This is a genomic window from Kitasatospora sp. NPDC058444 (assembly GCF_042721415.1).
Lineage (GTDB): Bacteria > Actinomycetota > Actinomycetes > Streptomycetales > Streptomycetaceae > Kitasatospora.
The window spans coordinates 1-54,114 of sequence record NZ_JBHXLL010000025.1; the positions used below are offsets into that span (position 1 = coordinate 1).

General features: G+C 73.6%; 58 protein-coding genes and 3 pseudogenes (1 of these 61 only partly in view). 32 read left to right on the forward strand and 29 right to left on the reverse strand.

The window, feature by feature from the left end:
• The 3 genes and pseudogenes from ACFWP2_RS24390 to ACFWP2_RS24400 form a co-directional block, all read right to left on the reverse strand.
• A pseudogene (locus ACFWP2_RS24390) lies at positions 1 to 130 on the reverse strand (ABC transporter ATP-binding protein); the annotation flags it as partial.
• A gap of 183 nt (positions 131 to 313) precedes the next feature.
• Positions 314 to 2,467 carry a restriction endonuclease gene (locus ACFWP2_RS24395; RefSeq protein ID WP_380454875.1) on the reverse strand — a complete coding sequence of 718 codons (2,154 nt, stop codon included), beginning with the start codon at positions 2,465 to 2,467 and terminating at the stop codon, positions 314 to 316.
• 283 nt (positions 2,468 to 2,750) lie between these two features.
• Entirely contained in the window at positions 2,751 to 3,071 is a 321-nt protein-coding gene (locus ACFWP2_RS24400; RefSeq protein WP_380454877.1) for a hypothetical protein, read from the reverse strand.
• Positions 3,072 to 3,300: 229 nt separating this feature from the next.
• Here ACFWP2_RS24400 and ACFWP2_RS24405 point away from each other — a divergent pair, with 229 nt between their 5' ends.
• Together ACFWP2_RS24405 and ACFWP2_RS24410 are read left to right on the forward strand one after the other, a co-directional pair.
• Positions 3,301 to 4,254: a DUF2797 domain-containing protein gene (locus tag ACFWP2_RS24405; protein ID WP_380454879.1), complete on the forward strand. Its 954-nt coding sequence runs from the start codon at positions 3,301 to 3,303 to the stop codon at positions 4,252 to 4,254.
• 108 nt (positions 4,255 to 4,362) lie between these two features.
• Positions 4,363 to 5,289: an alpha/beta fold hydrolase gene (locus ACFWP2_RS24410; protein ID WP_380454881.1), complete on the forward strand. Its 927-nt coding sequence runs from the start codon at positions 4,363 to 4,365 to the stop codon at positions 5,287 to 5,289.
• A 73-nt stretch (positions 5,290 to 5,362) separates the two neighbouring features.
• Here the strand turns inward: ACFWP2_RS24410 and ACFWP2_RS24415 are convergent, their stop codons facing one another.
• The 6 genes from ACFWP2_RS24415 to ACFWP2_RS24440 form a co-directional block, all read right to left on the reverse strand.
• Complete coding sequence (locus ACFWP2_RS24415; protein WP_380454883.1) at positions 5,363 to 5,731, reverse strand: hypothetical protein; 369 nt, start codon at positions 5,729 to 5,731, stop codon at positions 5,363 to 5,365.
• Entirely contained in the window at positions 5,728 to 6,417 is a 690-nt protein-coding gene (locus ACFWP2_RS24420) for a DUF6232 family protein (RefSeq protein ID WP_380454885.1), read from the reverse strand. Before ACFWP2_RS24420 ends, ACFWP2_RS24415 begins: the two co-directional genes overlap by 4 nt.
• Positions 6,418 to 6,546: 129 nt before the next feature.
• The gene (locus ACFWP2_RS24425; RefSeq protein ID WP_380454887.1) at positions 6,547 to 6,852 is read right to left on the reverse strand and encodes a hypothetical protein; all 306 of its coding nucleotides are present in this window, start codon (positions 6,850 to 6,852) and stop codon (positions 6,547 to 6,549) included.
• Between the two features lie 340 nt (positions 6,853 to 7,192).
• Positions 7,193 to 7,930, reverse strand: coding sequence for a succinate dehydrogenase/fumarate reductase iron-sulfur subunit (locus tag ACFWP2_RS24430; RefSeq protein WP_360344626.1), 738 nt, complete (start codon positions 7,928 to 7,930; stop codon positions 7,193 to 7,195).
• Complete coding sequence (locus ACFWP2_RS24435; RefSeq protein ID WP_380455114.1) at positions 7,927 to 9,885, reverse strand: fumarate reductase/succinate dehydrogenase flavoprotein subunit; 1,959 nt, start codon at positions 9,883 to 9,885, stop codon at positions 7,927 to 7,929. Before ACFWP2_RS24435 ends, ACFWP2_RS24430 begins: the two co-directional genes overlap by 4 nt.
• A 32-nt stretch (positions 9,886 to 9,917) precedes the next feature.
• Entirely contained in the window at positions 9,918 to 10,622 is a 705-nt protein-coding gene (locus tag ACFWP2_RS24440; protein WP_380454890.1) for a succinate dehydrogenase cytochrome b subunit, read from the reverse strand.
• Between the two features lie 96 nt (positions 10,623 to 10,718).
• On the opposite strand from ACFWP2_RS24440, the gene ACFWP2_RS24445 reads away from it, so the two are divergent.
• Positions 10,719 to 11,639 (forward strand): LysR family transcriptional regulator, encoded by a 921-nt coding sequence (locus tag ACFWP2_RS24445; RefSeq protein WP_380454892.1) that lies wholly within the window; start codon positions 10,719 to 10,721, stop codon positions 11,637 to 11,639.
• 46 nt (positions 11,640 to 11,685) lie between these two features.
• Here ACFWP2_RS24445 and ACFWP2_RS24450 read toward each other — a convergent pair whose 3' ends face one another.
• Together ACFWP2_RS24450 and gcl are read right to left on the reverse strand one after the other, a co-directional pair.
• Positions 11,686 to 12,174 (reverse strand): glutathione peroxidase, encoded by a 489-nt coding sequence (locus tag ACFWP2_RS24450; RefSeq protein ID WP_380454894.1) that lies wholly within the window; start codon positions 12,172 to 12,174, stop codon positions 11,686 to 11,688.
• 246 nt (positions 12,175 to 12,420) lie between these two features.
• On the reverse strand, positions 12,421 to 14,202 hold the full coding sequence (gcl, locus tag ACFWP2_RS24455) for a glyoxylate carboligase (protein WP_380454896.1): 1,782 nt from the start codon (positions 14,200 to 14,202) through the stop codon (positions 12,421 to 12,423).
• A 748-nt stretch (positions 14,203 to 14,950) separates the two neighbouring features.
• Between gcl and ACFWP2_RS24460 the strand changes: the two genes are divergently transcribed.
• The gene (locus tag ACFWP2_RS24460; RefSeq protein ID WP_380455116.1) at positions 14,951 to 16,432 is read left to right on the forward strand and encodes a SulP family inorganic anion transporter; all 1,482 of its coding nucleotides are present in this window, start codon (positions 14,951 to 14,953) and stop codon (positions 16,430 to 16,432) included.
• 79 nt (positions 16,433 to 16,511) lie between these two features.
• Positions 16,512 to 16,823, forward strand: a complete 312-nt coding sequence (locus tag ACFWP2_RS24465) for an MTH1187 family thiamine-binding protein (RefSeq protein WP_360344721.1) — start codon at positions 16,512 to 16,514, stop codon at positions 16,821 to 16,823.
• A 46-nt stretch (positions 16,824 to 16,869) separates the two neighbouring features.
• On the opposite strand, the gene ACFWP2_RS24470 is transcribed toward ACFWP2_RS24465, so the two are convergent.
• Complete coding sequence (locus ACFWP2_RS24470) at positions 16,870 to 17,346, reverse strand: DoxX family protein (protein ID WP_380454899.1); 477 nt, start codon at positions 17,344 to 17,346, stop codon at positions 16,870 to 16,872.
• Positions 17,347 to 17,501: 155 nt separating this feature from the next.
• On the opposite strand from ACFWP2_RS24470, the gene ACFWP2_RS24475 reads away from it, so the two are divergent.
• The 3 genes from ACFWP2_RS24475 (at position 17,502) to ACFWP2_RS24485 (ending at position 20,316) form a co-directional block, all read left to right on the forward strand.
• A complete protein-coding gene (locus ACFWP2_RS24475) occupies positions 17,502 to 18,080 on the forward strand; it encodes a TetR/AcrR family transcriptional regulator (protein WP_380454901.1) in 579 nt (192 codons plus the stop codon).
• A gap of 77 nt (positions 18,081 to 18,157) precedes the next feature.
• The gene (locus tag ACFWP2_RS24480; RefSeq protein WP_380454903.1) at positions 18,158 to 19,558 is read left to right on the forward strand and encodes an MFS transporter; all 1,401 of its coding nucleotides are present in this window, start codon (positions 18,158 to 18,160) and stop codon (positions 19,556 to 19,558) included.
• A complete protein-coding gene (locus tag ACFWP2_RS24485) occupies positions 19,555 to 20,316 on the forward strand; it encodes an SDR family NAD(P)-dependent oxidoreductase (protein ID WP_380454905.1) in 762 nt (253 codons plus the stop codon). Before ACFWP2_RS24480 ends, ACFWP2_RS24485 begins: the two co-directional genes overlap by 4 nt.
• 33 nt (positions 20,317 to 20,349) lie before the next feature.
• Here ACFWP2_RS24485 and ACFWP2_RS24490 read toward each other — a convergent pair whose 3' ends face one another.
• A complete protein-coding gene (locus ACFWP2_RS24490) occupies positions 20,350 to 21,036 on the reverse strand; it encodes an SMI1/KNR4 family protein (protein ID WP_380454907.1) in 687 nt (228 codons plus the stop codon).
• Between the two features lie 238 nt (positions 21,037 to 21,274).
• On the opposite strand from ACFWP2_RS24490, the gene ACFWP2_RS24495 reads away from it, so the two are divergent.
• The 3 genes from ACFWP2_RS24495 (at position 21,275) to ACFWP2_RS24505 (ending at position 24,599) form a co-directional block, all read left to right on the forward strand.
• Positions 21,275 to 22,210, forward strand: coding sequence for a carbohydrate ABC transporter permease (locus ACFWP2_RS24495; protein WP_380454909.1), 936 nt, complete (start codon positions 21,275 to 21,277; stop codon positions 22,208 to 22,210).
• Positions 22,207 to 23,103 carry a carbohydrate ABC transporter permease gene (locus ACFWP2_RS24500; protein ID WP_380454911.1) on the forward strand — a complete coding sequence of 299 codons (897 nt, stop codon included), beginning with the start codon at positions 22,207 to 22,209 and terminating at the stop codon, positions 23,101 to 23,103. The genes ACFWP2_RS24495 and ACFWP2_RS24500 overlap by 4 nt, the downstream gene beginning before the upstream one ends.
• A gap of 101 nt (positions 23,104 to 23,204) precedes the next feature.
• Complete coding sequence (locus tag ACFWP2_RS24505) at positions 23,205 to 24,599, forward strand: ABC transporter substrate-binding protein (RefSeq protein WP_380454913.1); 1,395 nt, start codon at positions 23,205 to 23,207, stop codon at positions 24,597 to 24,599.
• Positions 24,600 to 24,873: 274 nt separating this feature from the next.
• Here the strand turns inward: ACFWP2_RS24505 and ACFWP2_RS24510 are convergent, their stop codons facing one another.
• Positions 24,874 to 25,143 carry a helix-turn-helix transcriptional regulator gene (locus ACFWP2_RS24510; RefSeq protein WP_360344739.1) on the reverse strand — a complete coding sequence of 90 codons (270 nt, stop codon included), beginning with the start codon at positions 25,141 to 25,143 and terminating at the stop codon, positions 24,874 to 24,876.
• A gap of 97 nt (positions 25,144 to 25,240) precedes the next feature.
• Here ACFWP2_RS24510 and map point away from each other — a divergent pair, with 97 nt between their 5' ends.
• The 5 genes from map to ACFWP2_RS24535 all read left to right on the forward strand — a co-directional run bounded on the left by map (position 25,241) and on the right by ACFWP2_RS24535 (position 31,533).
• Positions 25,241 to 26,008 (forward strand): type I methionyl aminopeptidase, encoded by a 768-nt coding sequence (gene map / locus ACFWP2_RS24515; protein ID WP_380454916.1) that lies wholly within the window; start codon positions 25,241 to 25,243, stop codon positions 26,006 to 26,008.
• Positions 26,009 to 26,145: 137 nt separating this feature from the next.
• Positions 26,146 to 26,841 (forward strand): HAD family hydrolase, encoded by a 696-nt coding sequence (locus ACFWP2_RS24520; protein WP_380454918.1) that lies wholly within the window; start codon positions 26,146 to 26,148, stop codon positions 26,839 to 26,841.
• A 92-nt stretch (positions 26,842 to 26,933) separates the two neighbouring features.
• On the forward strand, positions 26,934 to 27,359 hold the full coding sequence (locus ACFWP2_RS24525; protein WP_380454920.1) for an acyl-CoA thioesterase: 426 nt from the start codon (positions 26,934 to 26,936) through the stop codon (positions 27,357 to 27,359).
• A gap of 150 nt (positions 27,360 to 27,509) precedes the next feature.
• Positions 27,510 to 29,021, forward strand: coding sequence for an alpha/beta hydrolase (locus ACFWP2_RS24530; RefSeq protein ID WP_380454922.1), 1,512 nt, complete (start codon positions 27,510 to 27,512; stop codon positions 29,019 to 29,021).
• 202 nt (positions 29,022 to 29,223) lie between these two features.
• Positions 29,224 to 31,533 (forward strand): transglycosylase domain-containing protein, encoded by a 2,310-nt coding sequence (locus ACFWP2_RS24535; RefSeq protein WP_380454924.1) that lies wholly within the window; start codon positions 29,224 to 29,226, stop codon positions 31,531 to 31,533.
• A gap of 120 nt (positions 31,534 to 31,653) precedes the next feature.
• Here ACFWP2_RS24535 and ACFWP2_RS24540 read toward each other — a convergent pair whose 3' ends face one another.
• Positions 31,654 to 32,610: an asparaginase gene (locus tag ACFWP2_RS24540; protein WP_380455118.1), complete on the reverse strand. Its 957-nt coding sequence runs from the start codon at positions 32,608 to 32,610 to the stop codon at positions 31,654 to 31,656.
• Positions 32,611 to 32,870: 260 nt separating this feature from the next.
• On the opposite strand from ACFWP2_RS24540, the gene ACFWP2_RS24545 reads away from it, so the two are divergent.
• On the forward strand, positions 32,871 to 33,521 hold the full coding sequence (locus ACFWP2_RS24545; protein WP_380454926.1) for a GntR family transcriptional regulator: 651 nt from the start codon (positions 32,871 to 32,873) through the stop codon (positions 33,519 to 33,521).
• A 125-nt stretch (positions 33,522 to 33,646) separates the two neighbouring features.
• On the opposite strand, the gene ACFWP2_RS24550 is transcribed toward ACFWP2_RS24545, so the two are convergent.
• Positions 33,647 to 34,243, reverse strand: coding sequence for a hypothetical protein (locus tag ACFWP2_RS24550; protein ID WP_380454928.1), 597 nt, complete (start codon positions 34,241 to 34,243; stop codon positions 33,647 to 33,649).
• A gap of 40 nt (positions 34,244 to 34,283) precedes the next feature.
• A complete protein-coding gene (locus tag ACFWP2_RS24555; protein ID WP_380454930.1) occupies positions 34,284 to 34,832 on the reverse strand; it encodes an RBBP9/YdeN family alpha/beta hydrolase in 549 nt (182 codons plus the stop codon).
• 290 nt (positions 34,833 to 35,122) lie between these two features.
• Between ACFWP2_RS24555 and ACFWP2_RS24560 the strand changes: the two genes are divergently transcribed.
• Positions 35,123 to 35,689, forward strand: coding sequence for a DJ-1/PfpI family protein (locus ACFWP2_RS24560; RefSeq protein ID WP_380454932.1), 567 nt, complete (start codon positions 35,123 to 35,125; stop codon positions 35,687 to 35,689).
• A gap of 233 nt (positions 35,690 to 35,922) precedes the next feature.
• On the opposite strand, the gene ACFWP2_RS24565 is transcribed toward ACFWP2_RS24560, so the two are convergent.
• Entirely contained in the window at positions 35,923 to 36,126 is a 204-nt protein-coding gene (locus tag ACFWP2_RS24565; RefSeq protein WP_380454934.1) for a hypothetical protein, read from the reverse strand.
• Between the two features lie 58 nt (positions 36,127 to 36,184).
• Positions 36,185 to 36,667 (reverse strand): hypothetical protein, encoded by a 483-nt coding sequence (locus tag ACFWP2_RS24570; RefSeq protein ID WP_380454936.1) that lies wholly within the window; start codon positions 36,665 to 36,667, stop codon positions 36,185 to 36,187.
• A gap of 140 nt (positions 36,668 to 36,807) precedes the next feature.
• On the opposite strand from ACFWP2_RS24570, the gene ACFWP2_RS24575 reads away from it, so the two are divergent.
• Entirely contained in the window at positions 36,808 to 36,996 is a 189-nt protein-coding gene (locus ACFWP2_RS24575) for a DUF4177 domain-containing protein (RefSeq protein ID WP_380454938.1), read from the forward strand.
• Here the strand turns inward: ACFWP2_RS24575 and ACFWP2_RS24580 are convergent.
• A complete protein-coding gene (locus ACFWP2_RS24580) occupies positions 36,993 to 37,358 on the reverse strand; it encodes a hypothetical protein (protein ID WP_380454940.1) in 366 nt (121 codons plus the stop codon). The two genes, ACFWP2_RS24575 and ACFWP2_RS24580, sit on opposite strands and share 4 nt — an antisense overlap.
• A 15-nt stretch (positions 37,359 to 37,373) precedes the next feature.
• Between ACFWP2_RS24580 and ACFWP2_RS24585 the strand changes: the two genes are divergently transcribed.
• Positions 37,374 to 37,940, forward strand: coding sequence for a hypothetical protein (locus ACFWP2_RS24585; RefSeq protein WP_380454942.1), 567 nt, complete (start codon positions 37,374 to 37,376; stop codon positions 37,938 to 37,940).
• A 418-nt stretch (positions 37,941 to 38,358) separates the two neighbouring features.
• On the forward strand, positions 38,359 to 38,763 hold the full coding sequence (locus ACFWP2_RS24590) for a RidA family protein (protein WP_380454944.1): 405 nt from the start codon (positions 38,359 to 38,361) through the stop codon (positions 38,761 to 38,763).
• Positions 38,764 to 38,934: 171 nt separating this feature from the next.
• Here ACFWP2_RS24590 and ACFWP2_RS24595 read toward each other — a convergent pair whose 3' ends face one another.
• Entirely contained in the window at positions 38,935 to 39,174 is a 240-nt protein-coding gene (locus ACFWP2_RS24595) for a DUF6296 family protein (RefSeq protein ID WP_380454946.1), read from the reverse strand.
• A 32-nt stretch (positions 39,175 to 39,206) separates the two neighbouring features.
• Between ACFWP2_RS24595 and ACFWP2_RS24600 the strand changes: the two are divergent.
• The 4 genes and pseudogenes from ACFWP2_RS24600 to ACFWP2_RS24615 all read left to right on the forward strand — a co-directional run.
• Positions 39,207 to 39,440 (forward strand): annotated as a pseudogene (locus ACFWP2_RS24600) (SAM-dependent methyltransferase); the annotation flags it as partial.
• A gap of 4 nt (positions 39,441 to 39,444) precedes the next feature.
• Positions 39,445 to 39,687 (forward strand): annotated as a pseudogene (locus ACFWP2_RS24605) (DJ-1/PfpI family protein); the annotation flags it as partial.
• Positions 39,688 to 39,875: 188 nt separating this feature from the next.
• Positions 39,876 to 41,210, forward strand: coding sequence for a serine hydrolase domain-containing protein (locus tag ACFWP2_RS24610; RefSeq protein ID WP_380454948.1), 1,335 nt, complete (start codon positions 39,876 to 39,878; stop codon positions 41,208 to 41,210).
• Between the two features lie 57 nt (positions 41,211 to 41,267).
• Complete coding sequence (locus tag ACFWP2_RS24615) at positions 41,268 to 41,795, forward strand: gamma carbonic anhydrase family protein (protein ID WP_380454950.1); 528 nt, start codon at positions 41,268 to 41,270, stop codon at positions 41,793 to 41,795.
• A 4-nt stretch (positions 41,796 to 41,799) separates the two neighbouring features.
• On the opposite strand, the gene ACFWP2_RS24620 is transcribed toward ACFWP2_RS24615, so the two are convergent.
• Positions 41,800 to 43,023 (reverse strand): MFS transporter, encoded by a 1,224-nt coding sequence (locus ACFWP2_RS24620; RefSeq protein ID WP_380454952.1) that lies wholly within the window; start codon positions 43,021 to 43,023, stop codon positions 41,800 to 41,802.
• Positions 43,024 to 43,252: 229 nt separating this feature from the next.
• Between ACFWP2_RS24620 and ACFWP2_RS24625 the strand changes: the two genes are divergently transcribed.
• From ACFWP2_RS24625 to ACFWP2_RS24640, 4 genes are all read left to right on the forward strand, one after another.
• Positions 43,253 to 43,498: a DUF2277 domain-containing protein gene (locus ACFWP2_RS24625; RefSeq protein ID WP_380454954.1), complete on the forward strand. Its 246-nt coding sequence runs from the start codon at positions 43,253 to 43,255 to the stop codon at positions 43,496 to 43,498.
• Positions 43,499 to 43,513: 15 nt separating this feature from the next.
• A complete protein-coding gene (locus tag ACFWP2_RS24630; protein WP_380454956.1) occupies positions 43,514 to 43,750 on the forward strand; it encodes a DUF6296 family protein in 237 nt (78 codons plus the stop codon).
• Between the two features lie 78 nt (positions 43,751 to 43,828).
• Positions 43,829 to 44,113 carry a DUF427 domain-containing protein gene (locus ACFWP2_RS24635; protein ID WP_380454958.1) on the forward strand — a complete coding sequence of 95 codons (285 nt, stop codon included), beginning with the start codon at positions 43,829 to 43,831 and terminating at the stop codon, positions 44,111 to 44,113.
• A gap of 46 nt (positions 44,114 to 44,159) precedes the next feature.
• Positions 44,160 to 45,020, forward strand: coding sequence for a hypothetical protein (locus ACFWP2_RS24640; protein WP_380454960.1), 861 nt, complete (start codon positions 44,160 to 44,162; stop codon positions 45,018 to 45,020).
• 87 nt (positions 45,021 to 45,107) lie between these two features.
• On the opposite strand, the gene ACFWP2_RS24645 is transcribed toward ACFWP2_RS24640, so the two are convergent.
• From ACFWP2_RS24645 to ACFWP2_RS24665, 5 genes are all read right to left on the reverse strand, one after another.
• On the reverse strand, positions 45,108 to 45,446 hold the full coding sequence (locus ACFWP2_RS24645; protein WP_380454962.1) for a hypothetical protein: 339 nt from the start codon (positions 45,444 to 45,446) through the stop codon (positions 45,108 to 45,110).
• Positions 45,447 to 45,549: 103 nt separating this feature from the next.
• Complete coding sequence (locus ACFWP2_RS24650; RefSeq protein WP_380454964.1) at positions 45,550 to 45,714, reverse strand: hypothetical protein; 165 nt, start codon at positions 45,712 to 45,714, stop codon at positions 45,550 to 45,552.
• Between the two features lie 224 nt (positions 45,715 to 45,938).
• A complete protein-coding gene (locus ACFWP2_RS24655; protein WP_380454966.1) occupies positions 45,939 to 47,150 on the reverse strand; it encodes a cytochrome P450 in 1,212 nt (403 codons plus the stop codon).
• Between the two features lie 133 nt (positions 47,151 to 47,283).
• Complete coding sequence (locus ACFWP2_RS24660) at positions 47,284 to 47,517, reverse strand: ferredoxin (RefSeq protein ID WP_380454968.1); 234 nt, start codon at positions 47,515 to 47,517, stop codon at positions 47,284 to 47,286.
• A gap of 230 nt (positions 47,518 to 47,747) precedes the next feature.
• Positions 47,748 to 49,292 carry an ATP-dependent DNA ligase gene (locus ACFWP2_RS24665; RefSeq protein WP_380454970.1) on the reverse strand — a complete coding sequence of 515 codons (1,545 nt, stop codon included), beginning with the start codon at positions 49,290 to 49,292 and terminating at the stop codon, positions 47,748 to 47,750.
• A 259-nt stretch (positions 49,293 to 49,551) separates the two neighbouring features.
• Here ACFWP2_RS24665 and ACFWP2_RS24670 point away from each other — a divergent pair, with 259 nt between their 5' ends.
• The 3 genes from ACFWP2_RS24670 to ACFWP2_RS24680 all read left to right on the forward strand — a co-directional run bounded on the left by ACFWP2_RS24670 (position 49,552) and on the right by ACFWP2_RS24680 (position 52,845).
• Positions 49,552 to 50,031, forward strand: coding sequence for a GNAT family N-acetyltransferase (locus ACFWP2_RS24670; protein ID WP_380454972.1), 480 nt, complete (start codon positions 49,552 to 49,554; stop codon positions 50,029 to 50,031).
• 115 nt (positions 50,032 to 50,146) lie between these two features.
• A complete protein-coding gene (locus ACFWP2_RS24675; RefSeq protein WP_380454974.1) occupies positions 50,147 to 51,139 on the forward strand; it encodes a CAP domain-containing protein in 993 nt (330 codons plus the stop codon).
• Positions 51,140 to 51,285: 146 nt separating this feature from the next.
• The gene (locus ACFWP2_RS24680; protein ID WP_380454976.1) at positions 51,286 to 52,845 is read left to right on the forward strand and encodes a sigma-70 family RNA polymerase sigma factor; all 1,560 of its coding nucleotides are present in this window, start codon (positions 51,286 to 51,288) and stop codon (positions 52,843 to 52,845) included.
• A gap of 46 nt (positions 52,846 to 52,891) precedes the next feature.
• On the opposite strand, the gene ACFWP2_RS24685 is transcribed toward ACFWP2_RS24680, so the two are convergent.
• Both ACFWP2_RS24685 and ACFWP2_RS24690 read right to left on the reverse strand, forming a co-directional pair.
• Positions 52,892 to 53,113: a hypothetical protein gene (locus ACFWP2_RS24685; protein WP_355269299.1), complete on the reverse strand. Its 222-nt coding sequence runs from the start codon at positions 53,111 to 53,113 to the stop codon at positions 52,892 to 52,894.
• A gap of 250 nt (positions 53,114 to 53,363) precedes the next feature.
• Positions 53,364 to 54,114 carry the end of a M1 family metallopeptidase gene (locus tag ACFWP2_RS24690; RefSeq protein WP_380454979.1) on the reverse strand. The gene runs 785 nt beyond the window's last position, so the window shows 751 of its 1,536 coding nt (coding positions 786-1,536); its start codon lies beyond the right edge, outside the window; its stop codon occupies positions 53,364 to 53,366.

Genomic DNA, 54,114 nt, shown 5'->3' on the forward strand with positions numbered 1-54,114 from the left:
CCTGGGGGAAGACGACGCTGACGTTGTCGAGGGCGACGACGCGGGTCTCCCCCTCCCCGTAGACCTTGTTCAGGCCGGTGGCGCGGGCGGCCGCCCGCCCGGTGTGGACGGCGGTTGCGGGGAAGGTCACGTGGACTCCTGGAATGGGCTAACGGAATGTTTAACTCCGTAACATCATCCCAAGCTGTTCGAGCGCGATGTGTATGCCGCGCGGACGGTCGGCCCCCGCCCACCCGGCGGGGTGGCGGGGGCGATCTCCTCCTCAGGTATGACCCGGTCCCTGAGGACCAAGGGCCCGTCCGACGGCCCCGGCCTACTCGACCGCCACCCCGAAGGCCGCCGCCAGCCCGGCCAGGCCGTTCGTCACCGCCCGCCCGGACGGGCTGAACTCCCAGCCGCCGGCGGCCCGGCGGAACGCCCCGAGCACCATCGCGCTGTCCGGCACCCCGCCGGTCGGGCCCGCCCAGGTGTCCGGACCGCCCGCGCCCGGCCCGTACCCGGCGGCGAGAGCCAGCCCGTGCACGTAGCCGAGCGGCAGCGCCGGGTGATCCTCCTCCTCGGTGGACACGGCGACCACCACCTCCTCGACGGCGGCCGGCAGCCGGTGCAGGTCCAGCGCCAACCGGGCCGCCCGGGTCGGCTCACCCGGCACCGAGTGGGTCGGATGCAGCCGGACGGCGCCGTCCGGGTCCTGCGGGCTGTTGAAGAACACGAAGTGCTCGTCGCTCAGCACCCGGCCGCCGGCGCACAGGAAGGCGGTGACGTCCAGCTCCACCGCGTCCCCGCCGGCCGTCCGGCTCTGCCAGCTCACCGTGAGGGCGGTCTCGCCGGTCGCACGGGGGCCGCCGTTCGCGGCGGCGGCGTCGGTGGCGCCGGTCGCGCCGCCGGCGCCAGTGCCCCTCGCGGTGCCGTCGCCGAGGCGCCCGCGCAGGCCCTGCTCGGCGAGCAGCGCGACCAGCTCCGGCCCGGTCACCAGGGTCAGCGGCTTGCCCTCGATGTAGCTGTACGAGCCGCGGCCGAAGCCCGCGGTGGTGACCAGGATGCCCTTGTTCGCGCCGTGGTGGCGGACGGTGGACTCCAGGTCGCGCACCGCCGTCGGCGGGACGGTCTTCCGGTAGCGCTTCGCCTGGACCACGATCTTGCCGCCGGTCACCGGGTCCAGGTCCACGGCCACCACGTCCACCCCGACGTCGCCGCTGCGGGCCGTGGTCATCACCTCGAAGCCGCGCAGCCGGAACAGCTCGGCGATCAGGTCCTCGAAGTCCAGCGGGTCCATCTCGAACAGGTCCGGCTCGTCCTCGCCGCCGTGCCCGGCCAGGCTCCCGCCGACGCTCTGCGGCCGCCGGTCCGGGCGCACCTCGTCCAGCCGCTCCGGGCGCGCCGACAGCCGGCCGCCCAGGCCCTGGAAGCACTCCACCGGCGCCACCCGGTCCAGCGCCAGGCCCGCGAAACCGGCCCGCGTCGCGGTCAGGGTGGAGACGAAGCGCTCGGCCTCCCGGCCGGTCGCCGGGTCGATGCCGAGGACGAAGCCGTTCAGCACCACCGAGTCCAGCAGCCCGTCCCGGTCCGCCCGGAACAGCTCCGCCGCCACCCGCAGCGCGGACTGCGCCAGCACCTCCCGGTACAGCGCCTTGCGCTCCGTCGCCGGGCGGGCCACCTCGGCCTCGCGGTCGTCCGACTTCACGTACCGCACCCGGGCGGCGGCCGGCACCACGTCCGGCCCCGGCAGCTCCCAGTCCACCACCAGCTGGCGGCTCCCGGCGTCGAACGCCGCCACCAGCCGGTGCGGGAAGCCCTCCGGCCAGGCCGCCGAGGCGTACAGGCCCGCCGTGAAGTACTCCTGCACCGCCTCCGGCTCACCCGCCCGCAGCCGGCGCAGCAACTCCTCGGTCCCCGCGGCCAGTTCCTCCTGCTGCCGGCGGGACTGCTCGACCCAGGTCAGGTACTCCCGGTGGTAGGCGGCCAGCCGCTGCTGCCGGTCGGCCTCCCGGGCCTGGGCGGCGTACCAGTCCTGCTCGAACCGGGCCCGGGCCTGCGCCAGGTACTGCTCGTACTGCCGCCGCACACCCGGGTTGCGGGCCTGGACCTGGTCCGGCGGCGGCACGAAGTACCGGTCCGAGGACTGGTCCGGCATCGGCACCGGCTCGCCCAGCGGACCGGGATCGAACGACGGCACCGCCCGGGGCGCCAGCAGGGCCTGCGGACCGAAGGCCGGTGCGGCCAGCCCGGCGGCCAGCAGCCCCCTCAACTCCGCGACCCGGGCGTCCAGTTCGGCCGTCCGCCGGGCCACCTCCGCCTCCCGCGACTGCTGGTGGGCGCGCTGCGCCTCGCGCTCGTCGCGGGCCGCCGCCTTCTGCGCCTCGCGCTGCTCCCGCTCCCGGCGGCGTAGCTCCGCCTCTTCGGCGCGCCACCGGGCCTCCTCCCGGCGCTGCTGCTGTCGCTGCGCCTCCGCCCAGATCGCCAGCACCCCGCTGCTCCGCCGCCCCGACACCGTCCGTCCACCCCATTCGCTTCGCGCCGACCATCGGGCGGCCGCCGCGGCGCCGCCTCCCGGCCGCGCCGCCGACCGCGCCCGCCACAATAGAACGTGAACACCCCGCCGGGCCAAGCGCCGGTGACCTGCGGGACTTTCGGGCGGGGTGGCGGCTCCGGAGGGTGCGGCGGCCGGGGTGGCGGAAAGCCGACGTGGGCCTGTCCGGCGGTGTGTCGCCGGACAGGCCCACGGTCACCCGGCCCGTGCTGTCGCAGGGTCAGGAGGAGACGGCGTCGGCCTTCTGGATGGTCGCGCCGAGGTCGCACCAGGTGGTCGAGGTGCCGCCGGACTCGGCGCGGGTGCCGTAGTGGGTGTAGTTGCCGTAGCCCGGCTTGTAGCAGACGATCCGGCCGGTGAAGGCCGAGCCGACGCAGCGGATCGAGGCGCCGGCGTGGCCGCCGCTGCCGGTGAAGTAGGACGGCGCGTTGCAGCTCAGCGCGGTCGTGGTGGCCGAGGCCGGCGCGGCGGCCAGGACCAGGCCCGAGGCGGCGAAGGCGAGAGAGCCGGTGACGGCGGCGGCACGCTGGAGGATGCGCATGGTTGTTCCCTTCCCGGAGCGGATCGTTCGTGGGGGAGGTGCTGGTGAGGACGCTAGCCGTGCGGCTTGACGCGGTCACGTCGACTCGATGGTCCGTCGAGGGCGGCTCGACCGGACGTCCGGTCTCCGGGCCCTGGCCTGCGCGAACGCCGTTCGCGGCCGCCGCCGGGCGGCCCGCTCTGTCGGTGGTGCCGGGTAGGGTCGTCTGCTACCGACGGCAAGGAGAACCGTGACGATCCCCCCGCAGCACCCGCCTCACCCGCAGTCGCAGGCGCGCCCGGCCGGCTGGATCTCCACCGGCCTGAGCTGGCGGGACGGCCGCGCCGTGCTCGGGGCCGCGCGCGGCGCCCAGGTGCACGAGCGCGCCGTGGAGCCGGGGGCGGAGGTCGGCTGGCTGCTGGGCGGTCCGCGCCGCTGCGTCGGAGCCTGGCTGGTCGGGGCGACGGAGCGCACGCCCTGCCCGCACCACGCGGTGATCGATCCGGCGGGAGGCGCGACGCAGTGCCCGGCGTGCCAGAGCGTGGACCGCGGCCTCGCCCTCGCCCGGGACCAGATCCTCGACGACGGCCGCACCTATCTGCTCTACCTCGCCTGGTTCGGCGAGGGCCTGCTCAAGGTCGGCCTGACGGCCGAGCAGCGCGGCGACAGCCGACTGCTCGAACAGGGCGCGCTGGCCTACGCGTTCACCGCCCGCGGCGCCCTGCCGGCCGTCCGGCGCGCCGAACTCACCGTCGCCGCCTCGGGCCTGGCCCGCGAGCGGTACAAGTCCCGCCTCAAGACCGAGCAGTGGTGGTCGCACGGCGACGCCCCGCACCGCCGTACGGTGCTCGCCGAGGCCCGCGCCCAGGCGCACCGGTTGCTGGACGGCCATGCCGTGGAGCTGCTCGCCGACCGCCCGGTGGTCGACCACGTCGAGCGCTACGGTCTGGCCGACGGAGCCCCGCAGGCGTACCGGGAGATCGCCGGACTGGCCGACGGCGCGGTCCTCGCGGGCCGGCTGCGGCCGCCGGTGGGCCGGCACCTCTTCCTGGACCAGGCGGACGGCTCCGGCCCCCTGCTGCTGGACACCCGGCTGCTCACCGGCTGGGCGCTCGGCCCGGTCACCGGCCGCGGCTCCGAGGGCCTGACCCTGCGCGAGCGACTGCGTCCGCCGGAGCCGGACACCCAGGAGGCGCTGTTCTGAGGCCTCCCGGGGAACCGCCCTGACCAGCGTGGTTGCGTAAGAAAACCGCAAGGCCCTAACCTCGGCCTTGCGGTTTTAATTTGCTACCACTTTGGAGCGAGCCACGCCATGATCGCCGCCCACGAGACCTTCGACGGCACCTTCCCGTACCGACCGCACTTCAGCACGGCCGCCGGCTTCCCCATGCACTACGTGGACGAGGGCGCCGGGCCGGTGGTGCTCTGCCTACACGGTGAACCCACCTGGGGCTACCTCTTCCGCGACCTGATCCGCCGCCTGGCCCCGACCCACCGGGTGGTCGTCCCCGACCACATGGGCTTCGGCAAGAGCGCCACCCCGGCGGACCGGACCTACCGGCTGCAGGACCACGTCGACAACCTGGAGGCACTGGTCCTCGACCTCGACCTGCGTGAACTCACCCTGGTCCTGCACGACTTCGGCGGTCCGGTCGGCATGGGCCTGGCCGCCCGCCGCCCGGAGCTGATCACCCGGGTGGTGAGCCTCAACGGGCCCACGCCGTTCGGACAGCCCGGTCTCGGCGCGGCGCTCGCCGCCAACGCGGCCGAGTCCCCGTGGTTCGGCTGGATCGCCCGGGCGCACGCCGACGGCAGTCTGGACACCGTCCTCGGCGAACTCGGCTACACCATCCTCAGCACCCTGAAGCTCAACGGCTTCGAGAACAACGCCCTGATCACCGACACCTGGCTGGCCGCCTACGGCGCGGCCTTCCCCTCCCGCGCGGAGGCCGCGGGCGCGATCGGCTGGGCCGAGGGCTTCGCGACCGGGGCGCACACCTTCGAGGCCCCGAGCCCGGAGGCCCGCGCGGCGCTCGCCGCCCTGCCCGCCCTCGCCCTCTGGGGCGCAGCCGACCGCACGCTCGCCGCCCACCACTTCCTGCCCCTGTTCGCCGAGGCCTTCCCCCGCGGCCGGATCCTCCGGCTCCCCGGCGTCGGCCACTACAGCCCCGAGGACGCCCCGGACACCGTCGCCGACCAGGTGGAACGCTTCCTCGCCGAGACGAGCCGGGCGGCGTAGCCCGCCGCCCGGCTCCGGACCCCGGCCGGCCTCGGTACGCCCGGCCTCGGTACGCCCGGCCCCGGCCGACCGCTCAGCCGCTGAGCAGGGCGAGGAGCTGGTTCGCCAGCCCCAGCGCGGGCGCCGCGGCCTCGCCGAGGCTCTGGGCCACACCGGCCAGCAGGAGCAGGGTGTTGCGCCGGCTCCTCGGCTCCTCCGCGGCGGGGCTGGTCAGCACCGGCAGGGCCTCCGCGAGGCTCTGCCGGTCCGCCGCCTGGAGCCGGCTGTCCCGGGCCAGGTCGGTGACCACAGCGGCGAGCCGGGCGAACAGCGCGGCGACCTCCGGCGGCAGGGCCTGGTCGGCGGCCGGGCCGTTGTTGTGCTGGATGCCGATGTTGTTGCTGCCGCCGTGCATGGTGACCCGGTCGCCGTACTGGACGTCCGGACGCTCGTTGTCGTTCACTTGCTGACTCCCGTGTTTCCCTGGCCGCCGTAGATGTTGACGCTGTCGCCGAACTGGTACTGCCGCAGGTCCACGCTGATGGTCTGGACGACCTGCTGGAACTCGGCCTGCGGGTTCTCGATCGCGCGGGTGATGGTGGCCTGCAGTTCGAACGCCGGCTCCGCGGTGAGCCAGGCCAGCACCGCGGTCGGCGGGCCGGCCGTGTCCACGGCCAGCACGTACAGGTCGGGCCGGCGCAGCACCGGCCAGGTGAAGATCAGGAAGTAGACCGCCACGAGGATCACCGCGACGAGGACCAGCGTGCCGGACCCGGACTCCGAGGACGAGCTGTCGGCGGCCTGCGCGATCACGAACACGGGCAGGAAGACGACCAGGGCGAAGGCGAGCAGCCGCAGGAGCGCGCGGCGCCGGCCGGGCACGATCAGGGAGGTGCCGACCCGGGCCACGTTGGCCAGCGGGTACGCGGCCTGCCCGATCCAGAGAATGCGGTTGGTGACCGCGACGCGGGTGGTGGTCGGGGTGCCGCTGGGACCGCTCGCGAAGGCCGGCGGCGGGGCGGTGGGCGGGGGCGGCCCGAACGGGGCCGGTGTCGGCGGCCCGCCGGGCGGAGGCGGCGGAACGAACGGGAAGGAGCCGGTCTGGCCGGCCCGGGTCGAATCGGTAGGATCGGTCGGCTGCATGGCCATGTCCCCCAATACTGTCGTGCAGGGGAGGACAATGTGCCAGCACGGTCCGGGTCTGCACAAGTTCATTGCCGTACCCGGTAACTGACATATCGTCGGTTCGTATGCCCTGGCCCCGCCGACCGCGGTCCGTCAGCTCAGCTTGCCCCGGACCACGCCCGGGCCGGAGCGGGCCCGGCGGGACAGCGGCGGGCGGGACGGGCGGACGTCGGCGCGGGCCGGCTGCTCGGCCGCCTCCCCGGCCCGCCCGGCCAGCGCGGCCCGGGCGGCGGCCAGGGCGACCCGGGCGAGCAGCGGGTCCTCCCGGACACCGGCCGTGTGCTTGGCGCTCTGGCAGGCGGTGCACCAGACCGGCGAGGCCGGCCCGTCCGGGTACACCATCTCCTCGGGCGGCAGGTAGTGCCCACCGCACTCGACGCACTCGAAGACGAACCTCATCCGACGATCACCGTCCCGGATCCGTGGCACCGACCGCAGGGCGACCAGAAGGTGTGGACGCTGGGCACCATGCTTCCTTCCTCGTCCAGTTCGACCGTTGCCTCGGTCTTCTGGGTCCCCCCGGACCCTCCGCATCCGGCACAGGACTGAACCTCGGGCATATGCCGTCCTTCCGTTGCGGAGCACCACCGTAGCGCGATTCTCCGTCAGGAAGCACCGCCCGCGGGGATCCACCACCCGTACGGGTAGCGCGGATCGCCGCCGCGCGCCCCGTGCCGCCACGGGTGTCGGCCCCCCGCCTGAGCACCAGAGCGAGGGGCCGACCGCGGAGGGGGAGCCGTCAGCCGCGGGCGGCCCGCAGGAACTCCCGGTTCATCGCCGCGATGCTGGGCAGCGGGATGCCCTTGGGGCAGGCGGTGGCGCACTCACCGGTGTTGGTGCAGCCGCCGAAGCCCTCGGCGTCCATGGCCGAGACCATGTTCCGCACCCGGGCGGCCCGCTCCGGCGCGCCCTGCGGCAGCACGTTGAGGTGCACCACCTTGGCGGAGGTGAAGAGCATCGCCGAGCCGTTCGGGCAGGCCGCCACGCAGGCGCCGCAGCCGATGCACTCGGCGTGCTCGAAGGCGGTGTCGGCGACCTCCTTGGGGACGGGCGTGGCGTGCGCCTCGGGGGCGCTGCCGGTGGGGGCGGTGATGTAGCCGCCGGAACCGATGATCCGGTCGAAGGCCGAGCGGTCCACCACCAGGTCCTTGACCACCGGGAACGCCGCCGCCCGCCAGGGCTCGACGTCGATGGTGTCGCCGTCCCGGAAGTGCCGCATGTGCAGCTGGCAGGTGGTGGTGCGCTCGGGGCCGTGCGCCTGGCCGTTGATGACCATGCCGCAGGCGCCGCAGATGCCCTCGCGGCAGTCGTGGTCGAAGGCGACCGGCTGGTCGCCGCGGGTGATCAGCTCCTCGTTGAGGGTGTCCAGCATCTCCAGGAAGGACATGTCCGGGCTGATCCCGCCGACCTGGTAGGTGGTCATCGAGCCGGGTGCGTCCGGGCCCGCCTGGCGCCAGATGCGCAGGGTGAGGTTCATGCGTAGCTCCGCTGGGTGGGGTGGACGTACTCGAAGTCGAGTTCCTCGCGGTGGAGGACGGGGGCCGCGCCGGTTCCGGTGAACTCCCAGGCGGCGGCGTAGGAGAAGTCCTCGTCGCGGCGGGCGGCCTCGCCGTCGGGGGTCTGGCTCTCGGTGCGGAAGTGGCCGCCGCAGGACTCGGCGCGGTGCAGCGCGTCCAGGCACATCAGCTCGGCCAGTTCGAAGTAGTCGACGAGCCGGTTGGCCTTCTCCAGCGACTGGTTGAGCTCCTGCCCGGTGCCGGGCACCTTGATCCGGCGCCAGAACTCCTCGCGCAGCAGCGGGATCCGCTCCAGTGCCCGCCGGAGTCCGGCCTCGTCGCGGGCCATTCCGCACTCGTCCCACAGGAGTCCGCCGAGTTCGCGGTGGAAGGAGTCCGGGGTGCGGTCGCCGTTCACCGCGAGGATCAGGTTGAGCCGGTCCTCGACCTCGGCCTCCACCTCGGCGAGCACCGGGTGGTCGGCGGGCACGGCCGGCAGCGGGTGGCGGGCCAGGTAGTCGTTGACGGTCGGTGGCAGCACGAAGTAGCCGTCGGCCAGGCCCTGCATCAGGGCGCTGGCGCCGAGCCGGTTGGCGCCGTGGTCGGAGAAGTTGGCCTCCCCGATGGCGAACAGGCCCGGGACGGTGGTCTGCAGGTCGTAGTCGACCCAGAGCCCGCCCATCGTGTAGTGGATCGCCGGGTAGATCCGCATCGGCACCCGGTACGGGTCCTCGGCGGTGATCCGCTCGTACATCTCGAAGAGGTTGCCGTACTTGGCCTCGACGGCGTCCCGGCCCATCCGGCGGATCGCGTCGGCGAAGTCCAGGTAGACGCCCTGGCCGCCGGGGCCGACGCCGCGGCCCTCGTCACAGACGTTCTTGGCGGCCCGGGAGGCGATGTCGCGCGGCACCAGGTTGCCGAAGGACGGGTAGATCCGCTCCAGGTAGTAGTCCCGTTCCTCCTCCGGGATCTGCCCGGGCGGCCGGTCGTCGCCCTTCGCCTTGGGCACCCAGATCCGGCCGTCGTTGCGCAGCGACTCGCTCATCAGGGTGAGCTTGGACTGGTGGTCGCCGGAGCGCGGGATGCAGGTCGGGTGGATCTGGGTGAAGCACGGGTTGGCGAAGTACGCGCCGCGCCGGTGCGCCCGCCAGATCGCGGTGGCGTTGGAGTTCTTGGCGTTGGTGGAGAGGTAGAACACGTTGCCGTAGCCGCCGCTGGCGAGCACCACGGCGTCCGCGGTGTGGCTGCGGATCTCGCCGGTGACGAGGTCGCGGGCGACGATGCCGCGGGCCCGGCCGTCGACCACCAGCAGGTCGAGCATCTCGGTGCGCGGGTGCAGCTCCACGTTCCCGGCGGCGATCTGCCGGGAGAGCGCCTGGTAGGCGCCGAGCAGCAGCTGCTGGCCGGTCTGGCCGCGGGCGTAGAAGGTCCGGGAGACCTGGACGCCACCGAAGGACCGGGTGTCCAGCAGGCCGCCGTACTCACGGGCGAAGGGCACGCCCTGGGCCACGCACTGGTCGATGATCTCCACCGACACCTGGGCCAGCCGGTGCACGTTGGACTCGCGGGCGCGGAAGTCGCCGCCCTTGACGGTGTCGTAGAACAGCCGGCGGATCGAGTCGCCGTCGTTGCGGTAGTTCTTGGCCGCGTTGATGCCGCCCTGGGCGGCGATCGAGTGGGCCCGCCTGGGGGAGTCCTGGAAGCAGAACTGGACGACGTGGTAGCCCTGTTCGGCCAGGGTGGCGCCGGCCGCGCCGCCGGCCAGGCCGGTGCCGACCACGATCACGGTGTGCTTGCGCCGGTTGGCCGGGTTGACCAGCTTGGCGTCGAACCGCCGCTGGTCCCACCGCTGTTCGATCGGCCCGGCGGGGGCCTTGGCGTCGGCGACCGGCTCGCCGAGGGTGTACTCCAGGTAGCTCGCGTCCGTGCCGCTCACGTCACCGCTGCCGCTCACTTCACCACTGCTGCTCACTTCACCACTCCGGTCATCACGGCCACGGGGACGGACAGGAACCCGGCCGTCAGCACCAGGGCCAGGCCGTTCGCGATCAGCTTGAGCGCCCGGTCGCGGCGGGCGTTGTTGGCCCCGAGGGTCTGCGCGGCGCTCCAGAACCCGTGCCGGATGTGCAGGCCGACGGCCAGCATCGCGACGACGTAGAACACGTCGACGTACCAGCGGCCGAAGGAGGCCACGATGTTCTGGTACGGGTGGCCGTGCTCGGCGGCCGGGTTCACGGTCAGCGTGGTGAGGTCCAGGACGTGCCAGACGATGAACAGCGCCAGGATCACCCCGCCCCAGCGCATGGTCCTCGTCGCGTAGCTCGCCCGGCGCCGCCGGTGGACGTACCCGCTCGGGCGGGCCGCGAGGTCGCGGCGGCTCAGCTGGTACGCGGAGACGCCGTGCAGCACCACGGCGGCCAGCAGGCCGGCCCGGGCGATCCACAGGAACCACTCGTGGCCCAGGAAGGGCTGTCCGATGGTGCGCAGCCAGGCCGCGTAGCCGTTGATGTCGTCCGGGCCGAAGAACACCTTGAGGTTCCCCAGCATGTGCGCGACCAGGTACAGCAGCATGGCCAGTCCGGTGACGGCCATGACCGCCTTCTTGCCGACGGTCGACCGCCACAGGGTCGCCAGGGTGGACGGATGCCGGGCCGTCCGAGTCGCGGTTGTCATGGCTGCAACGGTAGGGACGGAGCCTTGGGTACGTCCAAGACATGATGCGGCTTGTCACGATAGGCAGTGACTATCGAAGCGGCCTATCCTGGCCCTGTGCAGCTCCAGCAACTCCGCTACTTCCTGGCCGTCGCCGAGACCCGGCACTTCACCCGGGCCGCCGAGGCGGCACACGTCGCCCAGCCGTCACTCTCGCAGCAGATCCGGTCGCTGGAGCGGGAGTTGGGCGCCGAACTGTTCCACCGCACCCGGGGCAACATCGCGCTGACCGACGCCGGGGACGCCCTGCTGCCGCTGGCCCGGCGCATCCTCGCGGACACCGAGAGCGCCCGGCTGGCCGTGCAGGAGACGGTCCAGCTGCGCCGCGGCCGGGTCCGGCTGGGAGCGCCGCCGAGCCTGTGCACCAGCCTGGTGCCGGACGTGCTGCGGGTCTTCCGGGACCGCTACCCGGGGGTGACGCTGGTGGTCCGCGAGGGCGGCTCGCGCGACCTGGTCGGCTGGCTGGCGGCGGGGGAACTGGACCTCGCGCTGATCATCACCCGGCCGAGCGGGGAGCCGGAGCCCGCGCTGGCGGTCACCGAGCTGCTGCACGAGGAACTGGTGCTGGTCGCCGCCGAGCGGCGGGCCCGGCGCAAGGTCCGGGTGACGGAGCTGAAGGGCCGGCCGCTGGTGATGTTCCGGGAGGGCTACGACGTCCGCGAGGCGACCCTGTCGGCCTGCCGGGCGGCCGGGTTCGAGCCCGAGTTCGCGGTGGAGGGCGGCGAGATGGACGCGGTGCTGGGCTTCGTCCGGGCCGGCCTGGGGCCCGCCGTCGTCCCCGGCATGGTGGCCGCCCGCTCCGGCCTCGCGGTCACCGCCTTCGCCGGGCCCGGCCTCGGCCGCACCATCGCCGTCGCGCACGGCCACGAAGTCCCCCTCACCCGCGCGGCCGAGGCCCTCCGCGACACCCTCCTCGCCCACCTGCGCGACGCCGCCCGCGCTGGCGAACTCCCCCCGGGCACCCGGCTGTTGCTGTGACGCAGGCCCGGACCGCTGGGCGGTCCGGGCCTGCGGCGGGAGGGCGTCAGGCCGGGAGGATGGTTTCGAGGGCGGTGATCAGCTCCGGGGACTCCGGGTCGACGGGCGGGCGCAGGCGGGCCACGACGGTGCCGTCGGGGGAGAGCAGGAACTTCTCGAAGTTCCAGGCGATGTCGCCGGCCTGGCCCTCGGCGTCGGCGGTCTCGGTGAGCTTGGCGTAGAGGGGGTGGCGGTCCTCGCCGTTGACGTCGATCTTCTCGAACAGCGGGAAGGTGACGCCGTAGGTGGTGGAGCAGAAGGTGCGGATCTCCTCGGCGCTGCCCGGCTCCTGCCCGGCGAACTGGTTGCAGGGGAAGCCCAGCACGGTGAAGCCGCGCCCGGCGTACCGCTGCTGGAGCCGCTCCAGGCCCTCGTACTGCGGGGTCAGGCCGCACTTGGAGGCGACGTTGACGATCAGCAGCGCCTTGCCCTTGTGGTCGGCGAGCGAGGTGGGCGTGCCGTCGAGGGTGCGCAGCGGGATGTCGTACAGGCTCACGGGGGTGGTCCTCTCGGAATGTCGTCGGGCCGGGCCTCTTCCGGGGCCACGGTAGCGGCCGTGGCCTGATCAACCGCCGTCGGCGTGCCGGTGTTCCGGGTGCGGGGGCGCGAGGGGGCGCGCGGAGCGGGTCGTCCGCCCCGCGCGACCGACCCGCGCGCGACCGGCCCCCGCGCGACCGACCCGCGCGCGACCGGCCCCCGCGCGACCGACCCGCGCGCGTTCGGAGCGCGTCGAGGGCGCCGCTCAGAGCGCCAGCGGCCTGATCGCCGTCGGGGCGTGCTCCGGGAGGGTGGCCTGCTCCTGGAACTCGTTGACCTTGTCGATGTCGGCGGCGGCCATCGAGATGTTGGTGACCCGCTCCAGGATCGCCTCGACCACGACCGGGACGCGGAACTCGGCGGCCAGCTTCTTGGCCTCCTCGAAGGCGGGCAGCAGGCCGGCCGGCTCGGTGACCCGGATCGCCTTGCAGCCCAGCCCCTCGACGACCTTGACGTGGTCGACGCCGTAGACGCCCAGCTCCGGCGCGTTGACGTTCTCGAACTCCAGGTTCACCTGGAAGTCGATGTCGAAGGCTCGCTGCGCCTGGCGGATCAGTCCCAGGTAGGAGTTGTTCACCAGCACGTGGACGTACGGGATGCGGTGCTGGGCGCCGACCGCCAACTCCTCGATCATGAACTGGAAGTCGTAGTCGCCGGAGAGCGCGACGACCTGCCCCTCGGGGTCGGCGGTGGCGACGCCCAGTGCGGCCGGGATGGTCCAGCCGAGCGGGCCGGCCTGGCCGCAGTTGATCCAGTGCCGCGGCCGGTAGACGTGCAGCAGCTGCGCGCCGGCGATCTGGGACAGGCCGATGGTCGTGACGTAGCGGGTCTCCGGCCCGAAGGCCCGGTTCATCTCCTCGTACACGCGCTGCGGCTTGAGCGGCACGTCGTCGAAGTGGGTGCGGCGCTGCAGCCGGGCCTTGCGCTCCTGGGTGGAGGCGGCCCAGGAGCTGCGGTCCTTGAGGGTGCCGGCGGCCCGCAGCTCGCGCGCCACCTCGACGAACAGCTCCAGCGCGGCCCCGGCGTCGGAGGCGATGCCGAGGTCCGGGGCGAAGATCCGGCCGAGCTGGGTGGGCTCGATGTCGACGTGGACGAAGGTGCGGCCCGCGGTGTAGACGTCCAGGCCGCCGGTGTGGCGGTTGGCCCAGCGGTTGCCGATGCCGAGGACGAAGTCGGAGGCGAGGAAGTTCTCGTTGCCGTAGCGGTGCGAGGTCTGGAGGCCGACCATGCCGGCGTTCAGCTCGTGGTCGTCCGGGACGACGCCCCAGCCCATCAGCGTCGGGACCACCGGGACGCCGGTGAGTTCGGCGAACTCCAGCAGCAGATCGGCGGCGTCGGCGTTGACGACGCCGCCGCCGGCGACGATCAGGGGGCGCTCGGACCGCTGGAGCAGCGCGACGGCCTTCTCGATCTGGGTGCGGTTGGCGGCCGGCTTGTAGACCGGCAGCGGCTGGTAGGCCTCCGGGTCGAAGTCGATCTCGGTCAGCTGGACGTCGATCGGCAGGTCGATCAGGACGGGGCCGGGGCGGCCGGAGCGCATCAGGTGGAAGGCCTGCTGGAACACGCCGGGGACCTGCGCGGCCTCCAGCACGGTGGTGGCGGCCTTGGTGACGGGCCGTGCGATGGCGGCGATGTCGACGGCCTGGAAGTCCTCCTTGTGCAGTCGGGCGACGGGCGCCTGGCCGGTGATGCAGAGGATCGGGACGGAGTCGGCGATCGCCGAGTACAGGCCGGTGATCATGTCGGTGCCGGCCGGGCCCGAGGTGCCGACGCAGACTCCGATGTTGCCGGCCTTGGCGCGGGTGTAGCCCTCGGCCATGTGGGAGGCGCCCTCGACGTGCCGGGCCAGCGTGTGCCGGATCCCGCCGGCGGCCTCGAGCGCGGCGTAGAACGGGTTGATGGCCGCGCCGGGCACGCCGAACGCGACCTCGACGCCTTCGAGTTCGAGGATCTCCACGGCCGCGCGGGCGGCTGTCATACGGGGCATCGGATCTCTCCTGCGTCGGCCCGCAGTGGCTCGGAGGGCTCATCTCTCGAATTCCACCATACGGAAGAATGGTTTCTGTATGCGAAAACACGGTAGGGCGAGGGTCGTCGGGGCGTCAAGAGGACTTCAACAGAATGTGGAAGTACGGGAGAGCGGGCGGGCCGGTCGTACGGCGGGGATTCGCACACCCGGACGGCAGTCGCGCTGCTGTACCCGGGGAAGCGGACGCTCCGCGCCGGGAAGCGCAGCCGGTGTGCAGTGGCGGTGAAGGGACGGTGCCGGGTGTGGGCCGGCCCCGCGGCGCTGGGTACCGTCGGTGGCACGCCGGGCCCGTGACGTCCAACTGAGGCCGCGGCAGGGGGGTTTGGGAGCGCCGAGGAGCGGAGGGAACTCCGCCGGTGGCCCCGTCCAGGACCAGCGTGCCCGGTCCGCCGCACCCGAGCGAGGGACGCGCCCCCCGGCCGCACCGACCCGACACCCGCCGCCGCGCTCTGGTCCGCCCGGACCCGCGGCCGTACCGCTGTCGCCGCCCCAACGCGGTCCTTTCCCCCTTCCTCGTGCTCCCCGCCCCTGCAACGGCGCGCCCGCTGCGGCGGGCGCGCGGAAGGAACGTCCCCATGTGCTGCTGCACCCCTGCCCGGTCCCTGGCGGTGACCGGGTGAACCCGCCGCCCCACCGGAGCGACAGCCCGCCGGGCCGCCTCCGCAAGCACGACCCGCCGGGCCGGCCCCGCACTCCGGCCGCCGTCCTGCGCGCCGTCCCCTGGCGCCATGACCTGCCCGCCTCACTGGTGGTGTTCCTGGTCGCCCTTCCGCTCTGCGTCGGCGTGGCCGTCGCCTCCGGCGTCCCGGCCGAACTCGGGCTGGTCACCGGGATCGTCGGCGGCCTGGTGGCCGGCCTGCTGCCCGGCAGCAGCCTCCAGGTCAGCGGTCCCGCCGCCGGGCTGACCGTCCTGGTCGCCGACGCCGTCCAGCGCTTCGGCGTCGGCGCGCTCGGCCTGCTGGTGCTCGCCACCGGCCTGCTCCAGCTGGCGATGGGGGCCCTGCGGCTCGGCCGCTGGTTCCGGGCGATGTCCGCGTCGGTGGTGCACGGCATGCTGGCCGGCATCGGCCTGACCCTGGTGTTCGGCCAGCTCTACGCACTCGCCGACCGCCGCGCCCCCGCCACCGGACCGGAGAAGATCGCCGGACTGCCGGAGCTGCTGGGCGACGTGCTGACCGCTGGCGCCAACCCGAGCGCGGTCGCCCTCGGCCTCGGCACGCTGCTGGTCCTGGTCGGCTGGAAGTACCTGCCGGAGCGCGCCGCCCGCGCCGTCCCCGCCCCGCTCGCCGCCGTCGGCCTGGCCGCCGCCGTCACCGCGGCCGCCGACCTGCCGGTGGCCCGGGTCCGGGTGGCCGGTCTGCTCGACCTGGTGCACCTGCCCGACCGCGCCGCGCTGACCTCTCTGGCCGGGCCCGCCGGGCTGGGCACGGTCGTCGCCTTCACCCTGATCGCCTCCGCCGAGACGCTGTTCAGCGCCGCCGCCGTCGACCGGATGCACCACGGCCCGCGCACCGACTACGACCGCGAACTCACCGCCCAGGGCGTCGGCAACACCGTCTGCGGACTGCTCGGCGCACTGCCTATGACGGCCGTGATCGTGCGCAGCGCGACCAACGTCCAGGCCGGCGCGCGCACCAAGGCCTCGCGGGTGCTGCACGGCGGCTGGCTGCTGCTGTTCACCGCGCTGCTGCCCGGCGCGCTCGGGCTCGTCCCGCTCACCGCGCTGGCCGCCGTCCTGGTGCACGCCGGCGCCAAGCTGGTGCCGCTGCGCCGGATCGTCGCGCTCTGCCGCGGGCACCTGGGTGAGGCGGTGGTGCTGGTGGTGACGGCGGCCGCGATCATCGCCACCGACCTGTTCGACGGGGTGCTGATCGGCGTCGGCCTGGCGGTGGCCAAGTCCGCGTGGCAGACCTCGCACCTGCAGATCGCGGTGGAGGAGCAGCCGCAGCCCACCGGGCAGCCGCTGCACCGGGTGCGGCTGAGCGGCAACGCCACCTTCCTGCGGCTGCCCCGGCTGCTGGACGCCCTGGAACGGCTGCCGGGGGACCGGCCGGTGGAACTGGACTGGTCCGGGCTGCGCCACCTGGACCACGCCTGCACGGTGGCGCTGGTCTCCTGGGCCGCCCAGCACCGGGCCCGCTCCACCGCGCCGCTGGCGGTCGAACCGCCGCTGCCGAGCGTGGCCTGACGTCTAGCCTGGTCGCTGGTTCGGGTCGGTCGGCCCGGACCGGCGACCAGTGCTGTCGACGTGCAAGGAGCGCAGAGCCGTGATCGCAGCTTTTTCGGTGACCCCGCTGGGGATCGGCGAGGACGTGGGGGAGGCGGTGGCCGCCGCCGTCCGGGTGGTGCGGGAGAGCGGGCTGCCCAACCGCACGGACGCGATGTTCACCAGCATCGAGGGGGAGTGGGACGAGGTGATGCCGGTGATCAGGGCGGCGATCGAGGCGGTGAAGGCGTACAGCGACCGGGTGAGCACGGTCATCAAGATCGACGACCGGGCCGGGGTCACCGACGGCCTCACCGCCAAGGTCGCCTCGGTCGAGCGCCACCTGGCCGCGGGCGGCCCGTCGGGCCGTTGACATCGGTCGGAGGATCGACGTCGGTCAGCGCGTCGGCGTCCGGTCGTCAGACCGCCGACGTCGGCCGGGCCGCCGGTTCGACCGCGGCGGCCGGCGGCCGGCGGGTGAGCAGGCGGTCCAGGGCGTACGGGCCGGCGCCGAGCACCGCGATGGCCAGGAAGGCGAAGCAGAACAGCACCGGGGAATCGCCCCCGTTCTGCAGGGGCAGCAGCGCGCGGGGCTGGTGGACGGTGAAGTAGGCGTAGGCCATCGCGCCGGAGCAGAGCAGGGCGGCCACCCTGGTGCCGGCGCCGAGCAGCACCAGGGTGCCGCCGACCAGGTTGATCAGCGCGGCCCACCAGCTGGGCCACTGGCCGAGCGGGACGGTGCCGCCGCCCTTGGAGGCGCCGCCGAACACGCCGAACAGCGAGGCGACGCCGTGGCAGGCGAAGAGCAGGCCGACGACGACCCGAAAGGCCGTCAGCACGACGGGTCTGGCGGCGTCGATGGCCTGCCGGGGGTGGTGGGGACGGTGTGCGGGCATGCGAAACGCCTCCTGTGGGGGAAGGAGGTGGATGGGGGGAGCGGTAAGGCTAGCTTTGGTCTAGTCCACTTGGCAATGCTCCGTCAGAGATCAGGTCTGGACCAATGCTTGCTCTTTCTTGACCGATCGATCTGGAAAGGGCTACCGTTCCCGGCATGGCGCGAACGAAGGAATTCGATCCGGACGCGGCGCTGCAGGCGGCCCTGGAGCTGTTCTGGCAGCGCGGCTACGAGGCGACCTCGATGGCCGACCTGGTCGAGCGGCTCGGCATCGCCCGGGCGAGCATCTACGCGACCTTCGGCAGCAAGCGGGAGCTGTACCTGCGGGCGCTGGAGCGCTACTGCGAGCAGAGCGACTCGGAGCGGCTGCTCGACCTCTCCCAGCCAGGTCCGGCGCTGCCGGCGGTCAGGGCGCTGGTCCGCCGGTACGCCGAGACGGACGAAGGCGACCGTCGGCGCGGCTGCTTCGTCACCAACACGGCGGTGGAGCTGGCCCCGCACGACCCGGCCGCGTCCCGCCGGGTGGAGGCGAGCCTCGACCGGCTGGAGACGCTGCTCACCGCCGCCCTGGTACGGGCCGCCGCGCAGGGCGAACTGCCCGCCGGGCGGGATCCGCGGGCGCTCGCCCGGATGCTGGTCGTGCTGCTCCAGGGCATCCGGGTGGTGGCCAAGACCGCCGACGGCGCGCCCCGGGCGCGGGACGCCGCCGAGCAGGCGCTGGCGCTGCTGGACTGACGCCGGCCGGTGCGGGCCGGCGTCCTTTGCCGGGCTCATTCTGGATCGAACGGTCTTTATAGGGGGGAGGGTTTCACATGGCCGCCATCACTACCGGCCGGTACGGCTTCGCACTGCTCGGCGTCGTCCAGGCGGTGCTGATCTTCACGATCACGATCCTGACCGTGCCGCTGCCGCTGGTGGCGCGGGAGTTCGGGCTCGGCCCGTCCGGGGTGCTGCTGCTCAGCGCCGCCTACGGGCTCTCCTTCAGCTCCCTGCTGCTGCTCGGCGGAAGACTGGCGGACCGTCACGGCGGACGCCCGGTGCTCCGCGCCGGACTGGCGCTGCTCGCCGCCGCCTCGATCGCCTGCGCCCTGGCGCCCGGCTACCCCGTCCTGCTGGCGAGCCGCTTCGTCCAGGGCGTCGGCGCCGCCCTCACCGCCCCGGCGGCGGTCGCGGTGGTCCGGGCGCTGCACCCCGGGCCGGCCGCCTACCGCCGGGCGATGGCCACCTGGGGCGGCCTGTCGGTGCTCGGCGCGACCGTCGGCAGCGTGCTCTCGGGCGCGGTCGCCGCCGCGGTCTCCTGGCGCTGGCTGTTCGCGGTGCCCGTGCTGGTCGCCCTGGCCGGCCTCCTGCGCTCCGCGGCGCTGCCCGCCGCCGTCCCGGCCGGCCCCCGCCCGGCGCTGGACCTGCGCGGCGCAGCCCTCGCCACCGCCGGTGTCTGCGCGGCGAGTCACGCCCTGGTGGCCTCCACCGAAAACGGCTGGCGCAGCCCCGGGACGTACGGCCCACTGATCGCCGGGGCCGTGCTGCTGCTCGCCTTCGTCGTCGCCGAACGCCGCACCGCCGACCCGCTGCTGCCGCCCGGCTTCCTCGCCGACCGGCGCCGGACCACCGCGCTCGCCGCCGTCATGGCCACCGCCGCCGGCACCGCGCTCACCTTCGTCCTGCTCTCGCTCCACCTCCAGCAGCAGCGCGGCTGGAGCGCCGCGGCCACCTCCGCCGCGTTCCTGCCGTACGCGGCCGTCCTGCTGCTCTCCGGTCGGCTGGCCGGGCCGCTGAGCGTCCGCTACGGCCCGGTCGCGGTCACCGCCGGCGGCCTCGCCGTGGCGGCCGCCGGACTCGGACTGCTGGCCGGGCTGACCCCCGACGGCGGCTACGCCCTCGGACTGCTGCCCGGACTGCTCCTGCTGCCCGCCGGCGCCGCCGCGGCCTTCGCCGGTGCGGCCGTGCTCGCCACCGGCGGGGTGCCGCCCGAGCGCACCGGGCTGGCCGCGGGAGTGTTCAACACGGCCATGGAACTCGGCCCCACCGCCGGCCTGGCCGCCCTGATGGCGCTCGCCGCCACCCGCCCGACCGTCGTCGGCGGCTACGCCGCGGCCTTCGCGGCGGCCGCCGCCGGGCTGGCGCTCACCGCCGTCGCGGTCGCCGCCCTGCCCCGGACCACCAGCCCCACCGCATCCGAACACACCGACCGCATCAAGGAGTTCACCTCATGACCACGCGTTTCGCCGACAAGTCCGTCCTGGTCACCGGCGGCGGCAGCGGCATCGGCCGGGCCATCGCGCTCGCCTTCGCCCGCGAGGGCGCCCGGGTCGCCGTCGTCGGCCGCACCGCCGGCCCGCTCGCCGGGACGGTCGAGCTGATCGAACGGGCCGGCGGCAAGGCGGTCGCGCTCACCGGCGACGTGACCAGCGCCCAGGACGCCGCCCGGCTGGTCCGGGAGGCCGTCGAGCGGTTCGGCGGCCTGGACGTCGCCGTCAACAACGCCGGAGTGTTCGGCGCCGCAGGCCCGGTCGCCGACATCGACGAGGCCGAGTGGCAGCGGGTGATCGGTGTCAACGTCACCGGCACCCTGCTCGCCATGCAGGCGCAGATCGCCCACATGCGGGCCCACGGCGGCGGCGCGATCGTCAACGTCTCGTCCAACCTCGGCGCCCACAAGCGGCTCGCGGGCGTCGGCGCCTACGCCGCCAGCAAGGCCGCGGTCACCGTGCTGACCCGGGCCGCCGCCCTCGACCACATCGCCGAGGGCGTGCGGATCAACACCGTCAGCCCGGGCGCGGTGGACACCCCGATGTCCTCCCGGCCGGGCGAGGACGCCGACACCAAGGCCGAGCGGATGAAGGCCGAGGTCCCGGTCGGCCGGGTCGGCGCGACCGAGGAGGTGGCCGCCGCGGTGCTGTACCTGGCCTCGGAGGAGGCGGGCTACACCGTCGGCAGCGACCTCGTCCTGGACGGCGGCTCCTCGGCCTGACCGCCGCCTCCGGCCGAGCCCGGCGAGCGTCGGCTACTCGCCCATCCAGTCCCCGGGCACCGCCTCGTAGAGCGCCTCCAGCGCCTGCGGGGTGCGTGCCCGGGCCACCATCCAGGCCCCCTCGGCCACCCCGACCAGCACCTCCGGCCCCTGGTACCAGCGGAGGTTGCGCCCGAGCGCGGGCAACTCCCGCAGGCCGTCCGGCAGGTCCTCGTCCAGGTGGAGGAAGTCGGTCAGCTCGTGGTCCTCCAGCAGCTTCTCCGTCATCGCCATCGCCGCGGCCGCCGTCGAGAAGCGCTCCTCCCAGGGCTCCCACCGCTCCTGCGACTTGTCCGCCAGGTCGAGCCGGCCCACCGTCGGCGGGTCCTCCCGGCCGAGGTCGTCCAGCAGGACGCCCCAGTGCGCGCAGGCCTGGTTCTCCGCCCGGTACACCAGGGCGCCGTCCAGCACGTGGAGCTCGTCCGGCGTCAGCAGCACGTCCTGGCTGCTGGTCAGATCCGCCCGGCGGCCGAACAGCCGGTAGGCCTCGCGCAGCGCCACCGGCAGCCGCAGGCCGAGCCGCCGCTCGGCCGCGTCCAGCTCCGCGTCCGTGAAGCCGTCGCCCGGCCCCAGCGGCTCGCCCCAGTAGGCGGCGAAGCCCCTGACGAGCGCCCAGGCACCCGCGCGGGAGCGCACACTTTCGGCCATTGCCGCCGGGATGTCGAATTCCGTTTCGTCCACCCGCGCACCGTACGCCACCCCTCCGACAGCGCGGGTGAACCGCTCGACTGCCCGTACGCCGCCCGGCCGCAGCCCGTTCGTAGCCCCTCCGCCGCCCGTCCGGGCGCGACCGGCCGGATCTGACGCGAACGCGTAATCCCGGCGACACCCGCTGATCACCACGGGGTTTCCACGCCGTCGTTCGGGCAAGACACGGTTTCGGCCGGAACCGACATCACGAAAGGCGGACGCGCGACAGATGCCGACCGCACCGCACACCGGGCCCCTCCCGGGCCGCCGCTCCCCACACCGGGGAGGGCGCTGGGGCGAACACGGGCTCGCCTGGGCCTTCCTGCTGCCCTCCCTGGTGGTCTTCGTCCTCTTCATCGGCTACCCGCTGGGACGGACGATCTACCTGAGCGGGCACGCCAACGACCTCTTCGGCGCGCCCTCCCGCTACGTGGGGACGAAGCACTACACCGACCTCTTCGCCTCGGCCGACTTCGGCCGGACCCTGACCACCACGGCGCTGTTCACGCTGCTCACCGTGGTGCCCGGGGTGCTCGGCGCGCTGGTGCTGGTGCTGCTGCTGGAGAACCGGATCCGCGGCGTGCGACTGCTGCGCTCGGCGTTCGCACTGCCCTTCGCGTTCTCGGTGGCCAGCGCCTCGGTGGTGTTCGCGGTGTTCTTCAACCCCGCCAGCGGCGTGCTCAACGGCCTGCTCTCGCACCTCGGCCTCGGACCGGTCGGCTGGCTGACCGACTCCCGCTACGCCCTGCTCTCGGTGGCCGTCACCACGGTGTGGATGAACCTCGGCTACAACGTGCTGGTGCTTTCCGCGGGCATCGGCTCGATCCCGGGGGAGGTCGTCGAGGCGGCCCGCATCGACGGCGCCTCCGGCCTGCGGCTGGCCCGCTCGATCACCATCCCGATGCTCGGCCCAAACCTGTTCTTCCTGACCGTGGTCTCCACCGTCCACGCACTGCAGAGCTTCGGCCAGATCCACATCCTCACCAAGGGCGGGCCGGACGGCTCCACCCGGACCCTCGTCTACTCCGTCTACGAGAAGGCCTTCGCCTACGGCTCCAGCGACTTCGGCACCGCGAGCGCCCAGGCCGTGGTGCTGCTCGTGGTCGTCCTCGCCTGCACGGCCGTCCAGTTCGGCGTCCTGGAGCGGAAGGTGCACTACGCATGACCACCCTGACCACCGAGCCCCGGACGCGGGCCGAGGCGCCCCGCCCGCGCGCCCGGACCCTCGCCGGACGCTCCCCGCGCGACCTGCTCGGCCGCGCCGCCGTCTACCTGCTGCTCGCCGTCGCCGTCGTCACCGTGGCCTTCCCGGTCTACTACGCGATCGCCGGCGCCTTCATGGGCCCGTCCGAACTCTCCTCCTACCCGCCGGCCCTGGTGCCGCACTCGGTCACCGGACGGAACTTCTCCGGCGCCGTGGACGCCATCCCGCTGGCCCGCCAGTACGCCAACTCGGCGATCGTGGCGACGGTCATCACCCTCGCCCAGCTGTTCACCTCGGTCCTCGCCGCGTACGCGTTCGTGTTCCTGCCGATGAAGGCGCGGGCCGTGGTGTTCGGGGTGTTCCTGGCCACGCTGATGGTCCCGTGGGAGGCCATCATCATCCCCAACTACCTGACGCTGTCCGGCTGGGGGCTCGGCAACACCTACTTCGGCCTGGTGCTGCCCTTCCTGGCCTCCGGCTTCGGCACCTTCATGCTGCGCCAGGCCTTCCGCCAGCTGCCCGGCGAACTGCGCGACGCGGCCCGGATCGACGGGGCCGGCCACTGGCGCTTCCTGTGGCGGATCGTCGTCCCGCTCAACAAGCCGGCCCTCGCGGCGCTGTCGATCTACGTCTTCCTGTCGGCCTGGAACCAGTACTTCTGGCCGCTGATCATCACCCGTACGGCGAACATGCAGACCCTCCAGATCGGTCTGACCTCGCTGCGCGACGCCGAGATGGCCGACCCCGGGCTGATCCTGGCCGGTGTCGTGCTCTCCCTGCTGCCCACCCTCGCCCTGGTGGTCTTCGGCCAGCGCTTCATTGTCCGCGGCCTCACCGCGGGCGCCGTCCGCTGACCCGTGTCCCGTTCACCTGTCACGGTCCGGTGCCTCGGCCCCGTGTCCCGTTCACGTCGTCCCGTTCACGTCCCGCTTTCCCGGATAGAGAGAGAACCCTCGTGAAGAAGAGTGCGCGCGCGCTCGCGGCCCTGCTGGTGGCCGGCCTGTCCCTGACCGCCTGTAGCTCCAGCGGCTCCGGTTCCGGCTCCGGCGGCTCCTCCGACGCCGGCGCGCCCGGCGCCCAGGCGCTCGACCAGGCCTCCGGCGTCACCACCGTGGAGTTCTGGCACTCGATGACCGGCAAGAACGCCGAGGTGCTGAACGGGCTTGTCGGCCAGTTCAACGCCGCCCACCAGGGCAAGATCGAGGTCAAGGCGCAGTTCCAGGGCAAGTACGACGAACTGGTCACCAAGTACAAGGCCGCGGTGCAGCAGAAGGGCACCCCCGCCCTGGCGCAGGTCTACGACATCGGCACCCGGTTCATGATCGACTCCAGGCAGACCGTCCCGGCTCAGGCCTTCGCCGACAAGGACGGCTACTCGCTGGACGACCTGGACGCCAACATCCGCAACTACTACTCGGTCGGCGGCAAGCTCCAGTCGATGCCGTTCAACTCCTCGATGCCGCTGCTCTACCTGAACACCGACGCCTTCAAGGAGGCCGGCCTCGACCCGGCGCAGGCCCCCAAGGACCTGGCCGAGCTGGGCGAGCTGGCCAAGAAGCTGACCAAGAAGGACGCCGACGGCAAGACCGTCCGGTACGGCTTCGGCGCCGCCATCTACGGCTGGTTCGTCGAGCAGCTGCTCGCCGAGTCCGGCACCATGTACTGCGACAACGACAACGGCCGCGGCAACAAGGCGGGCAAGGTCGTCTTCGACTCCGCCCAGGGCGCCCAGATCGTCCAGTGGTGGGCCGACCTGGTCAAGGGCGGCTACGCGGCCAACACCGGCCGCACCACCGACGACGCCCAGGCCGCGTTCAAGGCCGGTACGGTCGCGATGCACCTGGAGTCCACCGGCGTGCTGCGCGGCTACACCGAGGCCGCGAAGTTCGGCGTCGGCACCGCGGCCTTCCCGAAGGTCACCGCCGCCGACCAGGGCGGCCCGGTGATCGGCGGCGCCTCGCTGTGGATCAGCGGTCCCGGCCACTCGGACGCCGAGAAGCGCGCCGCCTGGGAGTTCGAGAAGTTCGTCTCCGCCCCCGAGCAGCAGGCCGTCTGGCACACCGGCACCGGCTACTTCCCGGTCAACACCAAGTCCCTGGATGACCCCAAGGACAAGGAGTGGGTGGCCAAGTACCCGCAGTTCCAGACCGCGATCGACCAGCTGAAGGCCACCAAGCCGACCCCGGCCACGGCCGGCTGCCTGCTCGGCGTGATGCCGCAGGCCCGCAAGGGCGTGGAGACCGCGATCGAGCAGACCATCGCGGGCACCAAGCCGGCCCAGCAGGCCCTGGCCGACGCGGCGAAGGAGCTCCAGCCGGCGATCGAGAGCTACAACAGCTCGGTCGGCTGAACCCGCCGCGGCCGAAGCGCCCGGACGGCCCCGGCCGAACGCCCGCACCACCGCGGCCGAAAGCCTGATCGGCCCGGACCCGACGTCTGAACCGCCGCGGCCCGACGCCGCCACGACGACGGCCCGCCCTGCGCCCCGCGCAGGGCGGGCCGCTGCCGTTCGGTGCGCCGCCGTCCGTGGCGCCGCCACGTCGGGTCCGCCGCGGAGAAGAGGAGGATGCCGGCCAGGATCACGCACGGCCCCGCTCGCCGGCCGCGCGGTCGCGCGAGGGGCGTCAGGCGGAGAGCGCCTCGCCGTCCTCCGGGAGCGCGCACGCGGCCGCCAGTTCGTCCATGGACAGGTCGAGCGCGAAGGCCAGCGCCGCGATGGTGAAGAAGGACGGCGTGGGTGCCCGGCCCGTCTCGATCTTCCGCAGCGTCTCCGCCGAGACGCCGGCCGCCGCCGCCACCTCGACCATGCTGCGTTCGCCGCGCGCCTCGCGCAGCAGCGCCCCGAAGCGCTCGCCGCGCTCGCGCTCCCACGGGGTCAGCGGAGTCCTCACCATGCCGACGAGTCTACGGCCCCCTCGCCGCCCGGCGTCCACAGCCCGCGAGCGTGATACAAATACCGGTATAAGAATTGGATCCAGGGAGAGATGCACCATGGTCGAACTCAAGTCGGACACCGCGCTGGCCGCGATGCGCGAGGCCGGACGGGTGGTCGCGCAGGCACTGGCGGCCGTCCGGGAACAGGCGGTGGTCGGTGTGAGCCTGCTGGAGCTGGACGAGGTCGCGCGGGGCGTGCTCAAGGCGGCCGGGGCCTCCTCGCCGTTCCTCGGCTACCGCCCGGCCTTCGCGCCCGTCCCGTTCCCGGCCGTCATCTGCGCCTCCGTGAACGACGCCGTCGTGCACGGCATCCCGGACGGCTACCGGCTGCGCGACGGCGACCTGGTGAGCATCGACTGCGGCGCCGTCCTGGACGGCTGGGCCGGGGACTCGGCGGTCAGCTTCACCGTCGGCACCGCCCGCCCCGAGGACACCGCCCTGATCGAGACCACCCGGCGCGCCCTGGAGGCGGGCATCGCCGCCGCCGTCGTCGGCAACCGGACCGGGGACATCGCCCACGCCATCGGCACCGTCGCCCGCGCCGGCCGGTACGGCCTGCTGGACGGCTACGGCGGGCACGGCATCGGCCGCCGGATGCACGAGGACCCGCACGTGGCCAACGAGGGCCGCCCGGGCCGGGGTTACCCGCTGCGCCCCGGTCTGGTGCTGGCGATCGAGCCGATGCTGCTGGCCGGCGGCCGCGACGACCACCGCACCGACCCGGACGGCTGGACCCTGCGCACCGTCGACGGCAGCCGGGCCGCCCACGTCGAACACAGCGTCGCCATCACCGAGGACGGCCCGCGCATCCTCACCCTGCTCTGAGTCGAACCGCCCTGAGCCGAACTGCCCTGAGCCGAACTGCCCTGAGCCGAACCGCCCTGAGCCGAACCGCCCTGAGCCGAACTGCCCTGAACCGATACGCCGGACGGCCGGGCGGGGGCGAAGCTAAGCTCGCATCCATGATCAAAGCAGTGATGTTCGACTTCTCCGGCACCCTCTTCAAGGTCGTCTCCACCGCCGAGTGGCTGGCGGCCCACGCCGCCGCCGCCGGCCTCGTCCTGCCCGCCCGGGAGGAGGCCGAACTGGTGGCCCGGCTGGAGGAGTTCGGCGCCCTGCCCGGCGGCGTACCGCCGCGCAGCATCCCGTCGGAGGTCCAGCAGGCCTGGGACACCCGGGACTTGACCCCCGAGCTGCACCGCGCCGCCTACACCGCGCTCACCCGCGCCGCCGAGCCGCCCGCCGCCCTGGACGTGGACGCCCTCTACGAGTCCCACTGGGCGCCCGCGAACTGGCGCCCGTACCCGGACGCCGTCCCCGTGCTGCGCGAGCTGCGCCGCCGGGGCGTGCCGGTCGCGGTGGTGAGCAACGTCGGCTGGGACCTGCGTCCGATCTTCCGCGCGCACGGCCTGGACGAGCTGGTCGACGTCTACGTGCTGTCCTGCGAGGTCGGCGCCCAGAAGCCCGACCCGGCGATCTTTGAGACCGCCTGCGAGCGGCTCGGCCTCGCCCCGGCCGACGTCCTGATGGTCGGCGACGACCTCACCTGCGACGGCGGCGCGACCGCGCTCGGCTGCGGCTTCCACCCCGTCGAGTACCTGCCCGTCGACCAGCGCCCGGACGCCCTCACGCGGCTGCTGGCCACCCTGCCCGGGTGAGCCGGCCGGCCGGACCGGCCGGGGTGACGCAGGTCGCGGGGTGACGCAGGACACGAGGTGGTGCGCCCGCGGCCGGAGTACCGTGCGGGGGCATGAGTGACCAGGATTTCACCACACGCATCACCGTCCGCGGGTACGAGACCGACTCCCAGGGCCACCTGAACCAGGCGGTCTACCTCCAGTACGCCGAGCACGCCCGCTGGGAGTACCTGCGGGCGGCCGGCATCCGCCAGACGGACCTGGTGGCCAAGGGGGTCGGCCCGGTGGTCCTGGAGACCACGGTCAAGTACCTGCGGGAGCTGCGCGCGGGCGACTCGGTGGAGGTCGGCTGCTCGTTCACCTGGCGGGACGGCAAGACCTTCCAGGTGGTGCAGCGCCTGGTCCGCGAGGACGGCGTGCTGGCCGCCGAGATCACCGGCGTCGGCGGCATCCTCGACCTGGCGGAGCGCAGGCTGGTCGCCGACCCGCGCGAGCCGCTGCGCGAGCTGGCCGACGACCCGGGCCTGCTCGGCCTCTGAGCGAACCGGCCCCGCTCCACCACCCCCGCCCTCCACGGCTGGAGACCGCGACCGGCGGCGGTCTCCACCCCACCCGGGGGTTTTCCCCACCCCGGATCGGCCCGCTGTCCGGATGGGGCCCAAGTGCCCTGCCGCAGCAGACTCTTGGGCATGACGAAGCCCACCCGCACCATCACCGCCGCGGCCACCGCGGCCGCCGCCCTCGCCGTCACCGCGCTGAGCGCCCTGCCCGCCGGTGCGGCCGACTCCGCGCCGTCCGGGAGAGGCGGCTTGAGCTGGACGGCCTGTGCGGACGCTCCGGACGACAGCCCCCAGCGCTGCGCCGAGGTCAGCGTCCCGCTGGACTACGCCGACCCGAACGGCCCCCGCATCACCCTCACCGTCTCCCGGATCACGGCCGCCGACCCCGGCCTGCGCCGCGGCGTCCTGCTGGCCGTCCCCGGCGGACCGGGCGGCTCCAGCCTCGACCTCGTCAAGGGCATGGCCGGACGCCTGCCGCAGTCCGTCCGGGACCGCTACGACGTGGTCGGCTTCGACCCGCGCGGCGTCGGCCGCTCCACCCCGGTCAGCTGCGGGCTCGACCCCGCCGACCTGTCGATGGTCAAGCTGCGCCCCTGGCCGGCCGCCGACGGCTCGATCGACGGGAACCTGGCCACCGCCCGCCGCGTCGCCGAGACCTGCGCCCGCAACGGCGGCCCGGTGCTGCGCAGCATCTCCACCGCCAACGAGGCCCGCGACATCGACAGCATCCGCCGCGCCCTCGGCGAGCGCCGCCTCTCCGCCTGGGGCGTCTCCTACGGCACCTACGCGGGCGCCGTCTACGCCAGCATGTTACCCGAGCGGACCGACCGGATCGTGCTGGACAGCAACGACGACCCGGACCCGTCGCGGGTCGGGCGCGGCTGGCTGGCGGCCTACGGCCAGGGCATCGAGGACCGCTTCCCGGACTTCGCCAGGTGGGCGTCCGCGCCGGACAACCCGAACCGGGTCGCGGACACCCCCGAGGAGGTCCGGCCGCTCTTCCTCGACCTCGCCGCCCGTCTCGACCGGGCCCCGATCCCGTGGGAGGGTGCCAACCCGGCGGAGCTGAACGGCAACGTGCTGCGCGAGACCCTGCTGGAGAGCATGTACGCGGACAGCAGGTTCCCGGTGCTCGCACGGCTGATGCTGGCCGGTCTGGGCCGGGCCGAGCTGCCGGCGGCGCCGGTGCTGAACGAGCAGGCCGCGCAGGCCGTGCAGAACAACGCCGCGGTCTCGGTCGGCACCCTCTGCAACGACGTCCGCTGGCCCGCCGACCCGGCCGGTTACGCCAAGGCCGTCACCGCGGACCGCGCCGCCCGTCCGCTCACCGCCGGCCTGCCGGTGAACGTGATGCCGTGCGCCTTCTGGCCGTTCGCGCCCGCCGAGCCGCCGGTGAAGGTCACCGACCGGGGCCCGGCCAACGTGCTGCTCACCCAGAACCTGCGCGACCCCGCGACGCCGTACGCCGGTGCGCTCAAGCTGCGGGCGGCCTTCGGGGACCGGGCGCGGATGGTGACGGTGGACTCGGGCGGCCACGACGTCTACCGGGCCAACGGGAACGCCTGCGGCGACCGGGTGGTGACGGACTACCTGGTGACCGGCCACCGCCCGGCCCGGGACGTCTTCTGCCCGGCCGGCTGAGCGGCCGAGCCGACGCGAGCGGTGCGGCCCGAGCACCGGGGAGGTGTGCGCGCGGGGGCAACGGGCCGTAGACGAACGGCCCTTGTCCCCGCGCGCACGCCCGTTCGACCCTCGGGAATGAGTCGAATCCGTCGCGATTTTGTGACAATCCTTCACCGGCACCGGCCTCCCACGGCCTGGTGACGGCCGTAATGTTCGATCTATGTCACCGAAGAGCCGCATACCCGCCGCCTCGGACCCGGGCGACACCTGGGTGCCGCGCCCGAGGCGCCGCGAGACCCCGATCGGCATCCTGGGCCACGCGGCCACCTTCCTCGGCGCCAGCGTCCTGGGCGGCGTCCTGCTGGCGGGCCTGATCCTCCCGGCGGCCGGGGCGGTCGGACTCGGGGCGAAGAACGGCGCCGAGGGCTTCGAGAGCATCCCCGACGACTTCAAGACCCCGCCGCTGAGCCAGGCGACGCAGATCTTCGACGCCAACGGCGGCCTGATCGCCAAGGTGTACGAGCGCGACCGGACCGTCATACCCGCCGACCAGATGTCCCCGCTGATCCGTACGGCGCAGGTCGACATCGAGGACGCCCGCTTCTACGAGCACGGCGCCGTCGACCTCAAGGGCATCCTGCGCGCGATCACCAAGAACGCGGAGAGCGGAGCCGCCGTCCAGGGCGCCTCCACCCTGACCCAGCAGTACGTGAAGAACGTCAACGTGGAGAAGGCCGGGGACGACCTGGAGGCGGTGCGCGAGGCCCAGCGCAAGACCCTCGGCCGCAAGATCCAGGAACTCCGGTACGCCATCAAGCTGGAGGAGGACCTGACCAAGGACCAGATCCTCACCAACTACCTCAACATCACCTTCTACGGCCACCAGGCGTACGGCATCCAGGCCGCCTCCCAGCGCTACTTCAGCAAGGACGCCAAGGACCTCACCCTGCCCGAGGCGGCGATGCTCGCCGGGCTGGTGCAGAACCCGTCCCAGTACGACCCGAAGCTGCACCCGGTGGCCGCCCAGAAGCGCCGCGACACCGTCATCGACAAGATGGTGGAGAGCAAGCACATCACCGCGGACCAGGCCCGGGAGGCGAAGGCCGCCCCGCTCGGCCTCGCCTACAAGGACCCGCGCAACGGTTGCATCACCGCCCAGGCCGGGATGGGCTTCTTCTGCGACTACGTCCGCCACGTGGTCAAGCAGGACCCGGCGTTCGGCAAGAGCGCGGCCGAGCGCAAGAAGCTGTGGGACACCGGCGGCCTGAACATCTACACCACGCTGGACCCGGACAAGCAGGCCGCCGCCCAGAACGCAGTCTCCACCAAGGTGTACGTCACCGACCCGGTCTCGGCCGCGATGACGATGGTCGAGCCCGGCAGCGGCAAGATCCTGGCGATGGCGCAGACCCGTCCGTACGGCCTGGCCAAGGAGAAGAACGAGACCGTCGTCAACTACAACGTGGACGCGGCGATGGGCGGCGGCATCGGCTTCCAGCCCGGCTCCAACTTCAAGCCGATCGTGGCCGCGGCCGCCCTGGAGGCCGGTCTGCCGTCCACCCAGCGGTACGACTCGCCCAACCGGATGGACTGGCCGACCATGCGGACCTGCGACGGCACCTGGAAGAACCTCAGCAAGGGGAAGAAGGAGGGGACCATCCCCAACGAGAGCGCCTCCGAGGTCGGCCCGTACGAGCTCAAGCAGGCCATGGCGCTCTCGGTGAACACCTACTTCGTGCAGATGGAGCAGGAGATCGGCCTCTGCGCGGTCAAGCAGATGGCCAACAAGCTGGGCATGGGGGGCAAGGCGGACGGCTCGGCGCTGCAGGAGGTGCCCGCGCTCGGCCTCGGCACCCAGGAGGTCAGCCCGCTGACCATGGCCAACGTGTACGCGACCTTCGCCGCCCGGGGCACCTACTGCGCGCCGATGGCGATCAACCGGATCACCACGGTGGCCGGCGCGGACGTCCCGGTGCCCGCGGCGCGGTGCGACCAGGCGATGTCCGAGGACACCGCCGACGTGATCAACAGCGTGCTGCTCGGGGTGACCGAGAAGGGCGGCACCGCGCGGGACCTCGGCCTGGACGACCGCCGCCAGATCGCCGGCAAGACCGGGACGACGGACGAGAAGAAGTCCGCCTGGTTCACCGGCTACACCGGCAACCTGGCGGGCTCGGTCTGGCTGGGCAGCCCCGGCACCAAGGTGCCGATGCGCAACATCCGGATCGGCGGCAAGTACCAGGCCGAGGTCTTCGGCGCCACCGGCCCCGGCCCGATCTGGCAGCAGGCGATGAGCGACGCGGTGCGGAACATGCCGGAGAAGGACTTCACCACCGTCTACATCCCGGACCCGGTGCGGCGGGACACCAACTGCACCACCCCCGGGGGCTCGCCGGGCCCGGTCACCTGCACCGGTGCCCCCGCCACCGGCGGCCCGGGGACCGGCGGCAGGCCGCGCGGCGTCAACCCGGCCCCGGGCCGCACCGGGCCCTCCGCCCCGCCCGGCGCCACCGACCCCGAGGGCCAGTGACTGCCCGAGGAGCGGTGACCGCCTGAGGACCGGTGAACCGCCCGGCCCCGGACGAGGACGGCCGCTCGTGCGGGGCCGCGGCGCGCCGGCCGAGGAGGGGGACGGCGGGACCGGGGCGGGTCAGCGGCCGGCCAGGAGCGCCGGGGCCGGGCGCACCGCGCCGACCGGTTCGCCGTGTCCGAGGACGGGGACGGTGGCCAGCTCGGCGAGGTTGTCGTCGGTGTCCACCGGGACGCCGAGCCGCCGCAGTGCGGCGGCCAGGACCACGGGACGGGCCCGGGTGGAGCCGTCCGCGATCTTGAGCGCGACGGCGGAGCCGTCGGGGAGCGCCAAGGCGTAGACCCCTTCCGCGCCGTCCTTGGCGACCGAGCCGGGAAGCGCGCGCATCAGGCGGGTCACGTCCCGACCGGTGCCGCCGACGAATTCGGCGTGCTCGTTCATCGCCCGGGCGACCCGCCGTTCCAGGGATCCGGCGGCGCCCGTCGCCAGGGCGGCGAAGGCCCGGGCCAGGCCGCGGTAGCCGACGGCGAACAGCGGTGCTCCGCAGCCGTCCACGCCGGTCGCGGCGACCTTCTCGCCGGCCAGGTCCTCGACGGTCTCGCGCAGGGCCCGCTGCAGGGGGTGGCGGGGGTCGAGGTAGGTGTCGGTGTCCCAGCCGTTGGCGACACAGGTGGCGAGCATCGCGGCGTGCTTGCCCGAGCAGTTCATCGTCAGCGCGGTGGGACCGCCGCCGGCCGCCAGGTGGTACCGCAGCGCGGCGTCCCCGATGGGCAGCGCGGCCGTGCAGCGCAGTGCGCCGGTGTCGAGGCCGGCACCGGCGAGGATCGCGCGTACGCCGTCGAGGTGGAAGGCCTCGCCGGAGTGGCTGGCGCAGGCCAGGGCCAGCAGTTCGCCGTCCAGGCCGAGTCCGGCCCGCAGCATGCCGAGGGCCTGGAGCGGCTTGTTGGACGAGCGCGGGTACATCGGGCGGTCGGTCCCGCCGACGCTCAGCACGGTCCGCCCGTCCGGCCCGGTCGCCAGGACCGTCCCGTGGTGCACCGACTCCAGGAAGTCGCCTCGCCACACCTCCGCCACCATCGCGTGCACAGCGCATTCCCCTCTCCTCGGCCCACGGCCGAATCTCCTCGTCCCCACGGCCCGAAGGACGACCAAAAGTGTCAACAGTCATCACTGTAACCCCACCCGCGCCGGTGCCCCGGCCGGGTGCTGACATACTCGGGTCAGGCCCTGTCCGCCGTCGTCCGCCGACACCCCGGCGTCGCGGCCGCCACCCCGGGCACACCCCCTCACCTGGCCGGACGACGGAACGGCCGCTCCCGAACGGACGGACACCACCCATGTCAGAGACCCTCCGGCGCGGCCTCGCCGGCCAGCTCGTCGGCACGCTCCGCGAGCGCATCCTCACCGGCGAGATCCCGTCCGGAACCCGGATCAACGAGGTGGAGGTGGCCCGGGAGCTGGGCATCAGCCGAGGGCCCCTGCGCGAGGCCATCCGGCAGCTCGTCAGCGAGGGCCTGCTGGTGCACGTGCCCAACAAGGGCGCCGTCGTCTTCGAAGCCGGCGTGGCGGAGGTCGAGGCGCTCTTCGAGCTGCGGTCCGCGCTGGAGACCGCCGCCGCGCGCCTGGCCGCCGGGCGGCGCGACCGCAAGGACGTCACGGCGCTGCGCCGGGCGTGCGAACAGTCGAGGAAGCTCATGACCGGGGGCCGCCGGTTCGCCCACCGCAGCAGCCTCGACTTCCACCGCGCACTGCTCGACGCGGCCCGCAGTCCCCGGATCGCCGAACAGGTGGAGCGCGTGCACCAGCAGATCACCGTGCTCCGCAGCCTGCACAACGTACCGGCCTCGCACACCGAGGCCTCGATGGCCGACCACGAGCAGCTCGCGGAGGCCGTCGCCGAGGGCCTGGCCGACCGCGCCGCCGAGGTGATGGCCCGTCACCTCGACCGGGTGCGGGCACAGATGATCGCGCACATGGCAGAGCAGTGACGCCGGGGCTGTGGACGCCGGAGCGGTGACACCGGGGCAGTGACACCAGGGCAGTGAGACCAGCGCGGTGAAAGCGGGGCGGTGAACCGGGGCGTCCGGTGGCGATGAGCCCCGGCCGGGACGCCCTACCGTGCCAGGACCGGCTCGCCGCTGTCCTGGTCGAGGTTGAACACCTGCCGGTAGGAGTCGGTGACCACGGTGATCTGCGAGCGACCGGTCCAGCTCGCCTCCACCAGCCGGGCGTCACCCTGGTCCCGGCCGATGTCGGCCAGCGACCAGCGCCGGGCCGACCAGCCATCGCCGCTCTCCAGCAACACCTGCCAGTGCTCCCCGGACTCCGGCCCGGTGGCGTACGAGCGGTGCACCACCACCAGGGCGCTCTCGGCCCCGGCCGGGGCGTCCTCCCGGCTGCGGGTCTCGGCCGCCGACACCTTGTGCACGGCCACCACGCCGAGCAGGAACACCACCCCGGCGGTCACCGTGACGGCCCGGGTGGCCGTCCGCACCGCGGCGCGCAGGTCGCCCAGCCAGGCGGCCGCGATCAGCGCCGCCAGTGCGCCGCCGAGCAGCAGCTCCGGCCGGTTGAACAGGTCGGCCACCAGCATCCGTCCGCCCGAGCGGCTCTCCCACTGCCCCTCGGTGTAGAGCAGGACGGCGGCCAGCCCGCCGGCCGCCAGCAGCCGGACCAGGACGCGCCTGCCCCGGGACGTCCGTCGGTTCATCGTCCTCCGGTCCATCGTTCCCCCGCCCCCGTCGTCGCGGTCACAGCTCGGCGAGCAGCTTCCGGCCCTCCGGCCAGTCGCCCAGTCCGGAGTCGGAGTTGAGGTGCCCGTACGCGCCCGGTTCGACGTACCGGGCGCCCCAGGCGGCGGCGAACGCGCGGGCCCGCTCGGGGGAGACCCACGGGTCGTCGGTCGAGGAGACCACCACGGCCGGGAACGGGAAGGGCGCCAGCGCCACCGGGCGGAAGTTCACCAGCTCCGGGACCTCGGCGGTGTCGACGTCCGCCGGGGCCACCAGCAGCGCGCCCCGGACGGCGGCGGTCCGCTCGGCGGAGGCGGTCGCCGCCCAGTGGGCCGCCGTGACGCAGCCCAGGCTGTGGGCGACCAGCACCACCGGGCCCTCGGCGGCGGCAGCGGCCACCGCCGCGTCCACCCGGGCCACCCAGTCCGTCCGCTCCGGGTGGTCCCAGTCCGCCTGCTCGACCCGGTGGAAGGATTCCGGCTCGGCCGCCTCCCAGCGGGTCTGCCAGTGCTCGGGGCCGGAATTCTGGTAGCCGGGGAGGACGAGGTAGGTGGTGCGGTCGGTCATGGGCTCCTCCGTGAGAAGGGCGGTCGTGGGCAGCAGGAGTCTAGGACGCGGGCCGCCGGCCCCCGCAGCCGGGCTTCCGACCGGCGTGCGCTCCCTCGCAGCCGGGCGTCTGCCCGGCGTGCACCCCCTCGCAACCGGCGCGCGCGCGTCCACGTGCGCCGTTGTGCGCCCGGTGCGCCCCGTTGCCAACGGTGACCTTGGTACGGGAGGTTGGACCGGGCCCGGGCCGGCCGCCTCGGCCCGGTGCCCCTACCCGACCTGAGGCTCGACCACATGGAGGGATGTCGGCGATGACATCGAAGATCCTGCTCGTCACCGGGGACGCCGCCGAGTCACTGGAGGTGTTCTACCCGTACCAGCGGCTGCGTGAGGAGGGCTACCAGGTCGACATCGCGGCCCCGACGAAGAAGCGCCTCCAGTTCGTGGTGCACGACTTCGTCGAGGGGTTCGACACCTACACCGAGAAGCCCGGCTACACCTGGCCCGCCGATGTGGCCCTCGCCGACGTCGACCCGGCCGACTACGTGGCCCTGGTCATCCCGGGCGGCCGCGCCCCCGAGTACCTGCGCAACGACCCCGACGTGCAGCGGATCGCGCAGCACTTCTTCGCCGAGGACAAGCCCGTCGCCCAGATCTGCCACGGCCCGCTGATCACCGCCGCCGCCGGCGTGCTGGACGGCCGCCGCACCGCCGCCTACCCGGCGCTGGCCCCGGACGTCAAGGCGGCGGGTGCCGAGTTCGTGGACGGCGAGGCCGTGGTGGACGGCACGGTCGTCTCGGCCCGCGCCTGGCCCGACCACCCGGGGTGGCTGCGCGCTTTCGTCGAGGTCCTGCGCACCAAGGCGCCACTGGGCTGACCGGCACACCGGCCGCCGCCGGAGCCGTACCCGGAGCCGTCTCGGGGTACGGCTCCGGGATCCGTAGGGGTCCACCGCCCGCCCGGAAGGGGACGACCGCGCGGGCGGTGTCGACTCGCAGGCGATGGTGGTCTGTTCGCGCGGCACCGTGCCGGTGGAGTAGCCGAGGTTGATCGTGTTCCTGCGGTTGTACTCCCACACGCCGACGCAGTCGAGGGTCATCTCCTCGGCGGTCAGGTCGACGCGTAGGACGTCCACGCGGTGGTGAGCCGGACGTTGTTGTTGTCCGAGTTGTCCGTGGAGACCATGGTGGAGACGTTGACCGGGGGCCCGGCCGGTACCTGGGCGGTGGCGCTGCCCCAGGCGTCGCGGGCGTCACCGGCCCTCACGAACTGCGGGCGGCCCGTGCGACGGCGCTCGCCGTGCCCGGCGATCATCGGCGTGACCCACCCTTCGCCGAAATCGCCTCGATAAGCACACCCGCCCAGCTCGGGGTCAGATGCCGTAACGGCGGCGGCGCAGCTTCTCGGCCAGGCCCTTGTACGGGTCGGGCTCGGAGTGCGGGGTCAGCCCGCCCGCGCCCAGCACGGGCTTCGGGGCGGCGACGGTGGCCAGCTGCTCGGCATGCGCACGGACGGCGGCCTCGTCGGAGCCCTGGACCAGGGCGGCGAGGACCGGCGGCAGCGCGTACTCGGCAGCGATGCGCTCCCGAAGGGCCTGCTCCTGGAGCTGGGCGACCTGGGCGCGCAGCTCGTCCGCCTCGACCCCGGCCTCCTGGCCGCGCTCGCGGGCGGTGTCCAGGTCGGCCTGGATCTTCTCGTACAGCACCTTGTAGTCCGGCTCGGTCGGCGTCGGGGTGGCCGGGGTCTGCTCGCCGCCCTCCGGAGCCTCGGGCACGGGCTCGGGGGTGGCCGGCGGGGTGGCCGGGTTCATCACGCCGCCAGGAATCGCCTCGGCCGGGATCGGGGTCTCGGGCACGTCTCTCCTGGATTCTGGTGTTGGGTATGCCAATTGGGCAGTGCGGGGTGCCCGAGGAGCTTGCTGAAACTCCCAGCGCGCCCACGAGTGTGCATGCCACCATCGGCAGAGGACGCCACCTCTAGGGCGAAGGGAAAGCTGTGGGAGCGAGCTGGGAGTACAAGATCATCGACGTGAGGGTGAATGGCTGGAACGTCGATCTTGCACAGCTGAACGCTCTGGGCTCGCAGGGCTGGGAGGCGGTGAGTGTGAACCGCTACGTTGAGAAGATCGGCAACTCCACGGAGGTTGTCCACCGCGAAGTGCTGCTGAAGCGCGCCGTTCACTAGGTATTGCCGTAGTAGGTGCGCCAGTCCGCCAGTGACCCGCCCCAGAAGTCGCGCCGCATCCGGGCGAACCGGTCGTTGGTGGCGGGGAGTTGGTAGCGGCGGGAGAAGATCGGGACGGCCTGGCAGTAGCAGTGCGGGTGCGCGCCGAACGCGGCCGTGCGCTTGGACTTGTAGACCGTGCCTCGGCCGGCCATGAGCACGCAGAAGTAGCAGGGGCTCGCATCGGTGGCGCGGAAGTAGCCGATCGCCCCAGGGTCGCCCTGGAGGGCGAGGCGGACGGCGTCGCGGCCGGCCTCCTGGAGGACGGGGAAGGGTGGCACCAGCACGAGTGGCAGGCCGTCCGCGCACAGTCCAACTGGCAAGCCGCATACCGGATCATGGGCGACGCCGCCGGGGAACCGGGGACGCTGTGGGACACCTGTGGCGAAGGCATCATCTACGACGCCGATTCGTTCCTGGCCGGCGCCGCAGCGCGCCGCATCGCGGACAGCCTGGCCGGATGCCCCCTGCTGGACGAGACGGACCACAGCGAGCGGGAACACGCCGCCATGGTCGAGGAGATCGAGGGCTCACCCCTCACCCTGCCGGACGGCGTCGACGGTGAGGACGTGCTCCGCGAGCTGTCGTGTCCGTCGCTCGGCGAGATCACCATGACCATGGTCGAAGACGCCCTGTCAGGCCTGGGATACACCGCCTGCTCCGACTGTGACGAGTGGCTGACCCCCAGGGACGCCCGGACCGGTGAGCCGCTGTGCCGCGACTGCGCGCTCAACGAGTCGTGCCCGCCCGTGCAGGGGACCGCCCCCACCCTGACCGGCGGGTCCGGCTGGACCACCGGCGAACCCCTGGTCGCCGCCCTGGCGCCCTACCTCGACGGCTACGCCGCCCGGCAGGGCGCCGCGTACCGGGAGGACGTCCGGGCCATCGTGCGGGGCTCCGCATAGGCACCAGGCCCCACCCCCACCTCCGGGGGGCCGGTGTCGAAGTGCCGGGTGACGGAGCTCGGTTGGCATTGAGCCCCACCGTAAGAGTGCTGTGTATATCTTTTTTAGAAGTGTCACCAAAAATGACACTAACGACATGACCCTTACGCCGTACTACCCGCCATCATCCTGCATGACCACGGGTTGGCACTGTTGGAGACTCCAGTGGCCATCGCCTTCCGGAGCGTTCCACACGGCTTCGCCCTCAGAGTCGTGCGGTGGGGGGTTCGCGCGGGCGAAGAAGTCAATCCTGTGCACCCTGAGAACACCTTGACTTCGCCACCGGTACAAGTGACGCCTGCGCGAGCCGCTAATTTCTCCAGGCGAGGGGGTCGTTCTGCAAAGGATGGCCCTGCGAACCGCCTCAAAGGAGTGAGTCATGAGTTCTCAGGCGAAGAAGTTCGGTTTCGGTATGCCATGGGAATCGTTGTACGGGTACAGCCAGGCCATCCAGGTCGGTGAAACGGTCTACGTGTCAGGTCAGCTGTCTCATGACCGTCTCGGCAACTTCATCGGGACGGGCGACTTCGAGTTGCAGTTCCAAACCGCGCTGGAGAACCTGGACCTGGTGCTGGATCAGTTCGGGGCCGAGCGCGGTCAGGTAGTGGAGACCACTGTGCTTGTGAGGAACCTGCGGGAGAACTTCGAATCGGCCGCACGCCTCCACGCGGAGTACTTCGGAAAGCATCGTCCCGCCAGCACGATCATGGGGATTTCCGACTTGGCGCTGCCCGATCAGCTCGTGGAGATCGCCGCGCTCGTCCGTCTGGATGTTGAGTCGTAAAAGCCAGCAAAGGAATTGGGCGTGTTGGCGCGTGATCAGCTTTCTCCTTGAGGAAAGCTGTCTGCTTCAAGCATGCCCGCTTCCCTGCGCGCTCATGTCGTCCCCATGTCGCCGGAGCCGGCCACTCAAGCTGGCTCCGGCGACGGTGGGCATCAGGGGGGGCGCACGCGGTCAGGGCAGGGGCAGGGCGCGCAGAATCGTATGGCAGCCGGGACCGGCGATGGTGGCGAGCGGGCGGGCGATGTCGGCAACGATCTCGACCCGGAATGTGCCGGCCGCGTCAGCGAACACCGGCTGGCCATCCCGGGTGGTTTCGCCGGTGGCATGGACGACGATGACCTCCGGCGGAGCTTGACAGCCGCTGACCGGGCCATAGGGTGCCCCTGCCTCGTCTCCTCGGGGCAGGGGCACCCGCCTGCCAACTCCTCTGCAAGGGAAGTCCGTTGCCTGCGCAGCACAACATCGAATCCGAGCGCGAACTCTGGGACACGTACGCGGCCGGCATCAAGGACGACGTCTTCGACGCCGGGCCGCTCTTCCGCTGGACCCAGTACGCCGACCACGGGCCCGGTCCCGAGCTGCTCGGGTCACCGACCAGCGCACTGGAGATCGGATGCGGCACCGGCCGCGCGCTGGCCACGCTGGCCGGGCAAGGTGTGAAGGTCGCCGGCGTAGACCGAGGACAAGCCTGTCGCCCAGATCTGCCACGGCCCGCTGATCACCGCCGCCGCCGGCGTGCTCGACGGCCGCCGCACCGCCGCCTACCCGGCGCTGGCCCCGGACGTCAAGGCGGCGGGTGCCGAGTTCGTGGACGGCGAGGCCGCGGTGGACGGCACGGTCGTCTCGGCCCGCGCCTGGCCCGACCACCCGGGGTGGCTGCGCGCTTTCGTCGAGGTCCTGCGCACCAAGGCGCCACTGGGCTGACCGGCGCACCGGGCCCCCGCCGCGGGAGCCGTACCCCGAGCCGTCTCGGGGTACGGCTCCGGGATCCGTAGGGGTCCACCGCCCGCCCGGAGGGGGACGACCGCGCGGGCGGTTTCGGCCATGGTGTCAAGTGACCGGGAGTGCAGGGGAGTTGACGATCTCCGCCGGCCCCGGACCAGGAGGACAGCATGACCGTCGACCGCACCGCCCCGACCCCCGCACGCCGCCGGCCGGCCCTGCGCGCCGCCGTCGCGGCCACCCTCGGCGCGGGCCTGCTCGCCACGCTCGCCGCCCCGGCCGCCGTCGCCCGGCCCGCCGAACGCCCGTCGGCCGCCGGCTGCCACGGCGCGATCCACCTCCCGGCCACCGGCGCCCCGCCCGGCGACGACGCCCCGACCGGCGACGGTTCCCCGACCGGCGACGGCGCCGCTGCCACCCGCCCGGCCGACTGGGCGGCCGCCGACGCCGCCCTGGCCGGGATGACCGACACCGGCTACTCGACCTCGGCCCTCGCCGCCGTCCGCGAGAACGGCCGCCTGGTCTGGCGCAACGCCACCGGCGTCGCCGACCTCGCCACCGGGGAACCCGCCGACGCCCGGGGCCGGTTCCGGATCGGCAGCGCCACCAAGACCTTCGTCGCCACCACCCTGCTCCAACTGGTCGGCGAGGGCCGGCTGGACCTGGACGACCGGCTGGAGTGCCTGCTGCCCGGCGTCGTGCCGAACAGCACCGCGATCACCGTCCGCCAGCTGCTCGACCACACCAGCGGCGTCGCCAACTACACCAGGGACCCGGCCTTCGAGTTCTACGAGCAGGACTGGCTGACCACCCGCCGTTACCGGTCGTACGGCCTGCGGGACCTCGTGGACATCGCGAACAGGTACCCGCCCGACTTCGCCCCGGGGCAGGACTGGCGGTACTCCAACACCAACTACATCCTGGTCGCGATGATCATCGAGAAGCTCACCGGCCACGCCTGGACCGACGAGGTCACCCGCCGGATCATCGTCCCGCTCCACCTCACCGGCACCTTCGCACCCCGCGACCTCCCGTTCATCCCCGGCCCGCACGCCCACGGCTACTTCAAGCTGGACACCGGCCCGGTCGACGTCACCGAACTCAACCCCTCCATGGCCGGGCCCTCCGGCGGCATGATCTCCACCACCGGCGACGCCACCGCCTTCCTCCGTGCCCTGCTCGGCGGCCGGCTGCTGCGCCCCGCCGAACTCGCCGCGATGAAGGAGACCACCACCCACGGCGAGGGCCGGAGCTACGGCCTCGGCCTCCAGCGCCTGGACACCCCGTGCGGCCCCTTCTGGGGCCACGCCGGCGGCATTCCCGGCTACAGCACCATGATGCTGTCCTCCCCGGACGGGGCACGGCAGTACGCCGCCGACACCACCGTCTACGACATCCCGGACGAGGCCGCCGCCCGGGCGGCCTGGGACAGGGTGACCGTCACCGCCCTCTGCGGACCCCGACCGGGAACCGCCGCACCCGACCTCGCCCGCACGGCGCCGTGACCGACCCCCTACGCTGACCGGCGAGCCAACGGCCCACCGTCACCAGGAGGACGAGACATGGCAGAGCCGCTGATCGCCGCAGTCGGGGGCAGGGTGCCCGCCGTCGACCCGGGCGCCTTCGTCGCGCCGAACGCCGTCGTGGTCGGGGACGTGACCGTCGCCGCCGGCGCCAGTGTCTGGTACGGCGCGGTGCTGCGCGGCGACGCCGAGTCGATCAGCGTCGGCGCGGGCAGCAACATCCAGGACAACTGCACCCTGCACGCCGACCCCGGCTTCCCGCTGGTGGTCGGCGAGCGGATCTCGGTCGGCCACAACGCCGTGCTGCACGGCTGCACCGTCGAGGACGACGTCCTGGTGGGCATGAACGCCACCGTCCTCAACGGCGCCCGGATCGGCACCGGCTCGCTGGTCGCGGCCGGCGCGGTGGTGCCGCAGGGCATGGTCGTGCCGCCCGGCTCGCTGGTCGCCGGCGTCCCGGCCAAGGTCCGCCGCGAGCTGACCGAGGACGAGAAGGCGGGCATCACGTCCAACGGCTCCGGCTACCAGCTGCTCGCCGACGCCCACCGGGAGATAGAGCCCGTCTAGCTAGCTAGGCGGTGGCCATCGCGGTCGCGGCCCGTTCCGTTGCCACCGGCTCCGGGGCCATCGGTTCCGTCGCCACCGGGGCGGGCCGGCGCCGGTCGACCACCCAGGCGAGCACCGCGATCACCGTCCCCGTGGCGGCCAGGACCGCGCCGACCAGCGTCGGCGCGGTCCAGCCGAACCCGGCGTCCAGCGCCAGCCCGCCGAAGTACGCGCCCTGGGCGTTGGCCAGGTTGAAGGCGCCCTGGACGGTCGCCGAGGCGAGGGTCGGCGCGCTGCGCGCCTTCTGCAGCACCAGGGTCTGCACGGCCGGCACGATCGCGAAGCCGAACAGCCCGATCAGCACCACGGTGACCGCCGCCGACCAGCGGGCGTGCGCGGTCACCGCGAACAACGCCAGGGTGGCGGAGAGCAGTACGAAGGCCGCGCACACGGTGGGGCGCAGCGCCCGGTCGGCGGCGAACCCGCCCAGCACGTTGCCGATCGTCATGCCGACCCCGAACAGCGCCAGCACCAGGGTCACCGAGCCGGTGGCGTACCCGGAGACGTTGGTGAGCAGCGGGGTGATGTAGCTGTAGCAGGCGAAGAAGCCGCCGCAGCCGAACACCACGGTGGCCAGCGCCAGCCAGAGCTGTCCGCTGCGGAAGGCCCGCAGCTCGTGCCGGAGCCCGGACTGGCCGGGGGAGGGCAGCGCGGGCACCAGCCGGGCGATGGCGACCGTCCCGGCGGCCGCGATCAGCACGACCACCAGCATGGTCGCCCGCCAGCCCAGGTGCTGGCCGAGCAGGGTCGCGGCCGGCACGCCGACGATGTTGGCGACGGTCAGTCCGGAGAACATCACGGCCACCGCCCGGGCCCGCCGGTCCGGCGCGACCAGTTCGGCCGCCGCCACCGCGCCCGCTCCGAAGAAGGCGCCGTGCGGCAGTCCGGTGATCAGTCGGGCGGCGGCCAGCGTCCAGAAGTCCGGCGCCACCGCGCACAGCAGGTTGCCGGCCGCGAACAGCCCGGCCAGCGCCACCAGCACCGCCTTGCGCGGCCGCCCGGAGGCCAGCGCGGTCAGCAGCGGCGCGCCGACCACCACCCCCAGCGCGTACGCCGAGATCAGCCAGCCCGCCTGCGGGATGGAGACGTGGAGACTGTCGGCGACCTGGGGGAGCAGCCCCATGGCGGCGAATTCGGTGGTTCCGATGGCGAACGCGGTGACGGCCAGCGCGAACAGCGCGAGAGGCAAGGGGGTGACTCCGGAGTGATGCCGACGGACCGGGGAAGCGCGCGGCGGGATGAACTGGACGGGCGGGATGAACTGGATGAGCACGATGAACTGGATGGGCAGGATGAAACGGACGAAGGTGGGACGAATTCGTTCGTCGGGCATCCTAATCCGGACGGATGACGGCGCCGTGAGGCGCGTGTGACGAAAGGGGGTCGCCGACACGGCTCCCGCGCGCGAGACTGGGAGCATGTGCCGCAACATCAAGACGCTGCGACCCCCCGTCACGCCCGACGCCGGCGAGGAGGACTTCCACGCCGCCGCGCTCCAGTACGTCCGCAAGGTGTCCGGGTTCCGCGCCCCCGCGGCGCACAACCGGGAGGCCTTCGACCGGGCGGTGGAGGCGGTCGCGGAGGCCACCGCCCGGCTGCTCGCGGAGCTGGAGGTGCGCGGCTCGCACGTGCCGGTCGCCGTGCCGGCCGAGGCCGCCGGGTAGGCAGGAGCTGGTGTGATGGAACCCGCCGAGCGCTACGCCCTCACCTTCCCCGGAACCCCGGGCACCCAGGCCCCGCAGGACGTCGTGGTGGTCACCCGCACCGACGCGCGAGGGCCGGGTGGCCATCCGGTGTACGAGGACGAGAGCGGCATCGTCCGGGCCGAGATCAGCGACGCCGGCGAGGTTCGGATGCTCGCCAGCGGCGGCCACCAGAGTCCGCACGTGCCGGTGCACGCCCACCCGCTGCCCTGACCGTGCCCGGGCCCGGCCGTCGTCGGCCGACACCGGGAACCATGGGCGAGACCGCCCGCCGTCGGGCACAATCGCCGTATGACCACAGCGAGTTGGCAGGGCGTCGTGATCGCCGAGAGTGCGGACACCGTCGTCGTCGAGGGCAACCACTACTTCCCGGTCGAGGCGGTGCGCGCCGAGTACCTGCGCCCCTCGGACAGCACCACGGTGTGCAGCTGGAAGGGCACCGCCGGCTACTACACCCTGGAGGTGGACGGGCGGTCCAACCCGGACGCCGCCTGGTTCTACGCCGACCCGGAACCCGAGGCCGAGCACGTGCGCGGCCGGGTGGCCTTCTGGCGGGGGGTGGAGGTCGCCGAGTAGGCCGTCCCGGGCCGTGCCGTCGTCGCGAAAGGGGCACCGGATTCCCATGGCAGTCTTCCGCAGGCCGGGCCGCTCCCGGCCGACCGCCGAGCCCGACCTGAGCGAGCAGCTCGCCGAACTGGTCGAGGAGTCCGAGCAGCCCGTCGGCCCGGTCGCCGAGTACGCGGCGAAGCAGCGCGGCCGCGGCCGGGCCGTGGTGCTGCACACCGCCCGGCTGCTCGGCCGCCGCGGCCGGGCAGCCGCCAGCGGAACGGCCAGGGGCGCGGTGTACGGCGGCAAGGCGCTGACCGAACAGCTGGTGCGGACCGCGCCCCGGATCCCGGTGCGCGACCTCGCCACCCTGCGGGCGCAGCACCCGGAGGCGGCCTTCCCGGAGCAGCTGGCCGACCTGCTGGTCACCGGCGCCGTCCGGGCCTCCAGCGCACTCGGCGCGGGCGTCGGCGCCGTGGCGATGCTGCCGGTGCCGCCCGCGATGCCGCTGGAGATCGCCGCCGAGACGCTCGCGGTGGCCGCCGTGGAGGTCAAGCTGATCGCCGAGCTGCACGAGGTCTACGGCACCCCGGCGCAGGGCACCGCCACCCATCGGGCCGGTGCCTACCTCGGTGCCTGGGCCAACCGCCGCGGGATCGACGCGAGCCTGCTGGTGCGGCCCGCCGGCTTCGCCGCGCTGGCGATCAGCGCGGAGGTGCGCCAGCAGGTCCGCCGGCGGCTGACCCGCAGCTCGCTGCGGCACCTTCCGGCGGTGATGCCGCTACTGGTCGGGGCCGGCATCGGCGCGACCATGAACCGCCGCGACACCCGCCGGCTGGCCGACGAGGTGCGGCGGGACCTGCGCGAGCGCCGCCCGGCGGACGGCGGTTACTGGGTCGCGGCCGCGCTGACGCCGAAGGGCGCGCCGACCCCGTAGCCGTCGTGGGGAGCAGCGGCGGCGCGCCCGGGAGCCGGTCCCGGGCCGCGCCGCCGTCCCGCCACCCGCCGGGCTTCCCGGGGGTTCCTAGAGCTTCGGCGGTGCCGGGGCACCCGCGCCCCGGCCGGCCTTGACGCCGTTCACCATCGCCTGGTGGATCGCCCGCGCGGTGCTCTCGTCGCCCGCCGGCACGGGGCTGCCGACGACCGTGTACCAGTCCAGCGCGCCGGAGTACTGGACGGTCAGCCTCGCCTCGCCGTCCACCCAGGTGGTGTGCACGGTGAGGTCGCCGGAGATCGGGCCGACCTCGGCGGTGGTGACCCCACCGGGGCCGCTGATGATCGATTGAGTGGTCCAGGTCGCCCACGACGTGCGCGGGTCCGCGGGCGGCCGGGCCTGGCGGTTTCCTTGGTCGTGTTCGGTCATGCGCCTATCCTCCCCCGCGGGTGGACCGCCGCCGGAGCAGCGACACCCGCGGTCGCGGCGACCGCCCGGTCCCACCGGGCGGTCGAGTCGGTACGGCGGACGGTCAGCCGGGTTGGCCGGGCTCGTCCAGCATGGGGGCGCCCTCCGCCTGGGAGGTGTCCTGAGCGTGCAGGTTCTGCATCGAGGGGACCCCCTCCTCGGGGTCCGCGGCGCGGACGTCCTCGTCGTCCTCGGTGCTCACCTTGGAGCGGTCGCTCATGTCGGTCATCGCGGGCTCCGTCTCCTCGGCCGGACCCGGCGCGCCGGGGCGAGGGCGCGGCAGGGCCGGTGGTGTCTCTTCGCCCTCCCAGCCTGCCTCCGCCCCGGCGCCGGGGCCAGTCGGGTGACCCGGCGGGCTTCCCCGGCGGCTCCGCAGCGCTCCGCGGACCCGACCCGGACCTGACCCGGACCCGACCCGGCCTCACCCGGCCTTACCCCGGCCTCACCCGGTCGTCACCAGGCGACGGGCAGTGACCGCATGCCGTAGATGAACGAGTCGGTGCGGAACTCCAGCTCCTCGTGGGGGACGGCCGGCCGCAGCCCGGGCAGTCGCCGGAACAGCGTGGCCAGCGCGATCTGCAGCTCGGCGCGGGCCAGCGGCTGGCCGAGGCACTGGTGCACGCCGAAGCCGAAGGCGAGGTGCCGCCGGGCGTCCCGGTCCAGGTCCAGCTCGTCGATCGGCCGGCCGGCGCCGCCGAACACCTCCTCGTCCCGGTTGGCGGTGGAGAGCATCGCCATCACGCCCTCCCCGGCCCGGATCGTCGTGCCGCCCAGCTCCACGTCCTCCAGCGCCACCCGGGCCACCCCGGTGTGGATGATGGTGAGGTGGCGCAGCAGTTCCTCCACCGCGCCGGGCAGCGCGGCCGGGTCGGCCAGCCTGCTGATCTGCTCCGGCTGCTCCAGCAGCAGGGCGGTGGAGAGCGAGATCATGTTCGCGGTCGTCTCGTGCCCGCCGACCAGGAGCAGGAAGCCGGTGCTGGCGATCTCCTGCGTGGTGAGGTCGTCGCGGACGGCGAGACGGCTGAGGATGTCGTCCTGCGGCTCCTTGCGCTTGCGGGCCGTCAGCTCCTTCAGGTACTCCAGCATCTCGTCCCGGGCGTCCAGGAGCAGCTCGGGCGAGCTGCTCTGGGTGAGCAGCGTCCGGCTGACGCGCTGGAAGAACTCGTGGTCCTCGTACGGGACGCCGAGCAGCAGGCAGATCACCAGCGAGGGGATGGGCAGCGCGAAGTCGGCGACCAGGTCGGCCTCGGTGCGGCCTCCGGTCATCGTGTCCAGCGTCTCGTCCGTGATCCGCTGGATGTCCGGGCGCATCGCCTCGATCCGCTTGACCAGGAAGTCCCCGGTGACCATGCGGCGCAGCCGGTTGTGCTCGGGGTCGTCGAGGTTCAGGAAGCTCGGGTTCTCGGTGATCCGGTCCCGGCCGCCGGCGATCAGCAGCGGGAAGGCCGGGTGGCGCACGTCGGAGCTGAACCGGCGGTCGGACAGGATGGCGCGGACCTCGGCGTAGCCGGTGACGAGCCAGACGGACTCGCCCCCGGGCATGGTGGCGCGGGTCAGGCGGGAGGTGGCGGCGGCCTCGGTGTACGCGGGGGGCGGGCCGTACGGGCAGCCGGCCGAGTGGCGGGCCGGGAGGGCGATGCCGGGAGCGGTGGAGGAGCTAGTCAAGGCGGGATCTCCTTGCGTCGCGATGGTTCACCGGTGGGGGTGTGCTGGTCGGACGTTCGTCGTGCGCGGTCGTGTGTGGTGCGTGCGGCCGCGGGCTCTCGCCGGGGGAGCGGTCGGCCCGGACGGGCGGGGATCAGCCGTCGACCGCGATGGCCTCGGCCTCCGCCGGCTCGTCCTCGACCACGGTGATCGCACCGCCCGGGCAGAGCTGGGCGGCCAGCCTGAGGTCGGCGAACTGATCGGGCCGGAAGGAGATCTGACGGAGTCTCACCAGACTGTCGTCGTCGTCCTGATCGAAGACCTCGGGGACGTTCATGACACACAGCCCGGAGCTGCAGCAGCGGTCCCGGTCGACACTCACCCTCATGGTGGGCACCTCTCGCCAGTGCGCCGCCGGCTGCCCGGCGGCCGCCTCTCGTTGTCATGGTCAACCTAACCGCCGTTGATCCGTCCCTGGAGAGCACGGCGGCGGGATGGCGGAGAATGGCCGATTAGGCCCACGTTTGCAACTGCCCTACAGCGAAAGAGGTTTGAACCGGCGTCACCCCGAAAGGCGTGGGCGCCGCAGTCCCGGCCCTGGCCGACGGCGCGTGGGGTTCACAGGCCCTCGGCGGCGGCGATCTCCCGTACGGTCGCGACGGTGTCGGCCTCGGCGGCGCTCTTGTCCGGCCGGTAGCGCACCACCCGGGCGAACCGTAGGGTGAGGCCGGCCGGATAGCGGGAGCTGCGCTGCACCCCGTCGAAGGCGATCTCGACGACCAGTTCCGGTCGGACCCGCACCGTCCAGGCGTCCCGTCCGGTCTCCCGGGCCAGCAGTTCGACGGTCTGCCGGGCGAGCGTCTCGTCGGTCAGGCCCTTGAAGGTCTTGCCGAGCATCACCCACGGGCCCAGCCCCGGCTCGCCCGCCGCCCGGGCGCCCAGATGCAGGTTGCTGAGGAAGCCCTGCCGGCGCCCGCTGCCCCACTCGGCGGCCAGCACCACCAGGTCCAGGGTGTGCCGGGGCTTCACCTTGATCCAGCCCGCGCCGCGCCGCCCGGCCGCGTACGGGGCGGCCGGATCCTTGACCAGCACGCCCTCGTGGCCGAGCGCCAGCGTCTCGCGGAAGAAGGCCAGCGCCCGGTCGCGGTCCCCGGTCTCGACGCGGGCCGGCCGCAGTCCGTCCGGCACCGCCTCGGCCAGCGCCGCCCAGCGCTCCCGGCCCGGACGGTCCACCAGGTCCTCGCCGTCCCGGTGCAGCAGGTCGAAGAAGTAGGCGTCGAGCGGGACTTCGGCGCGCAGCCGGTCCGGGTCCCGCCGGGAGGCGGTGCGTGCGGCGGTCTCCTGGAACGGGCGCGGCCGGCCGTCCGGGCCGAGCGCGATCGCCTCGCCGTCCAGCACCGCCGAACGCAGCGGCAGCGCCAGCGCGGCCTCGGCCACCTCGGGGACGCGGGCGGTGATGTCGTCCAGACCGCGGGTGAACACCGCGACCTGCCCGCCCTCCCGGTGCACCTGCACCCGGATGCCGTCCAGCTTCCACTCCACCGCGGCCGGGCCGGTGCGCTCCAGCGCGCCGGTCACGTCCGGCGCGGAGGCGGCCAGCATCGGCCGCACCGCCCGTCCCACCTCCAGCCGGAACGCCGCCAGCGCCGTCTGCCCGCCGGTCAGCGCCGCCTCCGCCACCGCGCGGGCCGACCCCCGGAACATCAGCGCCCGCCGCACCGCCGCCGCCGGCACTCCGGCGGCCTGCGCCACGGCGTCCCCCACCACGGCGTCCAGCGCCCCCTGCCGCAGGTCCCCGACCAGCACCCCCCGCAGGAACCCCTGCTCGACCTCGGTCGCCCGCGCGAACAACCCGTGCAGCAGCCGCCGCCGCTGCTCCTGCGCCCCCGCCCCGTGCACCCCCGCGATCAGCTCCAGTTCCCGCTCCACCTCCCGCACCCCGAGCGAGGACTCCGGCGCCGGCTCCGGCAGGCCGCGCAGCGCCGCCGGCCCGATCCCGGTCCGCAGCCGCTGGGACTCCCCGGACAGCAGGGCCACCGCCGACGCCCCCTCCACCGGCCCGAGGTCCCGCAGGCAACCGGCCAGCAGCCCCGTCTTCGCCCGCCGCCCGGCCTCCGCCGCCACCTCCCTGGACACCGACGCCAACCGCAGCAACCCCGCCACACCACCACCTCCACCCCCCTCAGCATCCGCCCCCGTCCCGGCCCCCGCACCACGGCCGCCGCTCCCGCGGCAGCACCTGTCCCCGGGCGGCCACCCGGGGAGCGCCGGGCCTCGGCGGGGCCGTCTCGTCGGCCCCGCCGCCGCAAGGCGCCGCAGTGGCGCAGAGGGCGGTCGGTCTTGGCCGGGGAGGTGATCAGCGGCCGGACGACGGGGCGTCATGCTGAGGGCTCGCCCCGCCTTCCGAGTGATGGAGACCGAGATGAGCGACACCCCCACGACCCCCTGGAGCGTCGGCGCGCCCGAGGCCGCCGACTACCCGGCCTGGCGCGAACTGTTCCGTGGGTACTGCGAGTTCTACCGGGTCCCGATCCCGGAGGAGAAGGCCGAGCTGGTGTGGTCCTGGCTGACGGATCCGGGGCACGAGCTGGCGGGGCTGCTGGTGCGGGACGGCGACGGTAGGCCGGTCGGGCTCGCGCACTACCGGCCGTTCGCGCGACCGTTGCACGGGGCGGTCGGGTGCTTCCTGGACGATCTGTTCGTGGCACCGGAGGTCCGGGGTGGCGGCGCGGTCGACGCGCTGTTGGGCCGCCTGCGGGAAATCGCGGCGGAACGCGGGTGGAACACCGTCCGCTGGATCACCTCCGAGGACAATTACCGGGCCCGTGGAAAATATGACCAGGTCGCCACCCGGACCAGGTTCCTCACCTACGACATGGCTCCGGAGGCGCCGGCCGGCTGATGCCGAGGCCCAGCCGTCGGACATTCGTTCGGAGTTTCTGTTATCGGCGCGCCGCCCGGAGGTCTCCCCTGCGTCGGCACCCGACCAGTCGACCCGGAACAGAAAGCGTGGCCACGTGAACAGCGACGACAGGACGACCATCCTCCCGGCGAGCGGAGGCGGCGCCGGCAGCGACAGCGGGGGCGGAACCCGCGGCCGCTCCGGCGGCCGGGCGGCGCGGCGGGCTGCCGAGCGCCACACCGGCCGGGGCCGGCGGGCGCGTCGGCGCGGCGGGATCGTGCCGGTCACCGCGGTCGTCGCCGCCGTGGCGGGTACCGGGCTGTTCGCCGCGCTGGCCGGCGCGGGCTACGCGGCGTACGGCGGCAAGCAGACCGACCGGGACGTGGCCGGCCAGTCGCTGGCCGCCGAGGCGCTGATCTCCGCGGAGCTGGGCACCCACGACGGCATCCAGGTGCCCGGCACCGGTGGGACCAACCCGGACGTGCTGCCCCCGGCCACCCCCACCGCCACCGAGCCGGCGGCCACGGCGAGCGCTCCGGCCGCGCCGACCGCGACCGTTCCGGCCTCCCCGTCCGCCACCCGGACCACCCCGACGACTCCCGTCCCCAGGGCGGCCCCCCCGAACGCCCGCTCCGGCATCGACTTCCCGCTCTCCATCAAGCGACCCACCTTTCCCCCGCAGATGGGTGGGGGAGCTGCTCCGCCGGCGGGCGGCGGCGAGGCTCCGTCGTACGCCCAGCAGGTGGTGGACCTGGTCAACGCCGAGCGCTCCAAGGCCGGCTGCGGGCCGGTCGGCTCCGAGCCCCGGCTGGCCAGTGCGGCCCAGTCGCACAGCGACGACATGGCCAACCGCAACTACTTCGACCACGCCAGCCCCGAGGGCTACCACGCCGACCACCGGATCGAGGCGGCCGGCTACAGCTGGAGCAGCTGGGGCGAGAACATCGCCCGCGGTCAGAAGGACCCGGCCGCGGTGATGAACTCCTGGATGAACAGCCCCGGCCACCGGGCCAACATCCTCAACTGCTCGTTCACGCAGCTCGGCGTGGGGGTGCGCACCGGTAACAACGGCCCGTGGTGGACCCAGGTGTTCGCGTCCCCGGCGTGAGCCGGCCCGGTCCGGACCGCTGCCGTCAGAAGCCGAGCGGTCCGGGCCGATTTTCCGATTCCGTGCACATTGTTGTTATCTGATCACTCCACACGGGTCTCCGAGGAGGCAGCGGCGGACGGATACGGCAAGACGGAGTGCGGACCATGAACGCTGAGGTGCAGAACAGGACCGGGACCGCCCTGGTGCTGGCGGCGCAGACAGGTGACCGGCGGGCCCAGGAGGCGCTGGTCGCCGCCTGGCTGCCGCTCGTCTACAACGTGGCCGGCCGCGCCCTCGGCGGCCACGCCGACGTGGACGACGTCGCGCAGGAGACCATGATCCGCGCCCTCGACGGCCTGGAAGGGCTCCGCGACCCGGAGTCCTTCCGGTCCTGGCTGGTCGCCATCACCATGAACCAGGTGCGCCGCCGGCACACCGCCGGCCAGCAGCAGCCGACCGTCGGCGGCCTGGACGAGACCTGGGAGGTCGCCGACCCCCGGGCCGACTTCACGGACCTCACCATCCTGCGCCTCGGCCTGTCCGGCCAACGCCGCGAGGTGGCCGAGGCCACCCGGTGGCTGGACCCCGACGACCGCGAGCTGCTCGCCCTCTGGTGGCTGGAGGCCGCCGGCGAACTGACCCGCGCCGAACTCGCCGACGCCCTCGACCTGAGCCCGCAGCACACCGCCGTGCGCGTCCAGCGGATGAAGAAGCAGCTCGAAGCGGGCCGCGTCGTCGTCCGCGCGCTCTGCGCCTACCCGCGCTGCCCCGCGCTGACCGAGCTCACCGCGGGCTTCGACGGCACTCCGAACTCGGTCTGGCGCAAGCGCATCGCCCGCCACATCCGCGACTGCGCCGACTGCGGCGGCCTCGGCCGGGACCTCTTCCCGGCCGAAGGGCTGCTGGCCGGCCTCGCCCTGGTGCCGATCCCGCTGGACTGGCCGGTGCTGCTGCACTTCCAGCAGACCGCGGCCACCGTCGTCTCCTCGACGGCCGCCGCCGGGGCGGGAGCCGGGACGCACACGGGCGCCGGCGCAGGTGCGGGAGGACACGGCGGCTGGGCCGGCACGGCGGCCCGCAAGGCCGTCCTGGTGAGCGGGGCGGCCGCGGCGGTCGCGGTGACCACCCTCGCCCTGGTCTGGCCGCAGGCCGGCGAGCCTCCGCAGGCGACGGCACCGGAGCCCACCGCCCCGGCCGCCGCACAGGACATTCCGACGGCCGCCGCGGCACCCGCCGTCGTCGCCTCCGCGCCGGTACCGACCCCGACACCCGCCGAGAGCCCGACACCGACGGCGTCGCCCACGCCGACCGCGACCCGCACCGCCACACCGCAGCCCAACCCGGAACGCCAGCTGGTGGACCTGGTCAACGCCGAACGCGCCAAGGCGGGCTGCGCCCCGCTGCGGATCGACCCCCGGCTGCACGGCTCGGCCCAGAAGCACGCGGACGACATGGCCACCCGCGGCTTCTTCGACCACGTCAACCCGGAGGGCGTCCGGACCGAGGCCCGGATCACCGCCGCCGGCTACCGCTGGTCCCAGTGGGGCGAGAACCTCGACCGGGGTCCGACCACCCCGGCCGCCGTCTTCGCCCGCTGGATGGACGGCGGAATCCACCAGTCCAACATGCTCGACTGCGGATTCAAGGACATCGGCGTCGGCTTCGCCACCGGCTCCACCGGCACCCCCTACTGGACCCAGGACCTCGGCGCCCCGATGTCCTGAACCGCGGCCGACGGGCGACGGCCGACCGGCGACCAGGGCCGACCGGCTACGCGGGAGTGGCCGCCACCAGGCCGTTCGCCGACCCGGTCACATAGCCGGTGGCCTCCCCGAGGACGCCACCCGCGTCACCGACCTGTCCGGGGACCACGTCCGGAGCACTGCTCAGCGGCCCGGGCAGTCCCTCCTGCCCGCCCACGGCACTGGCGTGCGCACTCGGCGCGGTGAGGGAGGCCACGACACCGACGGCGAGCGAGGCAACGGCAAGCATGCTGCGCTTCTTCATGGCCGGTCCAACGACGCTGCGCCGGAAGGGTTACGGTTCGGACCCGTCGCGGGTTCACGGCGGGGAGCGTCCGGAAACGTTGGACGGCCCGCGAACCGACCGGGACTCTGCCGGGCGGCGGGCGGGCCGTGGGAACCACCATGGCCCCACCCGCCCCTGCCGGTCAGGGGCGCGTACGGTGCGACCGGACGCACGGCGGCGCGCCGGGCGTGCACCAGCAGCCCCAGCCGCGCCGTCAGAGCGTCCCGGAGCCGCGCGCCACCCCGGGCCCGCCCGCCACTGCGGCCCCACCCTCCCAGCCCGAGGGCCCGGGAACCGCCACCCCCGGAGCCCTGGTGGCTCCCGGCGCCGCCCCGGTCAGGCCGACCGGGCCCACCACCCAGTCCGGATGCCCCGGCATCGGCGGTGTCCGCAGCCCGTACAGCCAGTCCCGGAGGAAGCCCCGCAGGTCCTGCCCGGACACCGCCGAGGCCGTCCGCACGTAGTCCTCGGTGGACGCGTTCCCGTACCGGTGGGTGCTCAGGAAGGTGCGCTCGATCCGGTCGAAGGTCTCCGCCCCGACCTTCTCCCGCAGCGCGAACAGCACCAGCGCGCCGCCGGTGTACCGCTGGCTGTCGAAGAGGTCGGCGGCGTCGGGGGAGGCGACCGGCCCGGAGTCGTGCCGCCACTGGTCGCCCAGCCCGTAGAGGTAGCGCATCCGGTCGAGCAGCGTGGTGTAGCCCCAGGCGTCCGGCCACCCGCGCTCGTAGCGGTACGTCAGTCCGTAGAAGTCGGCGTGGCCCTCGTTGAGCCAGAGGTCGGACCAGGTGGCGGGGGAGACGCTGTCGCCGAACCAGGAGTGGACCAGCTCGTGCATCATGTGCGAGCCGATCGCCGGCTCCGCCTGGCGCAGGAAGTTCGGCTTGTAGAGGGTGAGCGTCTGGGTCTCCAGGCCGGTGAAGGCGAAGGCCGCCGGGTCGTCCGTGTCGACCGGCAGGATCCCGTAC

Coding starts and splice junctions, on each gene's coding strand:
- ACFWP2_RS24400 (WP_380454877.1), bottom strand. CDS start 3,071: ATGCGCATCCTCCAGCGTGCCGCCGCCGTCACCGGCTCTCTCGCCTTC.
- ACFWP2_RS24410 (WP_380454881.1), top strand. CDS start 4,363: ATGATCGCCGCCCACGAGACCTTCGACGGCACCTTCCCGTACCGACCG.
- ACFWP2_RS24420 (WP_380454885.1), bottom strand. CDS start 6,417: ATGGCCATGCAGCCGACCGATCCTACCGATTCGACCCGGGCCGGCCAG.
- ACFWP2_RS24425 (WP_380454887.1), bottom strand. CDS start 6,852: ATGAGGTTCGTCTTCGAGTGCGTCGAGTGCGGTGGGCACTACCTGCCG.
- ACFWP2_RS24430 (WP_360344626.1), bottom strand. CDS start 7,930: ATGAACCTCACCCTGCGCATCTGGCGCCAGGCGGGCCCGGACGCACCC.
- ACFWP2_RS24440 (WP_380454890.1), bottom strand. CDS start 10,622: ATGACAACCGCGACTCGGACGGCCCGGCATCCGTCCACCCTGGCGACC.
- gcl (WP_380454896.1), bottom strand. CDS start 14,202: ATGCCCCGTATGACAGCCGCCCGCGCGGCCGTGGAGATCCTCGAACTC.
- ACFWP2_RS24470 (WP_380454899.1), bottom strand. CDS start 17,346: ATGCCCGCACACCGTCCCCACCACCCCCGGCAGGCCATCGACGCCGCC.
- ACFWP2_RS24475 (WP_380454901.1), top strand. CDS start 17,502: ATGGCGCGAACGAAGGAATTCGATCCGGACGCGGCGCTGCAGGCGGCC.
- ACFWP2_RS24480 (WP_380454903.1), top strand. CDS start 18,158: ATGGCCGCCATCACTACCGGCCGGTACGGCTTCGCACTGCTCGGCGTC.
- ACFWP2_RS24485 (WP_380454905.1), top strand. CDS start 19,555: ATGACCACGCGTTTCGCCGACAAGTCCGTCCTGGTCACCGGCGGCGGC.
- ACFWP2_RS24495 (WP_380454909.1), top strand. CDS start 21,275: ATGCCGACCGCACCGCACACCGGGCCCCTCCCGGGCCGCCGCTCCCCA.
- ACFWP2_RS24500 (WP_380454911.1), top strand. CDS start 22,207: ATGACCACCCTGACCACCGAGCCCCGGACGCGGGCCGAGGCGCCCCGC.
- ACFWP2_RS24510 (WP_360344739.1), bottom strand. CDS start 25,143: ATGGTGAGGACTCCGCTGACCCCGTGGGAGCGCGAGCGCGGCGAGCGC.
- map (WP_380454916.1), top strand. CDS start 25,241: ATGGTCGAACTCAAGTCGGACACCGCGCTGGCCGCGATGCGCGAGGCC.
- ACFWP2_RS24520 (WP_380454918.1), top strand. CDS start 26,146: ATGATCAAAGCAGTGATGTTCGACTTCTCCGGCACCCTCTTCAAGGTC.
- ACFWP2_RS24525 (WP_380454920.1), top strand. CDS start 26,934: ATGAGTGACCAGGATTTCACCACACGCATCACCGTCCGCGGGTACGAG.
- ACFWP2_RS24530 (WP_380454922.1), top strand. CDS start 27,510: ATGACGAAGCCCACCCGCACCATCACCGCCGCGGCCACCGCGGCCGCC.
- ACFWP2_RS24535 (WP_380454924.1), top strand. CDS start 29,224: ATGTCACCGAAGAGCCGCATACCCGCCGCCTCGGACCCGGGCGACACC.
- ACFWP2_RS24540 (WP_380455118.1), bottom strand. CDS start 32,610: ATGGTGGCGGAGGTGTGGCGAGGCGACTTCCTGGAGTCGGTGCACCAC.
- ACFWP2_RS24545 (WP_380454926.1), top strand. CDS start 32,871: ATGTCAGAGACCCTCCGGCGCGGCCTCGCCGGCCAGCTCGTCGGCACG.
- ACFWP2_RS24550 (WP_380454928.1), bottom strand. CDS start 34,243: ATGAACCGACGGACGTCCCGGGGCAGGCGCGTCCTGGTCCGGCTGCTG.
- ACFWP2_RS24555 (WP_380454930.1), bottom strand. CDS start 34,832: ATGACCGACCGCACCACCTACCTCGTCCTCCCCGGCTACCAGAATTCC.
- ACFWP2_RS24560 (WP_380454932.1), top strand. CDS start 35,123: ATGACATCGAAGATCCTGCTCGTCACCGGGGACGCCGCCGAGTCACTG.
- ACFWP2_RS24565 (WP_380454934.1), bottom strand. CDS start 36,126: ATGATCGCCGGGCACGGCGAGCGCCGTCGCACGGGCCGCCCGCAGTTC.
- ACFWP2_RS24585 (WP_380454942.1), top strand. CDS start 37,374: ATGGGCGACGCCGCCGGGGAACCGGGGACGCTGTGGGACACCTGTGGC.
- ACFWP2_RS24590 (WP_380454944.1), top strand. CDS start 38,359: ATGAGTTCTCAGGCGAAGAAGTTCGGTTTCGGTATGCCATGGGAATCG.
- ACFWP2_RS24610 (WP_380454948.1), top strand. CDS start 39,876: ATGACCGTCGACCGCACCGCCCCGACCCCCGCACGCCGCCGGCCGGCC.
- ACFWP2_RS24615 (WP_380454950.1), top strand. CDS start 41,268: ATGGCAGAGCCGCTGATCGCCGCAGTCGGGGGCAGGGTGCCCGCCGTC.
- ACFWP2_RS24625 (WP_380454954.1), top strand. CDS start 43,253: ATGTGCCGCAACATCAAGACGCTGCGACCCCCCGTCACGCCCGACGCC.
- ACFWP2_RS24630 (WP_380454956.1), top strand. CDS start 43,514: ATGGAACCCGCCGAGCGCTACGCCCTCACCTTCCCCGGAACCCCGGGC.
- ACFWP2_RS24635 (WP_380454958.1), top strand. CDS start 43,829: ATGACCACAGCGAGTTGGCAGGGCGTCGTGATCGCCGAGAGTGCGGAC.
- ACFWP2_RS24640 (WP_380454960.1), top strand. CDS start 44,160: ATGGCAGTCTTCCGCAGGCCGGGCCGCTCCCGGCCGACCGCCGAGCCC.
- ACFWP2_RS24645 (WP_380454962.1), bottom strand. CDS start 45,446: ATGACCGAACACGACCAAGGAAACCGCCAGGCCCGGCCGCCCGCGGAC.
- ACFWP2_RS24650 (WP_380454964.1), bottom strand. CDS start 45,714: ATGACCGACATGAGCGACCGCTCCAAGGTGAGCACCGAGGACGACGAG.
- ACFWP2_RS24660 (WP_380454968.1), bottom strand. CDS start 47,517: ATGAGGGTGAGTGTCGACCGGGACCGCTGCTGCAGCTCCGGGCTGTGT.
- ACFWP2_RS24670 (WP_380454972.1), top strand. CDS start 49,552: ATGAGCGACACCCCCACGACCCCCTGGAGCGTCGGCGCGCCCGAGGCC.
- ACFWP2_RS24680 (WP_380454976.1), top strand. CDS start 51,286: ATGAACGCTGAGGTGCAGAACAGGACCGGGACCGCCCTGGTGCTGGCG.
- ACFWP2_RS24685 (WP_355269299.1), bottom strand. CDS start 53,113: ATGCTTGCCGTTGCCTCGCTCGCCGTCGGTGTCGTGGCCTCCCTCACC.